The following is a 54,216-nucleotide window of genomic DNA, read 5'->3' on the forward strand; positions in this document are numbered from 1 at the left end:
GGGGCGGCACCCTACTAAATTCCCGTGTAGGGTGCCGCCCCTGGCGCACCGGTCGCTGTTTCAGCAATTGACCAGCTATCTGGAACTTCTTCTTTTGTACCGCTAACCTACTTTCTCTACCACTTCGACTGAACTTTCCGGGCAGTTTTTCTGTAACAGCTCCAGAAACTGCTGTGTACAGGCGTCCCAGGAGTAGCGTTCAGCATGTTCACGGCAGCTTCTCCTGTCGACTTCCAAGGCTCGGGTGGTGGCTGTTTTGAGGTCTTCGTCCATCCAGCCGTTGAGGCCGTTTTTAATCACATCCAGTGGCCCTTCAACCGGGTAGGTGGCTACCGGTACGCCACAGGCCATGGCTTCCAGCATCACCAGGCCGAAGGTGTCGGTACGGCTTGGGAAGACCATTACGTCTGCTGAGGCAAGCAAACTGGCAAGCTCGCCATTTTTCCGGTAACCAAGGAAACTGGCGTCTGGGTATTGCTCTTTCAGGCTTGCCAGGGCGGGGCCGTCTCCGATAACAACCTTTGAACCGGGGATGTCGAGATCAAGGAAATCCTTGATGTTTTTTTCCACCGCGACCCGTCCAAGATAGAGTGAGATAGGGCCTGGAAGATCGAGCACTTTCTCCTCCCTGGGCACGAAATGGTCGATGTCTACACCCCGTGTCCAATATTCGAGGTTCTTGAAACCATGCGCCTCTAAAGTCGCTTTCATGGAACTGGTTGCAACCATGGTGACCGCCGCTTTGCTATGGAAGGTTCTGACAAAGGCGTAGGAGAGTGAGAGAGGGATTGGTGCACGCAGACGCACATACTCCGGGAATCGGGTATGGTAAGTCGTGGTGTATGGGAAGTTATTACGCAGGCAGTAGCGGCGGCCAGCCCAACCGATCGTTCCTTCGGTGGAGAGATGGATCGCATCGGGCTTGAACTCGTTTAACAGCTTATTAATCTTACTGTAGGGAAAGAGTGAAAGTGGTATGTCTGGATAAGTCGGCATGGGCAGCGTGCGGAATAGTTCCGGATTGATGCACAGTACCTCATGGCCCCACTGCTCCAGTATCGATATGGTTTTGTTAAGCGTACGTACGACGCCGTTAACTTGTGGGTACCACGCGTCCGTCAGTATCGCTATCCGCATATTGATCTTTTTTCCTATCCAGTAGTTGCATTGATTCGTCGACCCAATGGATCAACTTGAGGGAACCATCGGTCTCTTCAGCAATGGCGGTACAGCTTTCAACCCAGTCACCACAGTTGGCATAGGTCAGCCCTTCCAGATCATTGATGACCGCATGATGAATATGTCCGCAGATGACCCCTTCCAGATCCCGTTCACGGGCTGTCTGGATCACCGCATGTTCAAAGTTACCGATATATTTAACTGCTTCTTTGACCTGGCGTTTGAGGTAGGCCGAGAGGGACCAATAACCGAATCCAAGGCGGCGTCTTGCCAGGTTAAACCAGCGGTTGAGCCATAGCAGCAGGTCATAGGCATCACTGCCGAGATGAGCGAGCCATTTGTTGTTCATTACCACACCATCGAACTCATCCCCGTGCAGCACCAGGAAGCGTCGACCGTCGGCTGCCTCGTGTATGATCTCTCGATGGATCTCGATGCCTGAAAAGTGGAAGTTCAGGTAGTCCCGCAGCAGTTCGTCATGGTTGCCCGGGACATACACCACCCGGGTCCCTTGTTTGGCTTTTTTAATCACCAAGTTGATGATTTCGTTATTGATAGATGGCCAGTACCATCCTGATCGCATTTTCCAGAAATCGAGAATATCCCCTACCAGGTAGAGATTTTCGCTCTCTGTGTTTTTAAGGAAATCCAGCAGGTACTCGGTGCGGGCAGCTCTTAAACCGAGATGGGTATCGGACAGAAACAGGCTTCTATATTTCAGTGATGCCATCTGACTTCTCGCTTTGTATTGGCCTCGATTCACTGTGTGCGAACCTTAGTGGTTTCCTGTTGCAGTTTTATGAGAGGATGATGATTTGTTTATGACAGGGTCGATTTTTTAGGTCTAAGCTGGTAGAAGAAGCCGCACTATGGTGATGCAAAACGAAAACAATGTTGGGCTCCGTCGATTGATCAACGCAATGCGTTTCTCAATGAAGGGATTTCGGTCTACCTACAAGAATGAGGAGGCGTTCAGGCAGGAGGTTCTGCTGCTGATCATTCTGGGGCCTTTGGGACTCTGGTTGGGTGACACGGGTATCGAGAAGGCCCTGCTTGTCGGGCCTCTGCTGATTCTACTTATTGTGGAACTGCTCAATAGCGCAATCGAGAGCGTCGTTGATCGCATAAGCACCGAGAATCATAAGCTCTCGGGTCGTGCCAAGGATCAGGGCTCGGCCTCAGTCTTTGTATCACTGTCACTGGTGGCCCTGTGCTGGATATTAGTGCTGTTTTTCTGACCTCTCAGAACAAATTTAGGAGTGATGCATCAGACTTGAATTATGAACCAGATAACTGAACCTATGGCATTGGACGCCACAATCCGCAATGCTGTGCGCGCTGTAATAGTTCGTAATGAGGCTGTATTGATGCAGAAAAAATGGGCACAAGAGAGGGGCGTCTGGTACACCTTGCCAGGTGGAGGCCAAGAGGTGCAGGAGACACTGACCGAAGCACTGCAACGGGAGTGTGAAGAGGAGATTGGTACGACTGTTGAGGTGAACGGTTTACTCAGCGTCGCCGATTTTTTTAAACAACGTAAAACAGAGCCCCCTACAAGACGTCATCTGATCGAGTTTTTATTTGCCTGTTCAGTGTCTGAAGATTATCTGCCTAAGTCTGGCACGCACCCCGACAAACACCAGGTAGAGGTTGTCTGGCTCCCTTTTGCGGAGTTTGCAAATGTCTCACTTTTCCCCACCAGTCTTGGTGTCGATCTGCAACCTTTGGTCGAAGGCAATAAACCACTCTACCTGGGAGTGATCGACTAAGATGTCGCTACCAAAAACAATCAATGAAAACCTACATTTTCTTCTGGTGGAGATTGGCTCACATCTATCGGTGTTGAAGGAGTATCTTAATCTTACGGTTACTACCCCGCCATCCCGCCTGATAGAACGGCAGGGTTATGTCGAAAATCTCAGACTGAGTATTCACAACCACTGCATGTCGGAGATTTCCACTACTGAGGCTCAATCTGGGGCTAGTCAGCTATTGCGGGCTGTAGCAGATATTGCCACTCATTTGGAGAGAATATCCGAACTCAGCAGAGAGGCGATGTTACAAAGTTTTCAGGTTCAGCAAAGGCGCCTGCTGAAGCGTGGTAAGTATCTATCAATGTTGGACAGAGTGAGCAGTGCCCTGGATATGATCGAGCCGTCACTTTCTGAAAAAGATACCCGACGGGCACTGAAAATCGGTCGTGTTGAGCAACGTCTCGATCAAGCTTATCAAAAGCAGTTGTTGAACTATTCGAAACAACTGAAGAAAGATAAGCGTCCCGCAGACCATATCTCCCTGATTATGCTGGGACGCAGTATTGAACAGATGGGTAATGCACTGTTGCGTATCAGTGAGGCAATCATCTCCGCTTCCATGGGGCAACATTTCAATACCGATCGCTACCACACTTTAAATGCATCGCTTACTGAACTGAAGGCTGTCAATGATAACGAGGATCTTCAGGTTCATACGATAGCAGAGACCAAATCAGGTAGTGCGATCAATGCGGTTGCCAGTGTAGGTGAGCCTGGTTATCACGGTGTTTTCAAGGATGGCCGAAAACGAAAACTGAAGGAAGAGAAGCAGCGCGTAAACGACTGGCACGAGATATTCCCAGGGCTGGCGCCAAAAATACTCGCCTATCAGAAGCGTGGTGACTCAGCGGCATTATTGATCGAACATCTGGCTGGACAGACCTTTGAACAGATCCTACTGAGTGGTTCAGATCGCCTTTTTGAAGAGAGTTTTTATCATCTAACCAACACGCTTGGTCAGGTGTGGAGTGAAACCCGAACCAAAAAGCCCGTCTCAGCAAGTTATATGAAACAGCTCGCCAAACGTATGGATGATGTCTATGGCATACATCCGGAATTCAATCAGACCGGAGCGTCAATTGGTTCGCAGAAGTTGCCCTCATTTGATAACTTGTTAGAAAAGCTTCAGCAGTTCGAGGAGGATGTTCGGGCTCCGTTTTCAGTCTATATCCATGGTGATTTCAACATCGATAATATTATCTACGATCCAGATGAAAAAAGGATCAATTTTATCGATCTGCACCGATCGCAATATATGGATTATCTGCAGGATATAACTGTTTTTATGGTCTCGAATTACCGCTTACAAGCGTTTGATCCCCGTGTAAGACAACGTATTGCTGCCCTGTGCCAGGGTATCTATCTATTTGCCCGTGCTTATGCGCGAAAAGTTAATGACGAAACCTTTGAGATCCGACTGGCATTGGGTTTGATTCGTTCTTTTGCCAGCTCAACCCGTTTCATACTCGACAAATCCCTTTCCAGGGCAATGTTCTATCGCGCCGTCTATCTCATGGAACGGTTGCTTGTTACAACGTCCAAACCCAAGCGCCAGTTCAAGGTGCCGATTCAGGAGATATTCATTGGTTAAAATTAAAATCGGGGTTGTTGGTATTCCCGGTAAGTGGTCCACAGAGGCATTGGCTGACGCAGTAGAAGAGGCCACCGGATATCGCCTGGTAATCGACATGGCGGAAGTGACGGCCGAGCTTGATACGGGTCGCTTGGTCTATCGCGGTGAGGATCTTACTCAATTCGATGCGCTGCTGGTTAAAAAGATCAGTGCTGAATACTCTCACCACACTTTGGACAGGTTGGAGATGCTGCGTCAACTGGAACGGGCAGGGGTTCGGGTGTTCAGTCGGGTTGAAAGAATCATCCGACTTATAGATCGTCTCAGTTGCACTATGTCCCTATACAATGCAGATATTCCCATGCCTGAAACCCGGATAACTGAAGATCTTCAAGAGGCTGTGAATACAGTAGACCACTTTGGCTCGGCAATTTTCAAACCCCTCTATTCCACTAAAGCCAGGGGGATGACATTGATTGAGAGTCAGCTTGGGGCTGAGCAGGTGAAAACAAAGATCAGCGATTTCCAAGCTCAGAATCCGGTGATGTATATCCAGAAGAGACGACAGCTACCCGGTAAGGATCTCGGAATGGTATTCCTGGGTGGCGAGTATCTTGGCGCCTATGCGCGGGTCGGTAAAGAGGGAGCCTGGAATACCACCATCCTCAGTGGCGGTCGCTATGAAGGGTATCAGGCCAGTGATGAGTTGGTCGAATTGGCAACCAAGGCCCAAGCGGTCTTTGGACTCGATTTTACGACTGTTGATGTGGCAGAGACAGATCAAGGGCCAGTGGTGTTTGAGGTCTCTGCATTTGGTGGCTTTCATGGTGCGCTGAAGGGAATTGGTATCGATGTGCCTAAACTCTATGTCGCCTATGTGCTGAAGGAGTTGTCTGCATGAGTGAACATAAAGAGAACGCGTTACCAGTAGATGCTGAAGCTGCTGCCAGATTATTGATGCAGGGCCAGACATTGTGTGAAAAACAGCTCTATCTGAGCCTGGGTGATTATTCTCTCGCCATTGCTTCAAACAGCCAGCCACTTCTTAATTGTTTGTCACAATATTTTTCCCACCTTCCTCAGCAGCAAAACAAGGCAGAGAAGACGGTGGTTGCGATTGAGAGTGATGTGCTGGAGAGTGGATTATCCTTCATGGACTGGAAACGGGAACCTGGTAAAAGCGGTCGAAAGGATGCCTATATTGAATTGCCTGATGGTCGTCTTCTGCTGAAAGTTCGCACCGGAATGATGTTTCTGCAGAGCCAGGAGCGGCTTATCGCAGCCGGTCCCTGTCTGCAGTACGACAATCAGCTTATCAATTACATAAACTCGCAAATCATGAACTGGCTGCAGCATCGGAATTGGTTGATCAGCCATGCAGCAGGTTTGATGCTGGGAACCAATGCCTTGGCCATTGCCGGTTTTTCGGGGGGTGGGAAGTCCACTTTGATGCTCCATCTGATGGAACACCCAAAAAGTTGTTTTCTAACCAATGACAGGCTCTTTTTAAGAGCTGGTGAATCTGCTGTGGAGGCTGTGGGGATACCTAAGCTACCTCGTATCAACCCCGGTACAGTGGTTAATAATGAGCGCCTGAAGAGTTTAATCAATGAGCCCCGCCGTAGCGAACTTCTGCAGATGCCAAAACAGGATTTGTGGGATCTCGAAGAGAAATTCGATGTTGATATTGAACATTTCTACGGTAAAGGCCGAATCAATACATCGACACCAGTGCCCTTGGCTGGCCTGTTGATCCTCAACTGGAATCGGGAAGAGACGGCACCTGTTGAGATAAATGAAGTAGTTCTTAGCGAGCGCAGTGAATTATTGAAAGCAGTCATGAAATCACCCGGACCTTTTTATCAGGATCGACAGGGGCAGTTTCTTGAAGATGAAGACCCCTTGCCAACAGAGCCCTATCAGTCATTACTGAAAGAGATCAGTGTTTATGAGGTGACGGGACGTCTCGATTTTGAAGCACTGACAGCATTGTGTTTTGAACGCTGGGGCAGTTGATCAATTAAGAGTTGGGTTGTCGTGAAAATTACCGGAACTATGTAAGAGGTATAGAGACAATGGCGCGTGAACTGATGTTACTCAGACATGGGAAGTCTGACTGGACAGAGCTGGTGGAGGATTTTAAACGACCCCTGAAAGATCGCGGTAAGCGGGGAGCGCAACGCATTGGAGTGTGGCTGTTACAACAGCGACTGCAACCCGATTATGTGATCAGCTCTCCAGCGGAACGTGCCATCATTACAGCACAAAAGGCTGTCAAAGTGATGGGGCAGGATGCAGATGCAATTATTCAAGAGCGGCGAATTTATGCTGCCAGGGTCGATGATCTGTTAAAAGTCCTTGCGGAAATCCCCGAAGATGCCAAACGTGTTTTGTTGGTGGGGCATAATCCAAGTCTTGAGGCATTGACAGAATATCTGGAAGGTAAGCGGATACCCCTACCTAAGGATGGCAAGCTTTTACCTACTGCAACAATTGCTAGAATAAAAATGCCATCAGATTGGCAGAAGCTGAAACCTGGCGATGGAAAGTTACGCACAATTATCCGCGCAAGCAGTCTGGATAAAAAGTTCCCATATCCAGATCACAGCAGTTCAGAGATGCGCGATCGTCCTGCTTATTACTACAATCAGTCGTCAGTGATTCCCTATCGCATCAAAGATGGGAAAGCTGAAATTCTACTTGTCAAATCCAGCAAGCAGAAGCATTGGGTTGTACCGAAGGGGATAAGTGAGCCCTGGATGACCCTGCAAGCCTCAGCTGCGAAAGAGGCGCTTGAAGAGGCGGGTGTTGAGGGTGATGTGGGGCGTGATTCTCTGGGTAGTTATACCTATGAAAAATGGGGGTCCGAATGTTCAGTGGAAGTTTACCCGATGCTGGTTAAAAAAATGATCCCTGAAGATCAATGGGAAGAGCGCCATCGTGGGCGTGAGTGGTTGTCACCTGAAAAAGCCATTGAACGCATTAAGCAGGCAGAGCTGAAACCATTGATTAAACAGTTGGCAAAACGCCTTTCGAAAAAGAGATGACCATTCCATTGCGAGAACAATTATTCTTTCTGGTGTCTTATGCCTAGAGTAATCGCTGCACTTTTACGACACGGAGAATACCATCAGCTAGAGAATACCCCCAGCGCCTGGCAGCCGTTTCAGTTAACAGATAAAGGATTAGAACAGGCCAAGCGTTCTGTATCTCTGTTACAAGGGGCGCTGCAGATGTTTAACTGGGATCTATGTCCGGTGATCGACAGCTCACGACTCCTGCGGGGTTGGCAGACTGCTGATGCAATAGGAGAAGGATTAACTAATATTCTTTCTTCGCCGATAGGGATTGAATCCTTTGATGAACTGGCTGAACGTAGCCTGGGGTCTGCTGCCAACCTGACACTTCAGCAAATTGAGTCAATAATAGAATTGGACCCACGTTTCAATGAACTTCCAGCGGATTGGAAATCGAACAGTCAATATCAATTGCCTTTGCAAGGCGCAGAGTCATTGATGCAGGCAGGCGAAAGAGTGGCCAAACATTTAGATCATAGAATGGCTGAACTACAACAGCGGGTTGAGACCGATACAGTGAAACTTTTTGTCGGCCATGGTGCTGCTTTTCGACATGCAGCACACCGTTTGGGCGTAATGGAGTTTGATCAGATTGCAGCGCTGAGTATGTACCACTGCCGCCCTGTTTTTTTAGAACGAAGATACGCAGGATCCTGGCGTCATCTGACCGGAGAGTGGAAGGTTCGCTCTCGAGGAGAGGCATTTGTCGATTAAGGCTGACAATACAACTAAAAAACACCATCATAAGCGGCTGCCAAAATATCATGGGCTGAAGTGGATTACACCGGATTTACCCACCAGCAGCGAACTCTGGCCACTAGGTAAACAACGCTCTATCGTCAAGGAGAGAGGACAGCGCAATTCAACAGAACGACTACTCAATGAAATATTGGTCAAGGAGAAGTGGCAATGGCCTAAACGAGAGTTGATGTTCTTTTCTGACTTGCATGCTGACACTGATGCTTTTATCGCATCTCTGGTGGCATCTGGTGGTGTCAGAAAAACCGGTGATAAAGATAGCGATTTAAAGTTGACCCAGAGAGGTCGTCACGCCTGTTTTGTAATAGGCGGTGACTGCTTTGATAAAGGGCCAAGTAATCTAAGATTGCTACGGGTGATAGCTCGTTTACGAAAGCTCGGTGCCCGGGTCTCTATATTGGCGGGAAATCATGATATTAGAATCAAGCTGGGCATCTCTTCTGTAGGCATGGATGCAGACCCAAGGCACGATCATTTCTTTATTCGCATGGGAAGTAAGGCGGTTCCCATGTTACGTGAAATTGCTGATGAGTATCTGCAAGGAAAATCAGCATTGAAGGGTATCCCCCCAACCAGAAGTTGTCGTCGTTTGCTCTATCCTCCCAAGCGATGGTTTACTGAATTCCCTAAAATGGCTGGTTGGGTGATGCCAGAAAAGCGCCTGGCCAGAGAGCTAAAACGCTTGAAAGAGAAGATAGAGAGTTTTGAATCAGACTGTGAAAAGGCAGGGCTATCGTTGCGGCAGGTCTATGCGGCAGTACTGAAATGGCAGGCCCTGTTTCTTAAGTCGAGTGGTGAATTCAGCTGGTTCTTCAGGGATATGAAATTGGCTTGTCGTCATGGCTCCTTTCTGTTTGTTCATGCGGGAATTGATGACCGGATGGCAAAGCTGATCAATCGCAAAGGGGTTAAATATCTGAACAATCAGTTCAAAGAGGATATCGATGATGAGATATTTGAGTTTTACTACGGCCCTCTGGCGAATGTGATTAGAACAAAATATCGGGATGTGGACATGCCGTTGACCCGCAAGGGTGTCAAACTGATGCATGAAATAGGGATCTATGCGATTGTGCATGGACATGCCAATCGTTATCACGGTCAACGCATAATGTTACGCAAAGGGCTGTTAAACTTTGAGTGTGATGCAACTCTTGATCGACACTCCCGTAAAAAGGAGGGATTGAAAGGTGAGGGGGCAGCAGTGACCATCTTTCACCCCGACAGACTTGTGTTGGGAATCAGTACCGACTATCCCCAGATTAAAGTATTCGATCCGAAGTCTATTATGATAAAGAGAAAAGCACATGCGCCAGGGTAAAAAAAATTTCCGTCATGAATCAATTCAGGATAGAGCCTCAATACAGAGTTTATTGAAATCTATTACTCAAGGGATAGGCAAAGGCAGCTTGGTGCTTAGTGACGATGAGGGTGAGATGGAGTTGAAACCTGATGGCTTATTGCAACTGAAGGTGACCGCATCACAGGATACTGACAAACACAGACTCAATCTTCGGATTACCTGGACTGCGGCTAATGGTGAAGGGAAAAAGCAGAAAAAACTGAAAGTAAAATCAGGTTGAATCAGTCGCTCATCTTACTAGGGCCTGAGTTCGTCACAACTATCTTAGACTGCAGGTGATCGAATCAAACCTTAGCATGGATGGTGTGAAGCGGAATCCGGAATTATTGGCGCACTGCTCTCCCGGATTCCGTTGCACTCCATCCAGGCTACCTTGCTTGGTATTTTTTAAAGAATTTTGCGGTAAGGTGCTATTAACCGCCATAGATGGCTTATGATCGAGACAACAGAGATACAACCAGACCTGATCCAACAACTGGCAAAGCTACTGCGCCATAAGGCGTATCGCATGGTTGTCGCAGAATCATGTACCGGTGGATGGCTTGCCAAGGTTTTGACCGACCTCCCCGGCAGCAGTGACTGGTTTGACCGAGGATATGTCACTTACAGCAACCAAGCCAAACATGAGATGTTAGGCGTCAACCAGGAGACCTTGGATCAATTTGGTGCCGTTAGTCTGGAAACAGTTCAAGAGATGACCAAGGGGGCATTAGATGAAAGCGGGGCGGATGTTGCAGTCGCCATCAGTGGTATTGCAGGCCCAGGGGGAGGGAGCGATGAAAAGCCTGTCGGTACGGTCTGTTTCAGTTTTTTGTTTTCAAACGGTGAGAGCGTGTTGGATCAGCTCTGCTTTAAAGGGGATCGTGATCAGGTCAGGCGGCAGTCGGTGATCCATGCACTCGAAACAGTCATTGAACAGTTAAAGCATGTCTGACCAGCGTCTATTCTTTGCCCTTTGGCCCAGTGCTGAGGTACGGGATCAACTACATCAATGCCTGGAGCAGGGACCATCCGTAAAAGGGCGTCCTCATCATCCAGCAGATCTGCATATGACTTTAGTCTTTCTCGGACAGGTGAGGGCAGAGCGGATCACCTGTATCAGAGAGGCAGCAGATTCGATGGATGTGCAAAGTTTCTCCCTGCAGATCGATCATAGCGGATATTGGCCAAGGCCTAAGATAGTCTGGGCTGCACCTGAAACTACACCTCATCCATTAACCCGGTTGGTCGATGATTTAAAACATCGATTGACAAGTTGCGGATTCGAACCGGAACAGCGGCCCTATCGTCCCCATGTGACTCTTTATCGGAAAGTGCCACACCATCAACCATGGCGTTTGCAGAGTGCTATTCAATGGGATGTTAATGAGTTCGTTCTAGCAACCTCGAACAATCCCGGGTCGAATCAGAATAGGTACCAAATATTGGATCGTTGGCCGTTACAACAATCGGATAACAGCCAACAGTGAAGTGGTGGGGTATGGCCCCACCCTACACTTTATATCGACAGGTAGGGTGGGGCCATGCCCCACCAAATCGCGCTGGAAATTCACAAACCACCTGGAATCTTCTGCAGAACCTTAACTATCACCACAGCCAGGTAGCCTGGATGGAGCACAGCGGAATCCGGGATGGTTGGTGCGCTGTTCCCCCGGATTCCGTTACACTTCATCCAGGCTACGGACTATTCAATAAGACCTTAATGAGTTCGTTCTAGCAACCTCGAACAATCCCGGGTCGAATCAGAATAGGTATCAAATATTGGATCGTTGGCCGTTACAACAATCGGATAACAGCCAACAGTGAAGTGGTGGGGCCATGCCCCACCAAATCGCGCTGGAAATTCACAAACCACCTGGAATCTTCTGCAGATTCTTAACTATCACCACAACTGACTTTGTAGGGTAATCAGGTAAACTTTGAGAGTGGGTGGCACTCGAAAATAAAGCCTCAAACATTCTCCAAGATATAGTCTACAAATGCCCGGTCAGCGCGGGACAGGTAACCCCCTTTTTTCCAGGCCAGAGAGAGATCTAGAAACACAGGCTCAGAGAAAGGCACCGCAACCAAGTCCTGTTGAACATCCTGTTCTATTACCATGCGCAGAAAGGTGGTGATACCGAAGCCTTGTCGAACGATCGCCTTGGTCAATGGAATCAGATTGGTCTCAAAAGCAATGATCGGCTCCTGTTGGCGTTGGTGACTGAAGCGATCAATAAACTCCCGTAAAAAATAGCCCTGTTTGAAGACTACCAATTCATGGCTGAAGAACTCTTCCATACTGATGCACTCTTGTTTCGCAAAAGGGTGATCCTTTGGTACACAAGCCACCATCTCCTCACGGGTTAAAAACCTGGTCTCCAGATCCGCCGGAGGGGCATCCGCCACGACAACCCCTAAATCGAGTTCCCCTGCACGTATCATCTCTTGCAGGCGACGTGTACCTTGCTCAAAAACAGAGAGCCTCAATTCAGGATAGCGATGTTTGAATCCCATCAGAAAAGGGGGGAAATAGTAAGAGCCCAACATACTTGGAATGCCGATCCGAACCTCGCCTTTCGTCAAGCCTTTAAGTTCACTCATCTCCAGTTCAGCCACATTGGCCTGCTGCAATAGCTGTTCGGCATGGCCGAGTAAGACTTCGCCTTCGGTGGTTACGGTGATCTGTCGCTCACTTCGCTGAAGTAGAGTGAGATCCAGTTCTGACTCCAGCTTCCGGATCGCGATACTGATGGCGGGTTGTGCAATATGGAGATGACGAGCTGCTGCGCTAAAGCCCCCCTGATCAACCACTGCCTTGAAATAACTCAGTTGCTTTAAATTCATAAATAAATAATATAGAAAATATTAAAATAATATATTTTAATTATAGATGATCCCTCGCTAAGCTCAATCTTCCATTTCAGACAGATTGAGAAGATGATTCAGACCCACACAACAGAATTCTGGCGAGCAACAGTGGCACTATGTGTCGGCTCGATCATGGTGTTCAGTAATCTATACATCACCCAGCCTCTGTTGCCACTGATTCGCGAAGTGTTCGCTGTCGATTCTCTCCAGGCCACAATGAGTCTATCTGTGGCAACCCTCTCACTGGGGGGGGCTCTGCTGTTGCTTGGGCCACTGTCAGATGCCGTAGGTCGGCGGGTGGTCATCTTTACCAGCCTGATTCTCTTGTGCCTGACTACCGTTGCTGCTGCATTTGTTACCGACTACACACAGTTATTGGTGTTGCGGGGTATGCAGGGGGCTTTCATCGCCGGTCTGCCCGCTGCAGCGATGGCTTATATGGGAGAGGAGTTTGAGCCAAAAGGGCTGCTTCTGGCAGTGGGTCTCTACATTGGCGCCAACTCACTTGGGGGGGTGGCCGGTCGTTTGATCAGTGGTCTGGTTGCCGCTGAGTGGGGGTGGTCTTATAGTTTTATGACGTTGGCTGGATTCGATCTTATCTGTCTGATCACTGTTGTCTGGTTGTTACCTGCCTCAAGTCGCTTTAAGGCTAAACCTTTGAGTCTGGGGCATGTGATGAGTGGGCTCTCCGGCCACCTTCGTAATCCCCTGATACTGGCCGCCTGCTTTATCGGCGGGCTGAACTTTATGATTTTTGTGAATCAGTACAGCTACATCACCTTTGTTCTGGCTGATGAACCATTCACTCTTACATCCTCCTGGTTGGGATTGCTTTTTCTGACTTATCTGACAGGCACCTTAGCTGCCGGCTTTTCTGGACGACTGGTGCACAATCGCTCCCAGCCAGTAGCCATAGGCGTGGGTATTGCGGTTTTTATGATCGGTACCTTGCTAACTTTGAATCAGCAGCTGAACTGGATTATTGCCGGCCTGTTTATCAATGCACTGGGATTTTTCTTTGCCCACTCACTGGCGGCAGGCTGGGTCGCTGGGCATGCAAAGAGCGCTCGAGGCAGTGCTACATCGCTCTATCTGATGTTCTACTATGCCGGAGCCACCTTGGGTGGTTTCTATCTGGAACCCTTCTGGCGCTGGTTGGGTTGGTCAGGTGTTGTTGCCGGCTCACTTCTGATATTAACCATCACCCTGAGTCTGGCTGTTTGGCTGGGTAGATATGAGCGTAGATACAGTAGAACCGGCAGTGAGTATCCTGAAGAAACCCTGGTGGGTGCAAGGGTAGCGGTCAATTCTGCATCGAAGCTATTTTCTACAAAATCAGGTACTTGCTATTAGAATGGAGCGGTCAACTGATTTTTTAGGTTAAAACAAAGGCATAGCTTCATTGCTGCCCCACTTACTTTAACTATTACGTTTGTAACTGATTCATTGTTGTTGGTTTCTATTGCAGATTGAGAATTGAGACATGAAAAAGCATTGTAAAGTAGAGAGTCACTGCTAGAAAAAACTTACAAGTCATCAGTATTTTAAATAGGTGGGAGAGAAACTCCCCTCTCCCCTTGCGGGAGAGGGGCTGGGGGAGAGGGGGGTGAACAAACACCCTATTTTCTCCAACAATCAGCAAGAAAAATATGATTGATCAATGCGCTTTTATCAATCAATCAAATGAAACGCTTCGCGTACACCCTCTCCCCAACCCCTCTCCCGTAAAGGGAGAGGGGCTTTCAGAGTTGTTCTGAGAAGATTGAAAGTTAATCGGGCAGCAGTGGCATAGGTTTTATCTGTTGAAGACTCATGACGTGAGCTTGTGGCTGTGTGATAATTCTGTCCATTGAATAATTTCGTAAGATCACAGATGAGGATTCACCGAATGGATGAAAACCGTACAAAGGCCTTGAGTGCTGCTCTTGGACAGATTGAGAAGCAGTTCGGCAAAGGCTCCGTCATGCGTATGGGCGATACCAATGCCATCAGAAATATCGAGGCTATCTCGACTGGCTCGATCAGCCTGGATGTTGCCCTGGGTGTGGGTGGCCTGCCCAAAGGTCGCGTGGTTGAAATCTATGGTCCGGAATCTTCAGGTAAAACCACGCTTACCCTGCAGGTGGTTGCCGAGGCTCAAAAGGTAGGTGGCACAGCGGCCTTTATCGATGCAGAGCATGCCTTGGATCCTCAGTATGCAGAAAAGCTCGGAGTCAATGTGGATGAGTTGCTGGTCTCTCAACCGGATACCGGCGAGCAGGCCCTCGAGATTACCGACATGTTGGTACGATCCGGTGCAGTTGATGTGGTGGTTATCGACTCGGTGGCAGCACTGACGCCGAAGGCTGAGATCGAAGGGGATATGGGCGATTCTCATGTGGGACTTCAGGCTCGTCTGATGTCGCAGGCGTTGCGTAAACTTACCGCGAATATCAAACGCACCAACTGTCTGGTGATCTTTATTAACCAGATACGTATGAAGATTGGTGTCATGTTCGGTAGTCCGGAGACGACCACCGGTGGTAATGCGCTGAAATTCTACTCTTCGGTACGCCTCGATATTCGTCGTATCGGTGCCATCAAAAAGGGTGATGAGGTCGTGGGTAACGATACCCGTGTCAAGGTGGTTAAGAATAAAGTGGCGCCACCATTCAAACAGGTTCAGTTTGAAATCCTCTATGGCGAGGGTATTTCACTACAAGGTGAGATTATTGAGCTGGGTGTTAAACAGGGCATAGTTGATAAATCAGGGGCCTGGTACAGCTATAACGGTGACCGTATTGGTCAGGGTAAGGAAAACGTACGTAATTTTCTCAAGGAAAACCCTGACATTTCCAACGAAATCGAAACACGTATCCGTGCTGAACTCTTACCTGTAGATGAAAAGGAAGAGAAATTGGAAGAGGCAGAAAGCTGAGCGAAGCCGACTCCGACTACACTGATATCGAAATCTCGGCGGTCAGATTTCTGGCCGCTCGGGAGCATTCCCAAGAGGAACTCAGGCGCAAACTCCTCAAGCGTCATTACGACTCCGACCAGATCGAACGGGTATTGGAAGAGTTGAGCGCTTCCGATCTACTTAGTGATGCCCGTTTTACAGAGGCCTTCGTAGAGAGTCGTATCAGGAAAGGGCAAGGCCCTGTTCGTATTCGGCTGGAACTGCGTGAGCGGGGGGTAGCCAGTCAACTGACTGAAGAGGCATTGGAAGCCTATGCCGATCAGTGGTGGAATCTCCTAAAGGAGGTTCATGACACCAAGTTTGGTTGCGAGAAGGCCGATTCCAATAAAGCGCTGGCTAAACGGGCTCGTTTTCTCGAATCACGAGGTTTTCCTGGCGAGCTCATCCGGGCATTGTTGTTGGACTAGTGGACCGCAGGCCTACTAGACACCATCTCTCTTAACTTCATAGAACATAGAGATGCTTGCACCATTCTGTGGCAAAAAAGGCGTTTGCAATCTCAAGCTTCAGCATGTGGAATCCTGGGATTTTTTGTCTATACTCCCGAACCGGAATTGATCAGAGGTTCCCAAGGTTTTTATACAACCAAAAACGGGCATTTTTTCTCTGATCCTGTTATCTTCTATTGTTTGTTTTTTAACGGTAATTTAACGCTCTAATCATGAAAACCAGCGCTGACATTCGCAAAGCCTTCCTGGACTATTTCGACCAACATCAGCATCAGGTGGTCACCAGCAGCCCCTTGGTTCCGCAAAACGATCCAACGTTGCTTTTCACAAATGCCGGTATGGTGCAGTTCAAGGATCTATTTCTTGGGCGCGAGAAGCGGGATTACAGCAGGGCGGCAAGCTCTCAGCGCTGTGTCCGGGCTGGTGGTAAGCATAACGACCTTGAGAATGTCGGTTACACAGCCCGTCATCACACCTTCTTTGAAATGCTGGGCAATTTCAGTTTTGGTGACTATTTCAAGCGAGATGCCATCAATTATGCCTGGGAGTTTCTGACTGAGACTATAGGTCTACCCTCGGAAAAGCTCTGGATTACCGTTTACCAGGATGATGAAGAAGCGGCCGATATCTGGCTAAAAGAGATCGGTGTCGATGCTGACCGCTTTACCCGTATTGGTGACAAACCGGGCGGTAAGCGATATGAGAGCGACAACTTCTGGTCGATGGGTGACACAGGGCCCTGCGGACCCTGTTCCGAGATCTTTTACGATCATGGGGAAGAGATCTGGGGCGGTCCTCCAGGCACACCGGAGGAAGAGGGCGATCGTTACATCGAAATCTGGAATCTGGTCTTCATGCAATACAATCGGGATGCAGATGGTGAGATGACTGCATTGCCGAAGCCGTCAGTTGACACAGGTATGGGTCTTGAACGATTGGCCGCAGTACTGCAAGGCGTACACAGCAACTACGAGATTGACCTGTTTGCCCATTTAATAGAATCGGCGGCCAAGGTAACCGGATGCGACAACCTGCAAGAGAAGTCATTAAGGGTTATTGCCGATCATATTCGTTCCTGCGCTTTTCTGATTGTTGATGGGGTTTTACCCTCAAACGAAGGGCGTGGTTATGTGTTACGCCGAATCATCCGTCGAGCCATTCGGCATGGTTATATGCTGGGGGTAAAAAGATCTTTTTTCCATAAACTGGTTGAACCGCTCTGCAAGGAGATGGGAGATTTTTACCCCGAACTTGAGAAGCAAAAATCCCAGGTGGAAAAGGTACTGCGCCTGGAAGAGGAGCGTTTTGCCCAGACCCTTGAACAGGGTATGAAAATCCTCGAAGAGACGATATCCACGCTGGATGGCAAAGTGATACCGGGTGAGACGGTATTTAAACTCTATGATACCTATGGATTTCCAAGAGACCTGACTGCAGACGTTGCCCGTGAGCATGACTTGAGCATCGATCAGGCAGGTTTTGATGAGGCGATGGCTGAACAGAGAAAGCGGGCCCAGGCGGCAAGCCAGTTTGCAGCTGGAGAGGCTATCGATCTTTCTCTGGATCAGCAGACTGCGTTTACTGGTTATGATCAACTTGAGGAGAAAGCTGAGGTTGTTGCCTTGTTCCAGGATGGTGAAGCAGTTGAAGAACTGAAACAGGGTGAGAGCGGTATGGTATTTCTCAACCATACCCCTTTCTATGCTGAATCCGGTGGTCAGGTGGGTGATATGGGTTCCCTGGAAGGCTCTGGTATGTTGTTCGAAGTGGATGACACCCGTAAACAGGCTGGTGAACTGTTTGCCCATATCGGCAAGCTGGAGGAGGGCGCAATAAAAGTTGGTGATCAGGTGATTGCTCAGGTCAACGCCTATACCCGTCAAGCCACTGCACTCAACCACTCTGCAACACATCTACTCCATGCTGCGCTCAGGCAGGTACTGGGTGATCATGTGGCTCAGAAAGGGTCACTGGTCGATGCAGAGCGACTGCGTTTCGACTTTTCCCATTTCGAACCGATCTCCCGTGAGCAACTGCAGACAATTGAGCAGATTGTGAACGAGCAGATTCGATACAACCACGCTGTTAACACTGAACTCATGTCTCTTGAACAGGCAAAAGAGTCTGGCGCCATGGCCCTGTTTGGTGAGAAGTACGCCGATCAGGTACGGGTCTTGAGTATGGGGGATTTTTCCACAGAGCTGTGTGGTGGCACCCATGTCAATGCAGTAGGGGATATCGGTCTTTGTAAGATTACTGCAGAAACCGGAATTGCTGCCGGTGTAAGACGTATAGAGGCGGTCACTGGTCAACGCGCGGTCGAACTGATGGAAGCTGATGAAGAGCGGGTTCAGCGTGTTGCCGATATGATCAAATCGGGACGGGATGAGATTGAGGAGAAGCTGGCCCAGATTTTGGAGCGGAACCGTAAACTTGAAAAAGAGCTTGAGCAGTTAAAGGCCAAGCTGGCCAGTGCTGCGGGAAGTGATCTGGCCTCTTCAGCCGTTGCGGTTGGCGAGGTGCAGGTATTGGCTGCCAATCTGGAGGGCACTGATCCGAAATCATTGCGTGAAACAATGGATCAGCTGAAAAACAAATTGGGTTCAGCTGTTATTCTGTTGACGGCAGTAGCAGGTGGAAAGGTCTCTCTTGTCGCTGGTGTAACCAAGGATCTTACCGGAGAGATGAAGGCGGGAGATCTGGTTAAACTTGCTGCTGAGCAGGTCGGTGGAAAAGGTGGTGGTCGTCCCGATATGGCACAGGCTGGCGGCAGCAATCCTGATGCTATTCCCCAGGCACTGGCTCTTGTCGAGCCTTGGGTCAAAGAGAGACTCGGTGGTAATTAAGAGGCCTGGGTAGCTAGCAAATCTTAAAGACCAGCTTTAGATAGTGACATCATATAGCACGACAGGTGCAGGTTAATACTCAATATAGAGTTTAAACCCACCAGCCAATAGTGTTAAATGTGCAATTTTTTTATGGCGTTTATTTACAGGACATTGAACTGACATGGCACTCATAGTGCAAAAATACGGTGGAACCTCCGTTGGCAGTGTTGAGCGAATCTCAGCAGTTGCTGAAAAGGTCAAAGCATATCGGGAGAAGGGTGACCAGGTTGTGGTGGTTGTTTCTGCCATGTCGGGAGAGACCAACCGATTGATCGGCTTGGCAAGTCAGATAGACGAGGCTCCTGATCCGAGAGAGATGGATGTGCTGGTCTCCACAGGTGAGCAGGTTACCATTGCATTGTTATCCATGGCACTGCAAAAAATTGGCTGTCCTGCTCGCTCCTATACTGGTGGCCAGGTCCACATTCTCACCGATAGCGCTTACAGCAAAGCGAGAATCCGGGATATCGATGCCGCCAGGGTAAAAGCCGATCTGGATGCTAACCGGGTAGTGGTTGTCGCTGGTTTTCAGGGTGTGGATGAGCATGGCAGTATCACTACCCTGGGACGGGGTGGGTCAGATACCACAGCAGTAGCAATGGCTGCAGCGCTAAAAGCGGATGAGTGTCAGATCTACACAGATGTGGATGGTGTCTATACCACCGATCCCAGAGTGGAGCCGAACGCCAGGAGACTGGAGCGCATCACCTTTGAGGAGATGCTTGAGATGGCCAGTCTTGGATCTAAAGTATTGCAGATTCGCGCGGTAGAGTTCGCTGGTAAATATAATGTTCCCCTACGTGTCCTTTCCAGCTTCGAAGAGGGCGAAGGCACACTGATCACCTTTGAGGAAGAGACAATGGAACAGGCAAAGATTTCAGGTATTGCGTTTAATCGCGATGAAGCAAAACTGACGATCCTGGGAGTTCCAGATCAACCCGGGGTGGCCCACAAGATCATTGGCCCGGTTTCGAGTCAGAATATCGAAGTTGATATGATCGTTCAGAATATCTCCCACGATACCGGGCGAACCGATTTCACCTTCACCGTAAATCGAAGTGATTTCAAGCGGGCCAAGGATATATTGGAACAGACCGCCACAGAAATGGGGGCTCGTGAAGTCCTGTCGGATGATCGAATTGTAAAAATATCCCTGGTCGGTGTAGGGATGCGTTCTCATGCCGGGATTGCCAGTAAAATGTTTGAAGTTCTGGCTACTGAAGGGATCAATATCCGCATGATTTCCACCTCGGAAATCAAGATTTCAGTCGTTGTCGATGAGAAGTATCTAGAGCTGGGTGTTCGTGCTCTGCACGATGCATTTGAACTGGAAAGCGAAGTTTGATCCTAAAATTAACCAAAACTTACAAATTTGGTATCATTTCTAGGTGTTTCAGGACTTTTTTCTCTTTTTAACACTCCATCCAATTGCTAAAATAGAAATACCGGTCCCGTACTACGGCGGCTTGGTTGGCAATGGTATGAGTCTGTAGGAGTGACTACAGGATGATACCAGTAACATAAGGAAACACATGGAGACTGGAAATGTTAATACTGACTCGCCGTGTAGGCGAAACTTTGATGATCGGAGATGAAGTCACTGTTACCGTATTAGGGGTAAAGGGCAATCAAGTTCGAATCGGTGTGAATGCACCACGAGATGTGACTGTACATCGGGAAGAGATTTACGAACGAATCAAAAGAGAACAATCTGAAGAATCTTCATAGTTAGGATTTGAAAGACAAAAAAGACGAGGTTCATCACCTCACAAACAACTTTGCCAGGGAAGGCAAAGTTTTTTTTGTTTATGGAGAAATAAATCTGTACAATCTCGTCTCCTTTTGGGGCGCTGTCGACGTAGTTACTAATTGACACGCAGGGCACAAAGCCTGGATACGTGGCAAGGAAGTCATACGAAATGACAATTCCCCCAAAAAGTAAAGAAACCGGAGAGATGGCCGAGCGGCTGAAGGCGCTCCCCTGCTAAGGGAGTATGGGGTTAATAGCTCCATCGAGGGTTCGAATCCCTCTCTCTCCGCCAAATAAAAAAAATGGCCCCAATCGGGGCCTTTTTTTATTTGGCGGAGAGAGAGGATTTGATTCGAACCCTTCGTTCGAAAGGAACGCAGTGACGCAGACGCCGCAGCGTAGCGCAGGCGCCCCGCAAGGGGTGAGCGAAGCGAATCAATCCCGACAACCAGCACACTCCTAAGCCAAGGAGACCCTCGGCCCTTTTTTTATGGCGGAGAGAGAGGATTTGATTCGAACCCTTCGTTCGAAAGGAACGCGCAGTGACGCAGACGCCGCAGCGCAGCGTAGGCGCCCCGCAGGGGCGAGCCGAAGGCGAGTCAATCCCGACAACCAGCGCACTCCTAAGCCAAGGAGACCCTCAGCCCTTTTTTTATGGCGGAGAGAGAGGATTTGATTCGAACCCTTCGTTCGAAAGGAACGCAGTGACGCAGACGCCGCAGCGCAGCGCAGGCGCCCCGCAGGGGTGAGCCGAAGTCGAATCACAAGGCGCGCAGCGACGCAGGACGCCGCAGCGCAGCGCAGGCGCCCCGCAGGGGTGAGCGAAGCGAATCAATCCCGACAACCAGCACACTCCCAAACCAAGCAGACCCTTTCTTGTTCCCACGCTCCAGCGCTGGGAGTGCATACGGTACGAGGTACAGGCTTCAGATATACACATTCCCATACAAAGCGGGCCAACAAGCAGAAATACGAATTCTGTTGAATTGTTCAAGCTGCCCCATAAACGTACAATGTCTAAAAAGCTGTTACTGACATCATTCGAGTCAACCCATCAAAATGAAATCCTGTGAAATCGCCTATTAAAGCCCTGCTGTTAGATATGGACGGCATCCTTTATCACGGCGAGAAGGCGATCCCAGAAGCCCTGCAATTTATGTCTGAGGTAAGAGATATGCCTCATGCCTTCATAACCAATAACCCTATCCTGCCTCCTGCCAGGGTCGCAGATCGTCTCGAGCAAATGGGGTTTGCCAGGCCAGCTGAGCAACAGATCGTCACCTCAGCTGAGGCAACGGCCCTCTGGCTAGTCAAGGAAAAACCTGGTTTTCGATACTATGCAGTAGGTGCTGAAGGTCTCCACCTGGCACTTCAGCTTCATGGGCATGAAGACCAGACAGAAGCTGAATTTGTTATCATTGGTGAAGGCGCAGGCATCGACTATGAGACGATTACCATCGGTATCAACCTGATCCTGAAGCGGGGCGCCCGACTGGTCTGTACCAATCCGGATCAGAGTGTTGATGCCAATGTGGATGGTCATCACCAGATACTACCTGGAGGTGGCGCTTTAGTAGCCCCCTTTGCGCTTGCCACAGGAATAGCTCCGCTATTCATCGGAAAGCCACAACCCTTACTCTATGAAATGGCAGCAGAACGTGTAGGCGTAACATTGGAAGAGTGCCTGATGGTCGGTGACAGGCCCGATACTGACATCGCCGGCGCCAGCAGGCTCGGTATGAAAACTGTGTTGGTGCGAAGCGGACGGTTTGCGCCGGGGGAAGCCTATCCCGAAGAGCTGCCTAAACCAGACTGGGACCTGGACTCCCTGACTGAATTGGGCTCGATTTTGTTAACAGGCCCTAGTGATTAAGGAGAACTGAGATGATCTTTTCCGAGGCCAAACAGCCTTACTACCTCTCCAGAGCCGATGTGAACCATCCTCTGGCCAGCTTTTCCAAACTAGGGTTTGAACTGGATGGTGCGGTTTGGCCCTCTGTCGAGCACTACTATCAGGGCATGAAGTTTGAACAGGCTGAACAACGTGAAGCGATCAGATCCGCCGATCACCCGAATCAGGCGCAAAAAATAGCTGCTGCCCATAAGCGGCAGATCCGCAAAGATTGGAAGCAAGTGCGGGAAGTGATGATGACCCGTGCCATTTATACTAAATGTAAGACCCATCATGAGGTTGCTGCAAAGCTGCTGGAAACCGGTGAGCGGAAGATCACCGAAACCAGTCAGTATGACTACTACTGGGGTTGCGGTAGAGATGGACTGGGCCACAACACCTTCGGTAAGGTGTTGATGGCGGTTCGAGAGAAAATTCGCGAAGAGCAGAGTTAATTTATATGAAGCACTACACTAGCATCTGTGGCAGTATCTCTTCCAGCCAGGCATCGATACGCTGTTCTGTTAACAGATGCTGCAGATGTTGATCCAATACCAGACCGACAAAACGTCCATCAACGACTGACATGGAGTGGTTGAACTCAAAACCCTCGACTCCACATCCACCAATCATCTGTGCACCCGCCTTCTCCATAATGCGGTAGAGGCGCATCAATCCATCGACGAAATGGTCAGGGTAACTCTCCTGGTCACCTAACCCGTAGAGTGCAATCTGTTTGCCACTCAAGTCTACCTGTTTGATCAGTGTCAGAAATTCTAACCAGCTCTCCTCTTCGTTCCCGCTCGCCTTGCCAGGAAGTTTCCCATCGCTATAGGTTGGCGTGCCGAGAATAAGCTTGTCATAGGCGAGAAACTGATCCTTGTCGATGCGGTTGACGTTAATCGGTTTTGCAGCTGGATCACCCTCCCGGCATGAGTTTATCTTGCGGGCGATCTTTTTTGCTATGAGACGGGTTGTACCCGATTCAGTGCCGAAGAAGATTCCGATTTTATGCATGTTGAAAATTCCATCAATGTTTTGTCTCAATTGCAATTGGGTAAGGCAATTTCCAAGCCAGAAAAATATCTATCTCTTCACTGGTTGATGAATTCGCTATCTATCGCACTCTGACGCCAGTGTTCACTGGATGGAGGCCACTGTCAGTCACTTAGAAACAGTACAAAACATCGATTTAAAACCTTTCAAAATCGACAATGAAGGCTTTCCGACTGTTATAAATGTGACAAGCCATATAAATATTTCTTTAAATTCAGTCACTAAAGTACTGGTATATCCCTTGCTTGGATCTGATGAATCTATCTGTTCATGGGGTTTCCTGGGTATGAATCTTCAAATAGAGCGCAACTATGTCGAGTTGATGGTCAATGAGTTTCCTGACTTGTCTCTGTTGAGCGAACAACTCAAATTCGGCAATCGGGCAGAAGTCCCATTCCGGCGACTTTCATCCAAGCAGTTGGGTTATCTGCGCAATCTCTATGAAGATGCAGGGCCGGGGATGGCTGGACAGGCAGCGCAACTTGCCAATCTGGAACACGCCGTAAATGATCCTGGAGTTCGATATTCTGAGGATGATCTCGAACGATTGGTGCCCGATATTGCGGAGTTTCTCCTCAAAGATGCCATACGGGGGTGGTTGTTCAAAGCAGATGCCACTGGTCGTCCTGCCCCATATCTCGTATCACGAATCGATTTCACACCTCCGGGGGAGGAGGAGAACGGACGTATTCTTCTAGATCTCAAGGCTAATGCCATGGCCAAGATCGTTACCGTCAACCTGGTAATCCGCAGTCGGGATATTGTTGACAAATCCTTAGCAGAGATATTTGCCAGCAAGGGCTTTCTCAAGGAGACCGAAGCGCTGATTGCTGCCTATGATAGGTCGGCGGAGCGTTTCTTCGACTGGCGTTCCGATTATGGTCGTCAGTTTAATGCAAAGGGGACAGGTATCTTCGCTGATGACCCAACAGCCTCGCATCGAAATACAGACTGGAGCCGAAAGAACCGTGTTGTGCTCTCCAGTGGGGGTGGTTGGGCGAGACTGGTCAATGATGAAGAGATTCTCAAAGAGCGTGCCCTCGCAATGGATCTGCCTGGGGATATCCTTGGCAAGTATCTGAGCAAGGCAGGGCGCAGCACCCGCTTTGATGAAAAGGTTGAGGGTGCGACCGAGTCACTGCAGCAAGAGATCCCCGAAAAACTCTTCACTGAAGTGCCGGTACATGGCTACATTCTCCTATTCCATCTCGATCTTCACCACCATCTTTGGGTCCATGTCGATGATATGAAACCCTATGAATACCAGTCTGAGCTGAAAGATAAACTGATACTGCCTCCGGAACAGACCGATTTGATCGATATCCTGACTGCGGAGATGGATCTGCTGATGGACGATATCGTAGAGGGCAAGTCCGGTGGCACCACTGTACTTTGTGCCGGGCCACCAGGCGTTGGCAAGACACTTACTGCCGAGGTCTACTCCGAAATTATTCGCCGACCGCTCTATCGGGTTCACTCCGGTCAGTTAGGGCTCAATGTTACCGAGATGGAACGGGCGTTGAAGGAGACCTTGACCCGGGCTCAACGTTGGGGTGCGGTAATGCTTATCGATGAGGCGGACGTCTACATCAAGCGGCGGGATGACAATATCGCAGCCAATGCGGTTGTGGGGGTCTTTTTGCGCGTATTGGAGTACTTCAACGGTCTGCTTTTTTTAACTACCAACCGGGTCGATGATATCGATGAAGCCATCGTCTCCCGCTGCATCGCCATGATCAAATATCATCCTCCGGAGTTTGAAGACCGGCGCAAGATCTGGGCGGTGATGGTTGAACAGTTCGGACTCGATATTGAAGAGCAGCAGATCGAACATCTTGCGCAGATCTACCTTAAAGCCAGTGGTCGCGATATCAAGGGGTTGGCTAAACTGGTGGCAAAATATTGCCAACATAAATCTGTTGAACCCACCCTTGATGTGTTCGAGCGTTGCTGTGTCTTTCGGGGCATGGAGCCAGAGAGTGTGTCGTCATGTCCATGAAGTTCTACATGACACCAGGTTCATGCAGCACTGGAATCCATATCCTTCTGGAAGAGCTTGATCTGGTATTCGAGGCTCATCTGGTGAATCTAATGGCAGGTGATCAACATAGTGATGACTATCTGACAATAAATCCGAAAGGGACAATTCCAACCCTTCTACTGGATAGTGGAAAAGCCTTGACTGACTTTCAATCCATCGCCTGGTGGTTAGCTCGGAGCCATCCCAAGAACCAGCTTATTCCACAGGAACTTGAGGCAGAGGTTCGAGTGTTGGAAGTGATGAATTACGTGGTTAACACCCTCCACGGGGAGGGTTTCACCCGTATTTTTACCACTGATCAATACACCACAGATGCCGACAGTCACGAGGCGATTAAAGCACGAGGGCAGGAGATAGTTGAGCAGGGTTTTACCATTGTGGAGGGCTGGCTGGAGGATCGCGACTTTATCTCTGAGCACTTTGGTATCGCAGACGCAGCCCTTTTTTATGTTGAATTCTGGGCCGATAGAATCGACATTCCTCTACCGGAAAACCTGCTCAATCACTACCGCCGGATATTGCAGCGAGCCTCGGTCAAACAGGTTTTGATGGAAGAGGGATACGCCTCTGTTTACAGAAAATCATGATGCTTTGAGCAACAGTTATCAAATAGGGGAGGTTGGAATAATCATGAATATCTGGGCACTCGACAAAGCGACAGAAATAAAGGCACTCCTGTTGCTGCTTAAGGAACGGTTGATAGCGGAATCCTGGTTCCTGGTCAGTGAAGAGCTTGACGATAGGCAGTCGGTGCGCCTCCATAGCACAAACGTACCCGGTGTAGCTGCTTATGTCTCTTTACATGGTCAGAACCCCGGTCACTTTGGTATCCATCTTGAGTATCCAGCAATGGAGGGGGCGAACCGCTACGATAACACTCAGATTGCTGAGGGTCTGAACGAGGAGAGGGCTTTGGAACTACTGGCAATGCATCTGGGGTGATTGGATGGCGCCCAGAGCATTCCCATGCAGATCAACTCAGTGGTTGTATCTGAATCAGTCCCCCCTGACCTGAGAGTTCTTTTGGGGTCTTTGCTTTAATCGACAGGGCGTGCAGTGCGCCACTGCTGATCTCTTCCTTAAAAAGCGCCAGGATCGGCTTTTGTCTGTTGAGGATGCTCTGTCCAGTAAATGATTCACTCACAACGAACAGTTCGAAATTGCAATCCTCCCCAGCAATGTCGACAACTGCATCAGGATGCAGGGTTTGAATTCGTGTGACTATCTCTTCCTCTTTCATCTGCTACTCCTAAGCCTCAGCGGCATCCTTCAGCATTGGCACTAATTCACCACTCTCATACATCGCCTCAACAATGTCACTTCCACCAATGATTTCACCCTTGATGAATAACTGGGGGAAAGTAGGAAAGTCGGAAACTTCTGGCAAGGCCTGCATGATCAAAGGGGAGGAGAGTACATCCACATGGGCGAATCCAATATTGGTCGCCTTCATCACTGCAGCAGCCTTGGCAGAGAAACCACAACGGGGTTCATCCGGTGTGCCTTTCATATAGAGAATCACAGGGTGGTCAGTCAGCTGTTGGCGGATCTTATCCGTGGTTTTCATAAAGTTGTTCCCATTAATTACTAATCTGGCGACTTAGTATGTCGTGTTCAGCCGCAGAGTTAAGATTGTTGAAAGCGCTCCCAAGCCTCCCAGCCTCCAGAGAGGTTGTGTACATTATTCAGGCCCATTTGGGTTAGGAAACTGCACAGGTCACGGCTCTGATTGCCGTGGTAGCAGTAGACCAGTACCGCCGGATTGTTGCGACGCTGCTGGATCAGTTTGCCGATGGTCTCATCTGATACGGAGAGCGCACTGGGTAGTCGTCCTCGGCTTTGGCTCTGATGATCCCGCATATCAATGATTACTGGATTGGCATCTGACAAAAGCGTGTTGAGATCTGAAACCTCAATATCTGAATAACTCACAGGATCTCCTGGCTCGGTTTGCAAGGTTATTTGAGAAGACAGCAAGAAATGTTCCAATAGAGAAGATGCTCTTATCTGTATGTTTTTCGGGCTATCTATTGCAGAAGTTGGCGGTGGTGGATTGTCAGTTATTCTACAATTGCGTTTTTTGCAAGGTTGCAAGTCCCACAACAGAATGTGACACCTACCTATTAAAGCCTCCCCGACAATAGTGTTCGTAGAGTAGTACAAATAACTACCTGATTACCCTCCAAAGTTAGCTACGGTGATAGTTAAGGATCTGCGGTAGGTTGCAAGTGGGTTTTGTGAATTTTCAGCGCGATTTGGTGGGGCAGGGCCCCACCCTACGCCTATACAGACGGGTAGGGTGGGGCCCTGCCCCACCAACTGTATTACCCGCATATTACGTATATACAGGTTGATATTCTTTGTGCTGAGTATGGAGGGTAATTAGAAATAACTATAAGGCATAGATCAGACAAGCTCGAAAAGTAAAAACACGCATTCAAGCCCCACTCCCCCGCAAGAGAGTGCTGTAAAAGCCCCTCGCCCTTGACGGGAGAGGGGTTGGGGAGAGGGGTTGGGGAGAGGGTGAGCGCCCAGCGCTTGATGAAACTGAATCGTATGCGGCAAGATCCAATCAATCCTTGTCGTGTTAAGTAATGATCTAGATGATGGTGTTGTTGAACACCCCCCTCTCCCCCAGCCCCTCTCCCGCAAGGGGAGAGGGGAGTGAGGTACAAACCGGCAACATCGTTTACAGGTTAGACCGGGTAGATCTTTTACAGAGTGCAAAGATAATAAGATTCATCGCTTGATTATTTTTATCAAGAAGATAGAAGATCACCTCCGTAGTGGAGATCATAACAAAGAAAAACATAGGCTAATCCGACAATAATCTATGTCGGCGAAGCTAGTAACCTCCCCTCAGGTTAGTTATAGGTCAGCATTGCTGATCTGCTTGAAATCCATTCACTTCTCTATTCCCCGGGTGATACACTGAAGCACTCCAGTACACCGATAATATCCCAGCCCACGGTGCACTGAGATGCAGATAAACTGCGCTGATGATCACTATTTGTGACACTCTCTTCAGGGTTAGACTGACCGCTGATGGTACTCGTAAAGGTAGGAACTAAACGTGGAGAAGCAAGCGAAAACTCAACGTCGAAGGTCAGACTTCGTCGGCGCTAGTGCTGAGTACATCGACCAGCTGTATGAGGCCTTTTGCGAAGATCCCAATCAGGTATCACCCGAGTGGCGTAGCTTCTTCTATGGTTTTGATCATGGTGTCTCTGCAGAGGCGAGTCCAGCCATCAAGAGACCCCAGGTTCCGACTATCCACTCAGGGCTGGACCGTTTGTTTATGGCCTACCGCCTGGCCGGACACCTCTATGCTGATCTGGATCCACTCGATCTGCTGGAACGTCAACGGCCCAAAGAGCTGGATCCTGCCTACTATGGGCTGGATGATGAGGACCTTCGGCAGCAGGTCAATGTGGTTTCCATTGAGGCAGAGCAGACGCTGACAGGGAAAGAGGTGGTTGAGATCCTTGAGCAGGTCTATTGCGGTAGTGTGGCCAGTGAATACCTGCATATCAGTGCAGCTGATGAACGGCGCTGGATCGAACGTCGACTGGAGTCGACCCGGGGTGACTGGGCAGCGCAAAACAGCCGCCGTGAACGCATCGACACCCTACGGGATTTGACTGCAGCTGAAGGCCTGGAACACTATCTGCATCGACGCTATGTGGGGCAGAAGCGTTTCTCTCTTGAAGGTGGCGACTCACTGATTCCTCTGCTGGACGAGATAGTGCAGGGCGGTGGTCAGCGTGGTGTCACCGATGTGGTGATCGGCATGGCCCATCGCGGTCGCCTGAATGTCTTGGTCAATCTGCTGGGCAAGGCGCCCAGTGAACTCTTTTCCGAGTTCGAAGGAGATCATTCTGCGGATCACCGTTCCGGCTCCGGGGACGTTAAGTATCACCAGGGTTTCTATTCCAATATTCAGACCCAGGGCGGGCCTGTTCATCTGTCACTGGCATTCAATCCCTCTCATCTGGAGATTATCGGGCCGGTGGTGCAGGGTGGCTGTCGTGCGCGTCAGGATCGGCACCAGGAGGACGCAACCGATCTGGTATTGCCTGTAATCGTACATGGTGATGCAGCCTTTATTGGACAGGGGGTGGTTACTGAGACATTGAACCTGTCGAAGACCCCGGCCTATGGCACAGGCGGCACCATACATGTAGTGGTGAACAACCAGATTGGATTCACTACCAGCCATCCCCAGGAGGCGCGTTCCACCCTCTACTGCACTGAAGTGGCGAAGTTGATTCAGGCACCGATCTTCCATGTCAATGCAGACGATCCCGACGCAGTACTCTTTGTAACCCGGCTGGCGATCGATTACCGCCTGACATTTCAAAACGACGTTGTGATAGATCTGGTCTGCTACCGGCGACAGGGTCATAACGAAGCGGATGAGCCAATGATGACCCAACCGCAGATGTATCAGCGCATCCGCAGCATGCCGACCACTCGTCAGTTGTATGCTGAGCGACTGGTTGCGGACGGTCTCGTCAAGCCTGAAGATGCAGAAGAGATGCGTGAGAGCTATCGCGACGCTCTGGAACAGGGCAGGGTGGTAGTACGTGAATTTCTACGTGGCTCACGTAGTGGCTACGAAGCGCACTGGGAGCAGTATCTGAATGCGCTTCCAAGTGAACAGGTCGAGACCAAAGTCGAACATGATCTGCTCTGCTCTCTGGGGCGGCAAATTCTGAAACTCCCAGAGGGGTTTACCCTGCAACGGGCAGTGGCGCGTGTAGTGAATGAGCGGCTCAAAATGGTTGAGGGCGAGGTGCCTTTTGATTGGGGTATGGCGGAAACCCTGGCCTATGCAACACTACTGCAAGATGGCTACGGAGTGCGTCTGTCGGGACAGGATTCGATTCGGGGTACCTTTGCTCATCGTCATACAACCTTCCATGACCAGAAAGACTTTCTGACCTATACCCCTCTGGAAAATCTGTTTGAGGGTCAGCCCAGATTTGAGGCGATTAATTCTATCCTTTCGGAACTTGCCGTGCTTGGTTTCGAGTATGGCTATGCCACCTCAATGCCCGGCACCCTGGTGATCTGGGAGGCTCAATTCGGTGATTTCGGCAACGGAGCACAAATGGTGATCGACCAGTTCATCGCCAGCGGATATCTTAAGTGGGGGCGTCTATGCCAATTGACCCTGTTCCTCCCCCATGGTTTTGAAGGGCAGGGGCCTGAACACTCCTCGGCACGTTTGGAGCGTTATCTGCAGTTGTGTGCGGAGCTCAATATGCGGGTCTGGGTGCCCACCACCCCGGCACAGTTTTTTCACCTGTTGCGTGATCAGATGATGCGGCGCTTTCGTCGACCGCTGATTGTGATGACACCGAAAAGCCTGCTGCGCCATCCCATTTCCAAGTCTCAGCTCCAGGCCTTTACAGAAGGTGGTCTGGCACCCGTACTGCCTGAAGCGGATCCACTTGATGAGGGGCGTGTGCGGCGTGTCGTGTTGTGTAGTGGCAAAGTCTATTACGATCTGCTGCAGGCCAGGCGGGAGAGGGGCATCGACGATATCGCCATTCTCAGGGTGGAACAACTCTATCCGTTTCCCCGCCAGAGATTGTCTGAGTTACTTGCAGGTTATAAAAAAGTGACCGAGATCCTCTGGTGCCAGGAAGAGCCCCGCAACCAGGGTGCCTGGTATCAGATACAACACCATCTGCGTTTTCTGGCTCAGGCCAAACAATCCCTGGGTTATGCAGGTAGACCCCCCTCAGCATCACCCGCCTGTGGTGATGGCGCGCTGCATAGAGAGCAACAGTTGGCACTGATCGATTCCGCCCTTGCCCCAGGCAGGGTAGATGATCAGGGAGAGCGTCTTGATGATACCGATGTGAGGCATTGGGCATGATCTAGGCTCAGCTAGGTAAGCGCCTGGGAGTCTGTCAGCCACGAGCCGTTAAAATAGAAAAAGCGGAAAAAGATGCAGCGATCACGCTCGATACCCTGGAGTGTGCCGCGCGAGCCCTTGATTGCCGTCTGGTTTATGCTCTGGTGTCAAGAAAACCACTCGACGATCTGGTTACCGAGCACGCAAAAAAACATCACACAAAAGGAATGGAGACCACGGGCACAGCATGAAGCTCGAAGCTCAGTGCATTGAGGTAGTTTCTTCAGAGTAGAAATTGGTGGGGTAAAAATGGCGCGCCCGGAAGGATTAACGGCTTTCAGCCGCTCTGCGGCACTTACGTGCCTTGTCGAACCGACTGTTTTGATACGGAGGTTCGAATTATCTTGGATTCAAGAGGGGCGGTTTCTTTAGGGTAGAAATTGGTGGGGTAAAAATGGCGCGCCCGGAAGGATTCGAACCTCCGACAACCTGGTTCGAAGCCAGGTACTCTATCCAGCTGAGCTACGGGCGCATCGTTGTGACTCTATCAAGATATATTGCTCTTCACCTGGTTTCAACCCGCAGCAAAGTAAATTAGTGCCAGCACCAGTGTTATTGAAACAGGAAGCTTCACGGACGTACTGCCAGGTAGAAAGCATCCCATTGAGGCGTTTTCCTTCGAAGAACATATCTTGCACATCGCAAGTTTGAACAACTCGGCGAAGTGATATGGATTGCTTTATTCCGGTTCTTGGAGCACACCAGTCACTCTAAACCAGAGACCAGAACCGCGATCAGTAGCACGGCTACGAACCGGATATTTAACGAATGGAGAATAAATGACACCGACGAAATGCCCCACCTGCGGGAACAGCTATCACTGGCATTATGCCTTCGCCAAGTTCGGCTATGACGATCCTGCCACTTACCTGCCGCAACATATCCAAAACCTGCTGAACACCAAGCTCTCACCCGAAAGGCTATTTTTCTGCACCTAACATATCTGCCACCCGGTTAAAGGCAGACTGAATTTTCAAAAAAGGTCTGTAAAATCAGTATGAAATCTGGGAAAAGAATGGTACGAAAGTGAGGAATATGCGGCATTCAATATAACCTATATATTATTATATCTTATTTTATTATAATATTTATGTTATTTTATTATTGCCATGATATAACTTATATGTTATTAACTCATTGTGTTATTTATAACGTATAGGTTATTCTCATGCGCCCCGAAGATCGTGCCACAGCCCGCCGTCAGCTAGACAAACGCCTCAGCCTCCTGTCAGATGGTGATAGCCTCGCTCGTCCGCCATATGGCTGGATCAAGGCTATCCGTGAGGCATTGGGCATGACCACGGCCCAGCTTGGCAAGCGCTTGGGCGTCAGCCAGCCACGGGTCGTTAAAATAGAAAAAGCAGAAAAAGACGGCGCAATCACGCTCGATTCCCTAGAGCGTGCCGCGCAGGCTCTCGATTGCCGTTTGGTTTATACTCTGGTGCCGAGGAGGCCGCTTAATGATCTGGTGGCCGAACGCGCAAAAATCATCGCCAAAAAGCGGCTTGAGACCACCGGGCACAGCATGAAGCTGGAAGCCCAGGGCGTTGGGGCAGTCGATGAGAATGAGCAGCTCAAAAGCCTGATCAACAAAATTGTTGCGCAAGGCGGTTCCGTGCTATGGGATGACACATGAGCGACGACTTCCTTGCTGAGCATGACGATGCCTCTACGCCTCTTTCTGCGGAAGAGCTGGAAGGGCTCATCCCTTCCTATATCACGTTACGCTCGGAACTGAACGAGGCAGAACAGGCCAACATTCTTGAAGCCGAAGAGTGGGCCTTCAAACGCAAACGTGATGTGCTTTCCGAGAAATTCCTGAACGACCTGCACAAGCGCATGTTCGGGCGAGTGTGGAAATGGGCCGGACAGCACCATCAGACTGGCAAGAACATCGGTGTCGATGCTTACCGCATTCCTGTGGAATTGCGCCAGCTTCTGGACGATGTTCGATTCTGGATCAGTAACGATACCTATCAGCCGGATGAAATCGCCGCACGGTTTCACCACAAGCTTGTCTGGACACACATATTCCCCAATGGCAATGGCCGTCATGCGCGTCTGGCCACTGATCTGCTTCTTACCGCCCTGGGCCAGCCACGTTTTACGTGGGGCCGGGAAAATCTGGTCGATGCCAATGAAACCCGGCAGGCTTACGTGGATGCCTTACGCGCCGCCGATCAGCACGATTACGGGCCATTACTCACCTTCGTCCGCTCTTAATCAACTTTTACAATAATGCTCCGGCAGCATCAGAGGTGTAGACGCAACAACAAGGGTCGAAGCCCTAGAAATCGTAAGCGTTGGTGATGATCGCCTCGCGATCAATCTCTTCGATTTCGCCGTTATAGCCCATGTCGCGGGCGATGGCGTCGTAGTCGATGTAATAGCGCAGGTTCTCCGGGATTTCTGTCGTCTCTTAAGCCCTCTCAAGAGCTATTCAATGTGGCCGTTTGGGTGTATGGAAGAGCGCCATGCAGTGCTAAAACTCACTTTTGCGGACAGACTGGCGTATGTGCCTGGAGAAGGTTTTTTAACCCCGAAAATTACCTTACCATTCAATGATTAAGCAGGTTTTGGGGGGGTGGAAAAATTGGCGCGCCCGGAAGGATTAACGGCTTACAGCCGCTCTGCGGCACTTGCGTGCCTTGTCGAACCGATTATTTTGATTCGGAGGTTCGAATTATCTCAGATTCAAGAGGGGCAGTTTCTTCAGGGTAGAAATTGGTGGGGTAAAAAATGGCGCGCCCGGAAGGATTCGAACCTCCGACCCCCTAGTTCGTAGCCAGGTACTCTATCCAGCTGAGCTACGGGCGCGTTTTTGTGAAACGCGGATTCTGAAGATATCTTGGTCTTTTGTCAATGCCCTGATGGCAATTGGCTGACCTGCGAAAATTCTCCAACCCCTTAGTACTACTCCTCTTCGTAACCTGTAATCATCGCCTTCACATAGCCAAAGGGTTCCTTACTGGTGGTGATGGCCAGATAGAGGTGGGCCACCAGAAATGTCAGCATGGCGAAGGCAGCGGCGGTATGGATCAAAGCAATGCCTCCCAGACTCATCCAGTCCAGCCCCCAGGCTGACCACGAGGTATAGAACAGGTAGAGCAGGCCACTCAGCCAGACTGCTGGTGATATCAGACTATGCAGGGAGAGATAGGCCATACGCTGCAGGGGGTTCAGTTTATGCGCTCTGGTTTTGTGGAATGGATGCCCGCCCCCCATAAAGATGTCGACCCCGTAATATTTGGCCATCGCCATCAGCTTGTTTGCGCTTGAGGGGATATATTGTTTCCATTCCCCGGTGGTCAGGTGCCAGAAAATGGCGAATATCCATAGAGTGATCAGGGTCCAGGCGAAAGTGATATGCAGATCGACAGCCTTCTCAAAGCCGAAAATAGAGAAGGTTCCATGGATTTCGAAGCCTGTAATCAGCATCGAGATGATCAGGAAAGCCTGGGACCAATGCCATAAGCGTTCAAAGCGTTTGTACATCATTACTCGTGCCATTAGCCATTCCTCCTGTTGCGTAGAGCGATGCGGGCCAAGCCGTGAAGCGAGACCCCCCCCAGGGTTCCCAGAAATGCCAGCCAACCGATGATATCGAGCAGTTCACTCCTGTCTCTGCCTGGCATGTAGAATCCGCTCAGATTGGCCAATCGGCCGTTGCGGCTATGGCAACTATCGCAACTGAGGGCCTCTGCCTTTGGCGCTACCATATGGGATAGTGGCCAGTGATAGGTGGTTTCGATAAATCCGTACTCACCGCTGTAGGCTGCACCACCAGCATCCATGGCGGCCTTGATGGCCCGGTTCCAGTCGAAAGACTTCCAATAGGCCTCGCTGTCCTTACCGAACAGATGGGTCATGACTAATGTATTGTTGCCACTGTCATAGGGCTGCTTGCCCCGCATAATCTTGAAGGGCCAGATTCTGGCATCCGGGTCATCGTAACTTCCTTCAAAAGTGTTGATGGCAACAATTGCGGTAGGATCCAGTTTCTCGTCAAGTTCCTGGTAACGAATCTCACCCGATAGCCACTCATATTCAGGGATCAGGTTTTCTCCCCACTGGAAGTTGCCTTTCTTGGTGACATAGGTGACGTAACCATTTTCATCCTTCTTCTTGATGTGCTTTCCATCAGCATCCATTTTTCCTGCAGTCGACCAGTCCCACCAGGTTTTCGAAGGCACACCACCTCTGGCATAAAACGGGATGTGGCAGGTCTGACAAGCGACCTTATCGGTATGGTCATTGATTTTGTTGTTAATCGTCTCGGCATGGGGCTTCATGCCATGACAGGATTCGCAGGTCGCGCGACTTTGATCATCGCGACCCGGAATATCTATACCATGGGTATCCTTGGCAACTGTTGTGTAACGACTGCCTTTCAGGTCATGCCCCTCGGTAGTATGACACTCAACGCAGACAAAATTGAGCCCGTCGACACCCATATGTACATCCAACTCTTTCGTTGGGTTGTACATGGATGAGTCAAGATCACCATGTTTGACGCCATCACCACCACCGCCGAGAAAGTGGCAGTGGCCACAATTATGTCTGCCTGGTTTGCCTACATTCTGAGCTACATGAGAGAGATCCGGTGCTTTCCAGATTTTTCCTTTTTTGGGGGGGAAGGGTTTATCCACATAAGCTGGGTGTCCAGCGCCTGTTGGAAATTTTCTATAGGTATTTGTTGTATCGTGACAGGCAAGACAGTCGACATTCTCTTCTGAGGCAAAGTCGAAGTTGTCATCTTTCCAGCCATAACCGATATGGCAGCTGGTACAGCGGGCATAATTTGTCACGATTGAGCCGCAAAAGCTATTCACTATCTTCTTTTTACCTAACTCCTGACCCGTGTCAGGGTGGGTGAATTTCCAGTTCCAATGAAGAGTTTTATGGATCTGTTTACTGGCTTCGGTATGGCAACTCAGACAGGCCTTGGTTACCTCAGGCCCGGATTCAAAGTTTTGTTGTAACGCTTCGAATTTAGTGTGATCTGCTGTTGAATTGCTACTGATTTCATTTGCTGTTGTCGCTGCGGAAAGCGGCATGCAAGCAACTAAAAGAGCGCATGAGAGGGATAGTGCACGGAGATTGCAGCAGCTCAAAAATTGAACAATGCTAGACATGACGCCACCTTTGATAATGTTGCTGACGAACCAAAAGGCCCGCGAAATACAACTACTATTTATGCGTCCTGCATTAAATACGGGAAATAAGGTACTGCTACTGCTTAGAGAATAGAGCTATTCTCTTACAACCGGAGGTCAGTGGCTTGGCATCAGAAGATGCCAAGCCGGGTTAGTCTGCTTTTATAAACTGCTTTCTGCTGTTGCAATCAGTGTGGGTGCTGTCAACTCTTCAGAGAGGTGTTTGAACTTCTCTACCAATACTGGCCAAAGTAGATTGTAGTAGAGTTCACCACGCACCAGTTTCACACCCTTTGCAGGTATTTCATAGACAAGGGTTCGCTCTTCATGAGGTTTCAGACGCGAATCCTTACCAAGCGCAGTTGCGGTTGGCGGCATCGCCGGCTTGCCTTTGCTATCGGCCAGTGCGTAGACGAAGTAGGCCTGCGGGTCACCATCCTTTGGGTGCCCCTTGGCATTTTCCCAAACCACATTACCCTCAGCGTCATAGGCGGTCAGCTTCATGTAGATGTTTCGGAATGGAGCACCTGTCGGCAGGCTGTGGGGTTGGGGATTCTTAAGAAATGCGGTTGCACGTATCTTCTCCCCCATGGTCTCAGTCGAAACATCGAATACGACCGAACGCTGCAGAATGCTGCTGCTGTGGCCGCCACCCATGGAGTGATCAGCCAGGCCGTCATTAATTGGCATATGACAGGAGAGACAGTTGACCTGGGAGTGACTGATGGAGTACTCATTGCCTGTCTGACAAAGCGGTACGCCGTGCGGGTTATTGCGCTGATCATGGCAGCCCATACAGGCATCTGAAGTCTTCATCAGTTTTGGATTGCTCTCCATCGGCATGGAGGGGATCTCTTTACCATCCACAGTGACAGCCTCGCCTAAATGAGGATTGGGCTTGCTGTCGTCACTCATGTTACCACCACCGAAGACATCACCCGCTGCGGATAACTTCTGTAATGCTACATTGGAGTGTCTTCCAGGACCTTGAATGGAATCTTTTGAGTAGTCGTAGGACTTCAGTCCAAGCTGTAATTTACCATTTGCTGCCTGAATGCCGTTGTATTTCTTCAGGGTATGGCAAACGATACAGTTTACCCCTTCAGAGTAGGCAGGTTTGGCGTCCAGTTTGGTTGTTTTGTCCTTTGCTGCATTGGGTGCGTGGCACTGCAGACAGATTGGATACTTGCCAGAAGCCTTGTGTTTGACATTTTCTTTAGTCGGGTCACCGACCACCTTTTTGTAAAAAGTGGCGTGTATCGGATCATTGAGTGCTGAACTGTTACCGTGCATTGACCCTTTCCACTGTTTGTAGATCTCTTTATGGCAGGTCTTGCAGGTTTCAGATGAGATGTGGTGAAGTGGTTCAGCTGTTGCGAGATTCATGAAAGCGAACCAGCAGAAAATCACAATCAGCAGGTTTACTCTTTTGTTATTATCCATCCTTTTCCTCCTTTTTTATTTTTAAATTTGCAACTCCAGCTCCCTCTGTAATTACAAATTTCTGATCTACAATATTCCCATTTTACTGACTAGATTAGCAATTAGGGAAAACACTCATTTAACAAAAGCTAATATTCATTGCAGAAAATAATTATCTGCACTAATGATCAATCCGATATTGAACAATAATTATAAAAATAGCATAGTGTAATAGTGTGTGAAGGTGTGGCGCTGTTCTGAAAACAATTATTAAAGTTAAGCCAACGCCACGCAGAAATTCCTAGTAAATGGCTATGTAATCTGCACTGAACAAGAATGCGAAGGTTTAATGGAGCTGCACCTATTGAACGCTTTCACTAAATAATAATACGCACTAAAAGGGGGGGTACATGCATAAATACCAACCAAATGGATGCACTACTATCAGAATAGTGCTGGTACTTTTGTTTTGGATTGGTTTGGTTCCTCTTTCGGTGGCTGAAAAGGTAAAGCTGGATCCAAGTAATTGGGGACTGGAAGAGGGTAAAGAGTGTGTCTCCTGCCATAAAAAAGCTTCTGCAGGTTTAACTCATGAATGGCAGAACAGTGCCCATGCTGAGGCAGGGGTTAACTGTCTCGACTGTCATTTGGCTGACCAGGTCGATAATGATGCCATAGAACATGAAGGCGCAATTATCGCTACCATCGTTTCTCCCAAGGACTGCGGTCGCTGTCATACCAGGGAGTTTAAAGAGACAGAGGGATCTGTCCATGCAAAAGCGCTGAGCCTTATAAAAAACCGCCTGCCTGCACTTGCAGATAATTTGAGTGGTAAGGAGATGGTTGCTGCAGGCTGTGCACAATGTCATGGCTCCAAAGTGAAGGTGCGAGGAGATGGCACACTTACTCCGGAAACCTGGCCCAATACAGGTATTGGGCGTATCAATCCGGATGGTTCTCTGGGTTCCTGTTCTGCCTGTCATGGACGTCATAGCTTTTCCAAGGCGCAGGCGAGGGATCCTAGTGCCTGTACCTGGTGCCATACCGGCCCGGAATCTCCAGATGATGAAGTCTATCGAAGCTCAAAGCATGGCATGCTCTATGAGGCCAACAGATCCAGAATGAACCTGGAGAGTGATCAGTGGGTGCTTAGCAAAGACTACAGTGCCGCACCGACCTGCGTTACCTGTCATATGGGTGCCACGCCTGGCGTCAAGGCAAGTCACGATGTAGGTATGCGTGATGCCTGGAGTCTGAATCGTCCGGTATCTGAACAACAATATCTGATTATCTTTGAGGATGGAGACAGAAGGGAACTGCCAAAATCCCAACCTGCACCGCGACGGGGTACGGAACTGAATAAGCTTGATGGCAGCATGGCAAAAGTCAAAGCTGTGGCGACACCCGAGCGGCGCAGGCAGATCATGAATAAAGTTTGTCTTGAGTGTCACAGTAAGGGCTTTGTTAAAAGCGCGATGAAGCAGTTCGATGATGTGGTGAAACTCTATAATGACAAATTCGGAAAACCCGCTCAGGCAATCATGTCTGCACTCTACGAAATGAAACTGCTGACACCGGCACCCTTTGATGAGCCGATCGAGTTCAGCTTTTGGCGACTCTGGCATGACGAAGGTACTGCAGCGCGTCATGGTGCAGCAATGATGAGTCCCAACTACGCTTCATGGGAGGGGATGCATAAGGTAGGGCAGAACTTTTATGGCGAGTTTCTGCCCCAACTACGTCAGCTCGCTGGTGAAGAGAGGGCTAATGATCTGATCAAGACTCATGTCACCAGCCTTGATCAACACAGCTGGCTGAACAATCCATCAAAACCGAATCCGCTCCTCGGTTACGGTATTGGGAAGGAGAGCCATGAGTAAGCTTAAACTTCCCCTGTTCATTACTCGTCATGTCCTTTTTGCGCTATTGATTGGTGGAGTGGCAGGTATTGGTTTTATGCTGTTCTTAACCGAGTTCGATCATCTGACCAGCAGTGAGGCCTTCTGTACAACCTGTCATTCAATGGAGTTGGTTGCGGAACCCTATCGGCAATCACCGCACTACAAACCGACCTCTGGTGTACGTGCCAGTTGTGGTGACTGTCATGTTTCTGAAGGTGTGTTCGCCGCAACATGGGATCACTTTATTGGCGGCAAGGATCTCTTCAAACAGATATTCGGCTCGGAATATGATGATCCTGTGATCAATGCACTGCATCTGCCAGAAGCGGCATTTGCTGCAAGGGAGTGGTTTAAGAAGCGTGACTCCGCCACCTGTAAACGTTGCCATGTTAAAGAGGCAATATTTGGAAGTCGACCGGATACGCTCCTGATTCACCGTGAGGATGCCAAAGACAAAACCTGTATCGAGTGTCACTACAACCTGGTGCATAGAGTGGTACCTGCCAAATCAGTTTTCAAAAGAGACAAATGGAACCGGATGATTGAGCAGGAGTATGGATTACAGCCGGGTGAGGCTGACAAGTTACTCGGTGACCATTGATCTTGAGTGGACTGGAGAAAAAATGAGGGTACCCAATGGGACTACTGAAAATCGGTTGTAAGACAATGCGGGAGGGAGTATTGGTCTCCTCTATTTTTTTTATTGCGGGTATCCTGATGATTCTGGCCGGCACTAACGTTGTACCTGATCTGTTCTATATGCAGCAGGTGGTTATGTTTGCCGGACTGCTGTTGTTGCTGTTTGCACCATTGATTCTTATCGCCACTTTTTTACTCTCGGTATTGCCAGGTGCAAAAGAGAATCTGGATAAATGTGAACACTGATCTGAAATGGTTAAAAGGTAAACCTGAATCCACTGGCCAGGTTAAAGTTACACCGTTAATCTTATACATGACTGAAGTAAGCGTAAAAAACTCTCGCCCTTAACGTCGGGTATCGCAAAAGTCATAGGCTGCGGCCCTGTCGTAACTCTCATGCCCTGCATTCACAATTCATTGTGTTTTTATTGTTTATCTTCGTACAAAAACAAACTCCCATGCACAAGGCTAACTTGCTTTTTTATATAACAAGTTATGAGTGATTAAGCGCTAATTTTTCTGAAAATATTTTTCGATAGACTTGGTCACCCTCTGTGTAACGTTGTCCGACTGACAATCTAGGCCTATCAATAAATTACACAGCGAGTCCTTCTGGAATCACCGTGTGCTTCAATTAATAACATTCTAATAATCAGACGAAGTGGTTTTTTATGCCGTTCCAGCACACTATGGTGGGGCAGGGCCCCACCCTACCTGTCAGGTCAAGGTGTAGGGTGGGGCCATGCCCCACCAAGTCTGCTTAAAAAAAGAAAAGCAACGCTATACAAATCAGCGATATCAAGCACTAAAGGCTATATGATTTAGAGAGTACAGGGAAAGTAAATATGACGAAAAACACTGAAATTCCAGTTTAATAAATCTCTCCAAATATAGGGTTTATATGACGCACCACACTAGGAGGATGGTTTCAGCCGATCTAAATGAATTCAATCTCTGAAAACTGAATACAACCGGTAAGTTGATTGCCACTCTATCTTCTATTGCGGTATCCAAACATACACATACTGGAGACAGGGCTCGACTCAAATCAATTTATCTCATTGAATATAAAGAAAGATATTAATATGGCATAACTGTTGCTCACTCAAGGAAAGTGCGGAAAAAAGATAAAGCCGCATATCTGAATAGATCGACCTGGAGGAGTAGGGTGATGACCGAGACCTTTTACCAAGTCATGCGGCGGCAGGGGATTACACGTCGTAGTTTTTTGAAATTCTGCAGTTTGACTGCCTCTGCCCTGGGGTTGGGACCCGCAGTGGTGCCACGCATTGCCGAAGCAATGGAGACCAAGCCCCGAATCCCGGTGATCTGGTTGCACGGTCTTGAGTGCACCTGTTGCTCCGAGTCGTTTATCCGTTCTGCCCATCCGCTGGCGAAGGATGTGGTGCTGTCGATGATCTCTCTCGATTATGATGACACCATCATGGCTGCGGCAGGACATGAAGCCGAAGCGATCATTGAAGAGACCATCGAAAAGTACGACGGCAACTTCATCCTGGCTGTAGAAGGCAATCCGCCTCTTGATGAAGATGGCATGTACTGCATCATTGGTGGCAAGCCTTTTGTCGAACAGCTCAAAATGGCGGCAGAGCACTGTAAAGCAATCATCTCCTGGGGCTCTTGTGCCTCCTGGGGCTGTGTTCAGGCAGCCCGTCCGAATCCTACTCGTGCAACACCGGTACATAAGGTGCCTGGTCTAGCCAATAAGCCGATTATCAAAGTGCCGGGTTGTCCACCGATTGCTGAGGTGATGACCGCCGTGGTCACCTACATTCTTACCTTCGAAAAGTTTCCGGAACTGGATCGTCAGGGACGCCCGAAAATGTTCTACAGCCAGCGTATCCATGACAAATGTTATCGACGTCCTCATTTCGACGCGGGCCAGTTTGTTGAGGCCTGGGATGACGACTCTGCTCGCAAAGGTTACTGCCTCTACAAGATGGGGTGTAAAGGTCCAACCACCTATAACGCCTGTTCAACCATCCGTTGGAATGGAGGGCTCTCATTTCCGATCCAGGCGGGTCATGGCTGTATCGGCTGCTCTGAGGATGGATTTTGGGACAAGGGCTCTTTCTACCAGCATGTGACCGACACCCATCAGTTCGGTGTCGAGGCCAATGCAGATAAGGTCGGTTTGGCTGCTGCCGGAATTGTCGGTGCAACAGCTGCTGCCCATGCTGCTGTAACTGCTATTAAAAACGCGCAAAAGAAAGGAGACCGTGATCAATGAGCACCAAGACCACGCCAAACGGTTATAACCTTGATGATTCAGGTCAGCGCGTCGTTGTCGACCCGGTAACCCGAATCGAAGGCCACATGCGTTGTGAAGTGAATGTGGATGAGGAAAATATCATCCGCAATGCAGTTTCCACCGGCACCATGTGGCGCGGACTGGAAGTGATTCTCAAGGGCCGTGATCCACGTGATGCCTGGGCCTTTACCCAGCGGATCTGTGGTGTCTGTACTGGCACCCATGCATTGACCTCGGTGCGTGCAGTGGAAGATGCACTGAAAATAGAGATACCTGAGAACGCCAACTCCATTCGCAACATCATGCAGTTGACGCTGCAGGCTCATGATCATCTGGTTCACTTCTACCATCTGCATGCTCTCGACTGGGTCAATCCAGTAAATGCACTCAAGGCAGATCCAAAGGCAACCTCAGAACTGCAACAAAAGGTTTCGCCTAAGCATGCCAAATCCTCACCAGGATATTTTCGTGATATCCAGAACCGACTGAAAAAGTTTGTTGAGAGTGGCCAGCTTGGTCCTTTCAAAAACGGCTATTGGGATAACCCGGCCTATCTGCTTCCACCTGAAGCTGACCTGATGGCCGTCACCCACTATCTCGAAGCACTCGATTTTCAGAAGGAGATAATGAAAATACGAACCATCTTCGGAGGTAAGGATCCTCATCCCAATTGGTTGGTGGGTGGCGTACCTTGTCCAATCAATCTGGATGGTGTCGGATCGGTTGGTGCTCTGAATATGGTCAACCTGAACCAGATCTCTTCGATCATCGACAGTACCAGAGAGTTTATTAAAAACGTCTACATTCCAGATATTCTTGCTGTGGGTCAGTTTTACAAGGGTTGGCTCTACGGTGGTGGTCTGTCGAGTACGAATGTGCTTAGTTATGGTGATATCCCTGATCGCGCAAACGACTACTCTGCAGCCAACCTGATGATGCCCAGAGGTGCAATCCTCAATGGCAATCTCAAGGAGGTGCACGAAGTCGATCTGCGTAATCCGGATGAGATCCAGGAGTATGTCCCTCACTCCTGGTACAACTATCCCGATGGGGTCAAAGGTTTGCATCCCTGGGATGGTATTACCGAACCAAATTTCCAGCTGGGCCCGAATTCCAAGGGAACAAAAACCAATATCGAGCAGATTGACGAAGACGCCAAGTACTCCTGGATTAAAGCGCCGCGTTGGCGTGGCCATGCCATGGAAGTTGGTCCACTGGCACGATATATCATCGGTTATGCCAAGGGCCATGAAGAGATTACCGAACAGATTAACTTTGTACTGAAAACGCTAGATGTGCCGGTCACTGCACTATTCTCAACCCTTGGTCGGACAGCCGCACGTGGACTGGAAGCCGATTGGGCGGCAGACAAGATGCGCTACTTCATGGATAAGTTGATGGCCAATATCAAGGCGGGGGATTCATCAACCGCCAACGTCGACAATTGGGATCCTGAAACCTGGCCGAAAGAGGCAAAAGGTGTCGGTTTCAGTGAAGCGCCAAGAGGCGCCCTGGGGCATTGGATCAAGATCAAGGATACCCGCATCGACAACTATCAATGCGTGGTGCCCACCACATGGAATGGTTCACCGAGAGACAGCGAAGGCAATATCGGTGCTTTCGAAGCCTCATTGATGAACACTAAGGTGGAACGTGCAGATCAGCCGGTAGAAATACTGCGCACGCTGCATAGTTTCGACCCCTGTCTCGCCTGTTCCACCCACGTGATGAGTGAAGAGGGTAAGGAGCTGGCAAAGGTTAAGGTGCGGTAGTTACTAATCAGGCCATAGATATTAATACACTCAGCTGTCGTGTGTTTGCTCACGGCAAGGCATCAAAACGCCGCTGTAGCACTCCTACAGCAAGTTTTAGATAACGCAGTCCGTGAGCAAACACACGACGGCCTGTCATTAAATATCTATGACCTGGTTAGTATTCCGGATCTGAATTCACCATTCGTTTCAAGTTGTATTAGGAGTAGAGATGAAAAAGGCAATGATTGGTTTAAGTGGTTTGCTGGTAAGCGGGCCACTGTTGGCTCATGTTGGAGAGCACAGTGATGCAGAGTTTTTATCTGTAATTCTGCATCTGATGTCAGAACATCCACTGCCACTGTTGTTGGTTGGCGCTGTACTGGGTGGTTTGACCGTCACCAGGTTGCTCAGAAGTTGAAAAAGTACTGAAGCCAAGTTCGGTGCGGCAGGGCCGCACCCTACCTATATAAAAAAGACGTAGGGTACCGCCCAGCCGCACCAAACTGAATATCCGGCTCTTAGGGTCGGTTCGATTAGTGTTAACAGGCCCTAACATAAGATCGTTAATATCGATTCAGGAGAGACTCCAATGCAGACGACCATAAAACGCACTGCTGTCTATGTCTACGAAGCCCCCGTCAGATTATGGCATTGGGTTAATGCACTGGCGATTCTGGTTCTTGCTGTTACCGGTTATTTTATTGCTAATCCTCTGCCAACCATGCCAGGTGAAGCAAGCGACCACTTTCTTATGGGCTATATGCGTTTTGCCCATTTTGCTGCGGCCTATATATTTACGGTCGGATTTATCGGCAGAATCTATTGGGCCTTTGTCGGTAATGAACATTCGCGGGAGCTCTTTCATCTGCCATTCTATCGCCTCTCTTTCTGGAAAGAGTTAATGCACGAGATACGCTGGTACTCCTTTCTGGAAAAAGAGCCGAAGAAATATGAGGGCCATAACCCATTGGCCCATATCACTATGATTGTCATCATTACAGTGGGTGGCATTGCAATGGTCTTAACCGGCTTCTCACTCTATGCTGAACAGACCGGTCTGGGTAGTTGGCAGGATCAACTTTTTGGATGGTTGATCCCACTGGTCGGGCAGAGTCAGGATGTTCGTATGTGGCACCACTGGGGAATGTGGGTCATTGTGGTTTTCGTGATCATCCATGTCTATGTCGCGATCCGTGAGGATATTGTCTCCCGTCAAAGCCTGATAAGTACCATGATCAGTGGATGGCGCATGTTCAAAGATGATCGTTCCTGAACGCATTAATTGAAACCCTCTGGCGTATTCATGGATGAAATTGATACGCCACATGATAAAGCGCGGTATCCGCGCTTTTTTTATCTCAGTTAATTTATGATGTGGTTGCTCAACTCTTTTATTGAACATGGCTTAAGTAGATCTCTGTACAGACGAATTAGAGTTATTGAGGAGTCTTGATGCAATTATTTTGTCTCAACAATGTCTGTTATTAATATGGAAATTGATGTTGGGACTGTATGATGAGCGCATATATACCTCTAATAATCTGGCTTGTTAGTGCTGCTATTTGCATCTACATCGCAAGAAGGCGTCGTGTGAAACCCTCTTTTTTTCGTAATTTTATTGTTGTTCTGTTGGGGCCGTTTGCAATACCACTAGTGTTGCTTGCAGAATCAGAGACAACACAGCAGAACAGTAGCTGAATTGCGCAGAGAAAATCTGGGGCAGGGCGCGTACACGCTTCGGGTTACGCAGAGGGCATAAGCAATTAATAGAGGTGCCCTCAAAAGAAACAACTACTCTCCCTATTGCCGCCACTCAGAAGAACGATAGGAAAAAGTAACTATTCCCTCAGCTGACAAACTGATGACGATTGATCCCCAGTCGCTTGATGCGTGATGAGAGTGTTGTTGGTTTTAGCTGTAGTATTTCCGCAGCACCCTGCTGACCAAAAACTCTACCGTTGCTTTGCTTCAATGCAGCAATAATATTGTCGATCTCGTGCTGCCGTAGCTCCTCCTGAGTATAAATCGCAGAACTCTTTAAATTGGCAGGTCTTGGTGGGTTATTACTCTCCTTGTTGATGCTGAAGTCGAGGTGAATCCGGTGGTGTTGTGAAAGGATTACAGCGCGCTCGATAACGTTGATCAGTTCACGGATGTTACCGGGCCATGGATAGGAGAGCATGCGATCCATATCGCCTTGGGTAAACTGCAGTTCGCTCTTGCCGAACTTTGAGCAGGCGAGCTTGAGGAAGTGACTGGCGAGGATAGGGATGTCCTCTTGTCGCTGACGCAGTGGTATAGAGACGATGGGAAAGACATTGAGTCGGAAGTAGAGATCCTCACGGAAGCGGTGTGCCTCGACTTCATCACGCAGTTCCCGGTTGGTGGCGGCGATGATGCGTACATCAACATGGCGGGTGACTGATTCACCCACCCGTTCGAACTGCTGCTCCTGCAGTACCCGCAACAGCTTGCCCTGCAGCTCCAGCGGTATCTCTCCAATCTCGTCCAGGAACAGGGTGCCGCCGTCGGCCAACTCAAAGCGGCCGGCGCGGTCGCTGATGGCACCGGAGAATGCGCCCTTGATGTGGCCGAAGAATTCACTCTCAAACAACTCATGGGGAATCGAGGCGCAATTGACCCGGATCATGGGACGGTCGTGGCGGCTGCTGTATTCGTGGATGGCGCGGGCTATCAGTTCCTTGCCGGTGCCGGACTCGCCGGTGATGAGTACTGCTGCACCGGTCGGTGCCACCAGATCGATCTGTTGGATTACCTGCTTGATGGTAGCACTTCGGCCAACGATCTCTTTATAGTTGTGCTCAATCAGATACTCCTCCTGAAGGTAGGCGTTCTCCTTCTCCAGTTTCAGTTTTAACGCCTGCACTTGGTCGAGCGCTGCGCGCAGCTTCTCTTCCGCCTGTCTACGTTCGCTGATGTCACGAAAGATAATCACTGCGCCAACCAAGCGTCCCTCTTCAAGGATCGGGGTGCTGGTGTACTCCACCGGTATAGCTTTGCCCTCTTTGCTCCAGAAAACCTCGTTGTCCACATGACGTACCTCTCCGTCGCGAAAGGCGGCGAAGATGTGACACTCCTGTTCAGGATAGTGATCACCACCGGGGTGACTGTGGTGAATCAGATTGTGCATGTTTCTACCGGTCAGTTCATCGGCTTTCCAGCCAAGAATGCGCTCAGCAGCAGGATTGATGAAACTGGTCTTACCCTCGGTATCCACACCGTAAATGCCCTCACCGGCGGCATTAAGAATCAATTGATTCTGCCGTTCGAACTCACTGAAAACAGATTCGATGCTTTTCCACCGTTCAAGTCCTTCGCGATGCAGGGAGTTAACCTCAGTTGTATGACGTAATTTTTCCAGCCGCTCGTAGTTGCGCAGGGTAAAGATCATCAGCTTGGTCTCCTCCTGCTGCTGCACGCTGGCGGAGATCTCCAGCCGCAATAGCTCCCCCTCTGCTGTTTGTGCGCAGAGATCGTTGTTCCAGCTGTTTCCCTGGTGCAGAACCGCCTGAGTAAAGGAGATCATCTTTGCCAGATCGGAGAGAAATAGCTGACTGGGACGCAGTCTGAGTAAAGCCTCTTGCGGATAACCCAGCAACTGCCCGGCTGCTGGATTGGCCTGGACGATCTGATCGCTGAAGGGGTCGATCAGCACTACTGCTTCGCTAAGGTGAAAATAGATACTTTCTATCTGGGACTGCACGTGACTTACCTCGGATCTCAATACCTTTGATCTACCTACAAGAAAGATGCCAAGACTACGAAGTTTCGTAAACCAAGCTACGAAAATTCGTTAAATTACGAATATTCGTTGCACTGCGACTTACCATGATTAATCTGAAAATATCATAAAAACAATTACTTATATTTGTTGTGGCGCTATGGCACGGGGTTTGCAATTTCTCTTGTAGCAGTGCCTGTCAGTCTCTTCGCTGAAGGCGGTTGTAAAACAAATGCACCAGTCCGGTGCATACCCACCTGGTCATGCGCCGTGGGGAAACTGAGGAGTGATTATCCATGAGCTATAAGAGTCTTAACGATCCTTTCAATCCGGATGCGAGCCTGACCCACGAAAAGGGTTGCGAGTGCCAACAGTGTCAAGGTGCAACCTCGGCCGGGGCGGATCATCCTGCCCAAGAAGTCAAGGTGGCGCTCGACTCGTTAGCACCGAAACAGACTCTCACCACGGATACGGCATCTGACGAAGCATCCTTCACCTCCACCGAAGAGATGATGGATCGTGCTATCGAAAGCGCAGTGGTGCGCTCCGTATTCGGTCACGACGAGATGAGCCGACGCTCTTTCCTTGGACTGATTGGTGCGGGTACCGCCAGCGCCCTGCTTGGCTCGATTTTTCCGATGGACGAAGCCAAGGCTGCGCTGAAAGAGAGTATGGGCACGGGCAAGCTGGAGAAGACCAAGCTCAATGTTGGTTTCGTGCCAATAACCTGCGCTACACCGATCATTATGGCCCATCCGATGGGCTTCTACAGCAAGTACGGTCTCGACGTGAATGTGATCAAGACCGCAGGTTGGGCTGTGGCACGGGACAAATCATTGGCCAATGAATATGACGCTGCTCATATGTTAACCCCCATGCCCCTGGCGATGAGTATGGGTGCCGGCTCCGTTGCAAAGCCCTTCATTATGCCAGCGGTAGAGAATATCAATGGTCAGGCCATCGTGCTGCATGTGGACCACAAAGATAAACGCGACCCGAAACAGTGGAAGGGCTTCAAGTTCGGTGTGCCCTTCGAGTACTCGATGCATAATTTTCTGTTGCGCTACTATGTGGCGGAGCATGGTCTTGACCCTGATAAGGACATCCAGATCCGTGTCGTACCACCACCGGAAATGGTGGCCAATCTGCGCGCAGGTAACCTGGATGGATACCTCTCCCCAGATCCATTCAACCAGCGAGCGGTATGGGAGAAGGTGGGCTTTATTCATACCCTGACCAAGGATATCTGGGAGGGTCATCCCTGTTGCGCCTTTGCCTGCTCTCAGGAGTTCGCCGACACCCACCCCAATACCTACGGTGCCTTACTGCGTTCCATTATCGATGCCACCCACTACTCAGCCAATCAGGAGAATCGCAAGGAGATCGCTGCCGCCATCGCACCGAAAAACTACCTCAACCAGCCTGTGCCGGTTATCGAGCAGGTGCTAACTGGCCGTTATGCCGACGGAATGGGCGGGGTACAGAACGTACCCGATCGCATCGATTTCGACCCCTTCCCCTGGCACTCAATGGGGGTCTGGATCCTGACCCAGATGAAGCGTTGGGGTTACATTGATGGTGAGGTCAACTATAAGCAGATTGCCGAGCAGGTCTATCTTGCGGCCGACACCGCCAAGATCATGAAAGAGCTGGGTTATGAGCCGCCGACCAAAACCTATGAGAACTACACCATCATGGGCAAGGAGTTCGACTATACCCAGCCGGAAGCTTACGTCAAAAGCTTTGCCATCAGGAGGGGTGATGCATAAATCCCTGCGAATCAGGGCGGCTATCGTATCGTTGGTGCTGCTTGCGCTTTTTCTGGGTATCTGGGAGGGGCTCAATATCGCTCCCAGTGATAGCAAGCCATTGACCGAATACGAAATCCTCATGGGGGGCGCCTCGCAAGAGGCGCGGGTACCCCCGCCATCGGCTGTGATTGAGTTGGCCGTCAAGGAGCTGAGTAACCCCTTCTATGATGCGGGGCCTAACGATAAGGGGATCGGTATCCAGTTGGGGTACTCCCTCTACCGGGTATTGACCGGCTTCCTGCTGGCTGCTCTGGTGGCACTGCCAATCGGTTTTCTGGTGGGCATGTCACCGCTGATGCAGCGGGCGCTTAACCCCTTTATTCAGGTGCTGAAGCCTATCTCGCCTTTGGCCTGGATGCCATTGGCACTTTTTATAATTAAAGACTCAGAGACCTCGGCCATATTCGTTATCTTTATCTGTTCCATCTGGCCGATGCTGATCAACACCGCTTTCGGTGTTGCCAATGTGCGTCAGGATTGGATCAACGTTGCACGCACCCATGAGTTGGGCCACCTGAAGACCGCTTTCCAGGTAATACTACCGGCTGCTGCGCCGACCATCCTTACAGGCATGCGCATCTCTATCGGCATCGCTTGGTTGGTGATCGTTGCCGCCGAGATGCTGGTGGGTGGAACAGGCATCGGTTATTACGTCTGGAATGAGTGGAACAACCTTGATCTCACCAGTGTGATCTTCTCCATTTTGATGATCGGTCTGGTGGGTATGTTGCTCGATACCGCACTGGCCACTATCAACCGTCTGGTCGAGTACGAGGAGTAGTTATGAGTAACCATTTCGTTGAAGTTGAGGGACTTGCTAAACGCTATCCCTCGCCGGGAGGGGACGAAGATCTGACGGTATTCGAAAACGCCAACTTCGGTATCGATAGGGGTGAATTCGTCTGCATCATCGGACACTCCGGCTGTGGCAAATCGACCATCCTCAACATCCTGGCTGGCCTTGACGAGGCAAGTGAGGGTGGCGTGATCATGAACAGCAGGGAGGTCTCCGGCCCGAGCCTGGAGCGGGGTGTGGTGTTTCAGAACTACAGTCTGCTGCCGTGGCGTAGCACCCTCAAAAATATTACTTTTGCAGTACAGGCGCGCTGGCCCAAATGGAGCAAGGAGCAAGTGATGGAGCAGAGCATGCGCTTTCTCGAACTGGTTGGGCTGAAGGGGGTGGAGCAGCGCAAGCCTTCGCAACTCTCCGGCGGCATGCGGCAACGGGTGAGTATAGCCCGCGCCTTTGCTACTCAACCGCAGTTGCTACTGATGGACGAGCCTTTTGGTGCCCTGGATGCACTGACACGCGGCATGATCCAGGAGGAGTTGATAAAAATCTGGGAAGAGACCCAGCAGACCGTTTTCATGATCACCCACGATGTGGATGAGGCGATTCTCCTCTCCGACCGCATCCTGCTGATGACAAACGGTCCGAAGGCGAGAGTTGCAGAGTCAGTGAAGGTTTCGGTTCCGCGTCCACGCAATCGCACCGACATCATTCACCATCCCGCTTACTACAAGATCCGCAACCACCTGGTGGACTTCCTGGTTAATCGTTCCAAGGAGCTTTCAGGTTCCGCCGACAGAGCGGAAGTTGCCGATAGCAAACATCCTCTGGTGGTCGACCCGGCTGTAGAAGAGGCGGATCTCAGCAGCACTGAAAGATTGAAACAGGCGGCTGTTTAACAGCTGTCACAAAGAGACAATACTAAACGAGGTAAGAGAAGATGAATAAATTGGAAATGACCGAAGTGATCATGGCTGCCAAGAAGAGCTCTGGTCTGAGTTGGGAAGCCATCGCAGAGAAGGTGGGTCTGGCTCCGGTGTTTTTGACCTCTGCTTGTCTGGGTATGAATAGCTTGAAGGCGGAATTTGCAGACAAACTTTGCGACTCTTTGGGTCTGTCGCCTGAGGTCTCTGGCGTGTTGCAGGAGTTTCCTCATAAAAGCTGGGACAAAGCAATACCTACCGATCCGGTGATCTACCGTTTTTACGAGGCTATTGGTGTCTATGGAGAGACCATCAAGGAACTGATCCACGAAAAGTTTGGTGACGGTATCATGAGCGCAATCGATTTCTCCATGCATATCGACAAGGAGGAGAATCCTGTTGGTGATCGAGTGGTCATCACCATGAATGGTAAGTTTTTGCCCTATAAAAGTTGGTGAGCCGTTCGCGCCTTTGCTCTGATTAAGATTGCCACCGTTGGATGAATAGGAAAAATAGCATTTAGATAAATCCATATTGCGAGATGGGAAGGTATTGTCTCCCGTCAAAGCGTGATTAGTGCCTTGATTCAAGGATGATCGATCCTGAACAGACAAATTTAACCCTCTGGCGTATTCATGGATGAAATTGATATGCCACTTGATAAAGCGCGGTATCCGCGCTTTTTTTATATCTCAGCTATTGATTAAGATGGGGGTAGGTGTGGCTGTATATTGTCTCTTTCTGGCTATTCAGTCGCACCATCTGTCTATTGATGTTTTTTCTGCCCCCCCCCTGATTAACAATAAAACCATTTGTAGTGTAAGTGATTATCAACTGATCACTTTTTTCCAGAATCAGCTAAAGAACCTGACAAAAGTAATACTTATGTATATGCAGTGGTAAGTAAGTGATCATAATGTCCCAAACTTGCAACACAACTATCCATTCGATTCTCTTAATGGTTTGTGATCTTCATAAAAAACCTCATAAAAACAAACATTAAGACTTAATTCGCTAGGTTGGCGCGTGGCTTGCAAACCATGCTTGATAACTTAACTCTCAACACAGAGTCTGCCAATGAGTGACCAACCTTCAGTATTGATTCTCGGTATCGGTAATCTGCTTTGGGCTGACGAGGGGTTTGGTGTGCGTGCCCTGGAGAGCCTGCAGCGTACCTTTTCATTCCCTTCCAATGTGCGGCTGTTGGATGGGGGAACCCAGGGCATCTACCTGGTGCAGCACATTCGCGAGGCAGATGTGCTGGTGGTGTTCGATGCGGTGGATTACGGCCTACCCGGCGGCACTCTAAAGCGGGTAGAAGGTGACCAGGTGCCGAAGTTTCTCGGTGCAAAAAAGGTCAGCTTGCATCAGACCGGTTTTCAAGAGGTTTTGGCGATGGCTGAGATGTTGGGTGACTACCCTCAGCAGCTGTTGCTGGTTGGTGTGCAGCCCGCTCTACTGGAGGACTTCGGTGGCAGTCTGCAGCCTGAGGTGAAAGCGCAAATCGAGCCGGCTATCGAGGTGGCGTTAGAGTACCTTGAAGGCTTTGGTGTTCATGCAACGCGCCGGGAAGTCCCTATCACTCCCGACCCTCTTTTACAGGGGGCAATATCTGATATCCACCTCTATGAAGCTGAGCGTCCCTCGGAAGTTGATGCCTGCCGGGCAGGGGATGCCAGGGTATTGGAATCGGAAGCATTTCGTCTCGCCTATCGACCAGCTGCTTTGGATGGTGAGGCGGTCAGTGTTGGAGTGGATGCCCATCTGGATAAATACAGAGAGGGTGGTTCTCAATAGTGTGTATCGGTATTCCCATGCAGGTGGTCTCTTGCGAAGGTAGTTATGCCCTCTGTGAAGGTATGGGCGAAAGCCGAAGGGTGGATACCCTGCTTGTAGGTGACCAACAGCCAGGCAGTTGGTTACTGGTGTTTCTGGATAGCGCCAGAGAAGTTTTGAGTGAGCAGCGTGCGGATCAGATACGTCAGGCCTTGCTGGCGCTTGATATGGCGTTACAGGGTGAAACAGAGGTTGGGCATATGTTTGCTGACCTGGTGGATAGGGAACCCCAACTGCCTGAACATCTCAGGTCAAAACAGTAGTGGTGCCAGGTTCGTTAAATTGAAGATGGAATGGAGTTAGCTTAACCATCGAGACCTGGTGGGGGGTTGGCCCCCCCAACCGTTGTAAAGTGGGGTGGGGGGGGGCCAAGGCCCCCCCAAAAGAGATAGTCA

General features: G+C 49.7%; 51 protein-coding genes and 3 tRNA genes. 40 read left to right on the forward strand and 14 right to left on the reverse strand.

What is annotated here, in order from left to right; all coding sequences use genetic code 11:
* Window positions 1-102: 102 nt before the first annotated feature.
* Window positions 103-1,137: a glycosyltransferase family 4 protein gene (locus AC4IFB_RS20025; protein WP_490781116.1), complete on the reverse strand. Its 1,035-nt coding sequence runs from the start codon at window positions 1,135-1,137 to the stop codon at window positions 103-105.
* Window positions 1,094-1,909 carry a UDP-2,3-diacylglucosamine diphosphatase gene (locus AC4IFB_RS20030; RefSeq protein ID WP_490781117.1) on the reverse strand — a complete coding sequence of 272 codons (816 nt, stop codon included), beginning with the start codon at window positions 1,907-1,909 and terminating at the stop codon, window positions 1,094-1,096. Before AC4IFB_RS20030 ends, AC4IFB_RS20025 begins: the two co-directional genes overlap by 44 nt.
* A 145-nt stretch (window positions 1,910-2,054) precedes the next feature.
* Between AC4IFB_RS20030 and AC4IFB_RS20035 the strand changes: the two genes are divergently transcribed.
* The 11 genes from AC4IFB_RS20035 to thpR all read left to right on the forward strand — a co-directional run bounded on the left by AC4IFB_RS20035 (window position 2,055) and on the right by thpR (window position 11,234).
* Window positions 2,055-2,417 carry a diacylglycerol kinase gene (locus AC4IFB_RS20035; protein ID WP_490778929.1) on the forward strand — a complete coding sequence of 121 codons (363 nt, stop codon included), beginning with the start codon at window positions 2,055-2,057 and terminating at the stop codon, window positions 2,415-2,417.
* 42 nt (window positions 2,418-2,459) lie between these two features.
* Window positions 2,460-2,948 carry an NUDIX domain-containing protein gene (locus tag AC4IFB_RS20040; RefSeq protein WP_490778926.1) on the forward strand — a complete coding sequence of 163 codons (489 nt, stop codon included), beginning with the start codon at window positions 2,460-2,462 and terminating at the stop codon, window positions 2,946-2,948.
* Between the two features lies 1 nt (window position 2,949).
* The gene (locus AC4IFB_RS20045) at window positions 2,950-4,584 is read left to right on the forward strand and encodes a phosphotransferase (protein ID WP_490781118.1); all 1,635 of its coding nucleotides are present in this window, start codon (window positions 2,950-2,952) and stop codon (window positions 4,582-4,584) included.
* Complete coding sequence (locus AC4IFB_RS20050; protein ID WP_490778924.1) at window positions 4,577-5,467, forward strand: GAK system ATP-grasp enzyme; 891 nt, start codon at window positions 4,577-4,579, stop codon at window positions 5,465-5,467. Before AC4IFB_RS20045 ends, AC4IFB_RS20050 begins: the two co-directional genes overlap by 8 nt.
* A complete protein-coding gene (locus AC4IFB_RS20055; RefSeq protein ID WP_490778923.1) occupies window positions 5,464-6,582 on the forward strand; it encodes an HprK-related kinase B in 1,119 nt (372 codons plus the stop codon). Before AC4IFB_RS20050 ends, AC4IFB_RS20055 begins: the two co-directional genes overlap by 4 nt.
* Window positions 6,583-6,641: 59 nt before the next feature.
* The gene (locus AC4IFB_RS20060) at window positions 6,642-7,613 is read left to right on the forward strand and encodes a histidine phosphatase family protein (protein WP_490778922.1); all 972 of its coding nucleotides are present in this window, start codon (window positions 6,642-6,644) and stop codon (window positions 7,611-7,613) included.
* 39 nt (window positions 7,614-7,652) lie between these two features.
* Window positions 7,653-8,357: a histidine phosphatase family protein gene (locus AC4IFB_RS20065; protein WP_490778921.1), complete on the forward strand. Its 705-nt coding sequence runs from the start codon at window positions 7,653-7,655 to the stop codon at window positions 8,355-8,357.
* A complete protein-coding gene (locus AC4IFB_RS20070) occupies window positions 8,347-9,723 on the forward strand; it encodes a metallophosphoesterase family protein (protein ID WP_490781119.1) in 1,377 nt (458 codons plus the stop codon). The genes AC4IFB_RS20065 and AC4IFB_RS20070 overlap by 11 nt, the downstream gene beginning before the upstream one ends.
* Window positions 9,710-9,985 carry an amphi-Trp domain-containing protein gene (locus tag AC4IFB_RS20075; RefSeq protein WP_490778919.1) on the forward strand — a complete coding sequence of 92 codons (276 nt, stop codon included), beginning with the start codon at window positions 9,710-9,712 and terminating at the stop codon, window positions 9,983-9,985. The genes AC4IFB_RS20070 and AC4IFB_RS20075 overlap by 14 nt, the downstream gene beginning before the upstream one ends.
* Window positions 9,986-10,198: 213 nt before the next feature.
* The gene (gene pncC, locus AC4IFB_RS20080) at window positions 10,199-10,699 is read left to right on the forward strand and encodes a nicotinamide-nucleotide amidase (RefSeq protein WP_490781120.1); all 501 of its coding nucleotides are present in this window, start codon (window positions 10,199-10,201) and stop codon (window positions 10,697-10,699) included.
* Complete coding sequence (gene thpR, locus AC4IFB_RS20085) at window positions 10,692-11,234, forward strand: RNA 2',3'-cyclic phosphodiesterase (protein ID WP_490778917.1); 543 nt, start codon at window positions 10,692-10,694, stop codon at window positions 11,232-11,234. Before pncC ends, thpR begins: the two co-directional genes overlap by 8 nt.
* Window positions 11,235-11,715: 481 nt before the next feature.
* Here thpR and AC4IFB_RS20090 read toward each other — a convergent pair whose 3' ends face one another.
* Window positions 11,716-12,591 (reverse strand): LysR family transcriptional regulator, encoded by an 876-nt coding sequence (locus AC4IFB_RS20090; RefSeq protein ID WP_490781121.1) that lies wholly within the window; start codon window positions 12,589-12,591, stop codon window positions 11,716-11,718.
* A gap of 93 nt (window positions 12,592-12,684) precedes the next feature.
* Between AC4IFB_RS20090 and AC4IFB_RS20095 the strand changes: the two genes are divergently transcribed.
* From AC4IFB_RS20095 to ybiA, 9 genes are all read left to right on the forward strand, one after another.
* Window positions 12,685-13,968, forward strand: coding sequence for an MFS transporter (locus AC4IFB_RS20095; protein ID WP_490781122.1), 1,284 nt, complete (start codon window positions 12,685-12,687; stop codon window positions 13,966-13,968).
* A gap of 535 nt (window positions 13,969-14,503) precedes the next feature.
* Complete coding sequence (gene recA, locus AC4IFB_RS20100) at window positions 14,504-15,532, forward strand: recombinase RecA (RefSeq protein ID WP_490775706.1); 1,029 nt, start codon at window positions 14,504-14,506, stop codon at window positions 15,530-15,532.
* 32 nt (window positions 15,533-15,564) lie between these two features.
* Window positions 15,565-15,981: a regulatory protein RecX gene (locus AC4IFB_RS20105; RefSeq protein ID WP_490781141.1), complete on the forward strand. Its 417-nt coding sequence runs from the start codon at window positions 15,565-15,567 to the stop codon at window positions 15,979-15,981.
* A gap of 254 nt (window positions 15,982-16,235) precedes the next feature.
* Window positions 16,236-18,869 (forward strand): alanine--tRNA ligase, encoded by a 2,634-nt coding sequence (gene alaS / locus AC4IFB_RS20110; protein WP_490781123.1) that lies wholly within the window; start codon window positions 16,236-16,238, stop codon window positions 18,867-18,869.
* Window positions 18,870-19,032: 163 nt separating this feature from the next.
* The gene (locus AC4IFB_RS20115) at window positions 19,033-20,256 is read left to right on the forward strand and encodes an aspartate kinase (RefSeq protein WP_490775704.1); all 1,224 of its coding nucleotides are present in this window, start codon (window positions 19,033-19,035) and stop codon (window positions 20,254-20,256) included.
* A gap of 200 nt (window positions 20,257-20,456) precedes the next feature.
* Window positions 20,457-20,639, forward strand: a complete 183-nt coding sequence (gene csrA / locus AC4IFB_RS20120) for a carbon storage regulator CsrA (protein ID WP_069126133.1) — start codon at window positions 20,457-20,459, stop codon at window positions 20,637-20,639.
* A gap of 221 nt (window positions 20,640-20,860) precedes the next feature.
* Window positions 20,861-20,953, forward strand: a tRNA-Ser gene (locus AC4IFB_RS20125).
* A gap of 777 nt (window positions 20,954-21,730) precedes the next feature.
* The gene (locus AC4IFB_RS20130; protein ID WP_490781124.1) at window positions 21,731-22,534 is read left to right on the forward strand and encodes an HAD-IIA family hydrolase; all 804 of its coding nucleotides are present in this window, start codon (window positions 21,731-21,733) and stop codon (window positions 22,532-22,534) included.
* An 11-nt stretch (window positions 22,535-22,545) separates the two neighbouring features.
* Window positions 22,546-23,007 (forward strand): riboflavin biosynthesis intermediates N-glycosidase, encoded by a 462-nt coding sequence (gene ybiA, locus AC4IFB_RS20135; protein ID WP_490781125.1) that lies wholly within the window; start codon window positions 22,546-22,548, stop codon window positions 23,005-23,007.
* Between the two features lie 13 nt (window positions 23,008-23,020).
* Here ybiA and AC4IFB_RS20140 read toward each other — a convergent pair whose 3' ends face one another.
* The gene (locus AC4IFB_RS20140) at window positions 23,021-23,569 is read right to left on the reverse strand and encodes a flavodoxin (protein WP_490776358.1); all 549 of its coding nucleotides are present in this window, start codon (window positions 23,567-23,569) and stop codon (window positions 23,021-23,023) included.
* A 325-nt stretch (window positions 23,570-23,894) separates the two neighbouring features.
* On the opposite strand from AC4IFB_RS20140, the gene AC4IFB_RS20145 reads away from it, so the two are divergent.
* Genes AC4IFB_RS20145 through AC4IFB_RS20155 form a run of 3 tightly spaced genes read left to right on the forward strand, consistent with a single transcriptional unit; the run spans window position 23,895 to window position 26,591 of the window.
* The gene (locus AC4IFB_RS20145; RefSeq protein ID WP_490781126.1) at window positions 23,895-25,607 is read left to right on the forward strand and encodes an AAA family ATPase; all 1,713 of its coding nucleotides are present in this window, start codon (window positions 23,895-23,897) and stop codon (window positions 25,605-25,607) included.
* Complete coding sequence (locus tag AC4IFB_RS20150) at window positions 25,598-26,236, forward strand: glutathione S-transferase family protein (protein ID WP_490781127.1); 639 nt, start codon at window positions 25,598-25,600, stop codon at window positions 26,234-26,236. Before AC4IFB_RS20145 ends, AC4IFB_RS20150 begins: the two co-directional genes overlap by 10 nt.
* A 43-nt stretch (window positions 26,237-26,279) precedes the next feature.
* Window positions 26,280-26,591 (forward strand): hypothetical protein, encoded by a 312-nt coding sequence (locus tag AC4IFB_RS20155; RefSeq protein WP_490781128.1) that lies wholly within the window; start codon window positions 26,280-26,282, stop codon window positions 26,589-26,591.
* Window positions 26,592-26,622: 31 nt separating this feature from the next.
* Here the strand turns inward: AC4IFB_RS20155 and AC4IFB_RS20160 are convergent, their stop codons facing one another.
* The 3 genes from AC4IFB_RS20160 to AC4IFB_RS20170 are packed head-to-tail and all read right to left on the reverse strand — an operon-like array spanning window position 26,623 to window position 27,581.
* On the reverse strand, window positions 26,623-26,889 hold the full coding sequence (locus tag AC4IFB_RS20160; protein ID WP_490781129.1) for a BolA/IbaG family iron-sulfur metabolism protein: 267 nt from the start codon (window positions 26,887-26,889) through the stop codon (window positions 26,623-26,625).
* 9 nt (window positions 26,890-26,898) lie between these two features.
* Entirely contained in the window at window positions 26,899-27,216 is a 318-nt protein-coding gene (grxD, locus tag AC4IFB_RS20165) for a Grx4 family monothiol glutaredoxin (protein ID WP_490781130.1), read from the reverse strand.
* Between the two features lie 59 nt (window positions 27,217-27,275).
* The gene (locus AC4IFB_RS20170; protein ID WP_490776352.1) at window positions 27,276-27,581 is read right to left on the reverse strand and encodes a rhodanese-like domain-containing protein; all 306 of its coding nucleotides are present in this window, start codon (window positions 27,579-27,581) and stop codon (window positions 27,276-27,278) included.
* A 1,141-nt stretch (window positions 27,582-28,722) separates the two neighbouring features.
* On the opposite strand from AC4IFB_RS20170, the gene AC4IFB_RS20175 reads away from it, so the two are divergent.
* The gene (locus AC4IFB_RS20175; protein ID WP_490781131.1) at window positions 28,723-31,536 is read left to right on the forward strand and encodes a 2-oxoglutarate dehydrogenase E1 component; all 2,814 of its coding nucleotides are present in this window, start codon (window positions 28,723-28,725) and stop codon (window positions 31,534-31,536) included.
* Between the two features lie 434 nt (window positions 31,537-31,970).
* On the opposite strand, the gene AC4IFB_RS20180 is transcribed toward AC4IFB_RS20175, so the two are convergent.
* A tRNA-Arg gene (locus AC4IFB_RS20180) sits at window positions 31,971-32,047 on the reverse strand.
* Window positions 32,048-32,354: 307 nt separating this feature from the next.
* Here AC4IFB_RS20180 and AC4IFB_RS20185 point away from each other — a divergent pair.
* From AC4IFB_RS20185 to AC4IFB_RS20195, 3 genes are all read left to right on the forward strand, one after another.
* Window positions 32,355-32,513, forward strand: coding sequence for a hypothetical protein (locus tag AC4IFB_RS20185; protein WP_490776350.1), 159 nt, complete (start codon window positions 32,355-32,357; stop codon window positions 32,511-32,513).
* Window positions 32,514-32,743: 230 nt separating this feature from the next.
* On the forward strand, window positions 32,744-33,211 hold the full coding sequence (locus tag AC4IFB_RS20190; protein ID WP_490781132.1) for a mobile mystery protein A: 468 nt from the start codon (window positions 32,744-32,746) through the stop codon (window positions 33,209-33,211).
* On the forward strand, window positions 33,208-33,798 hold the full coding sequence (locus AC4IFB_RS20195; RefSeq protein ID WP_490781133.1) for a mobile mystery protein B: 591 nt from the start codon (window positions 33,208-33,210) through the stop codon (window positions 33,796-33,798). The genes AC4IFB_RS20190 and AC4IFB_RS20195 overlap by 4 nt, the downstream gene beginning before the upstream one ends.
* A gap of 64 nt (window positions 33,799-33,862) precedes the next feature.
* Here the strand turns inward: AC4IFB_RS20195 and AC4IFB_RS20200 are convergent, their stop codons facing one another.
* From AC4IFB_RS20200 to AC4IFB_RS20220, 5 genes are all read right to left on the reverse strand, one after another.
* Window positions 33,863-33,982 carry a hypothetical protein gene (locus AC4IFB_RS20200; protein WP_490776364.1) on the reverse strand — a complete coding sequence of 40 codons (120 nt, stop codon included), beginning with the start codon at window positions 33,980-33,982 and terminating at the stop codon, window positions 33,863-33,865.
* A 333-nt stretch (window positions 33,983-34,315) separates the two neighbouring features.
* Window positions 34,316-34,392, reverse strand: a tRNA-Arg gene (locus AC4IFB_RS20205).
* 96 nt (window positions 34,393-34,488) lie between these two features.
* Window positions 34,489-35,085 (reverse strand): cytochrome b/b6 domain-containing protein, encoded by a 597-nt coding sequence (locus AC4IFB_RS20210; protein WP_490781134.1) that lies wholly within the window; start codon window positions 35,083-35,085, stop codon window positions 34,489-34,491.
* Entirely contained in the window at window positions 35,085-36,710 is a 1,626-nt protein-coding gene (locus tag AC4IFB_RS20215; RefSeq protein WP_490781135.1) for a tetrathionate reductase family octaheme c-type cytochrome, read from the reverse strand. Before AC4IFB_RS20215 ends, AC4IFB_RS20210 begins: the two co-directional genes overlap by 1 nt.
* 183 nt (window positions 36,711-36,893) lie before the next feature.
* A complete protein-coding gene (locus AC4IFB_RS20220; protein WP_490781136.1) occupies window positions 36,894-38,174 on the reverse strand; it encodes a cytochrome c family protein in 1,281 nt (426 codons plus the stop codon).
* A gap of 389 nt (window positions 38,175-38,563) precedes the next feature.
* Here AC4IFB_RS20220 and AC4IFB_RS20225 point away from each other — a divergent pair, with 389 nt between their 5' ends.
* The 7 genes from AC4IFB_RS20225 (at window position 38,564) to cybH (ending at window position 45,992) form a co-directional block, all read left to right on the forward strand.
* Window positions 38,564-40,033, forward strand: a complete 1,470-nt coding sequence (locus tag AC4IFB_RS20225) for a multiheme c-type cytochrome (protein WP_490781137.1) — start codon at window positions 38,564-38,566, stop codon at window positions 40,031-40,033.
* On the forward strand, window positions 40,026-40,655 hold the full coding sequence (locus AC4IFB_RS20230) for a cytochrome c3 family protein (RefSeq protein WP_490781138.1): 630 nt from the start codon (window positions 40,026-40,028) through the stop codon (window positions 40,653-40,655). The genes AC4IFB_RS20225 and AC4IFB_RS20230 overlap by 8 nt, the downstream gene beginning before the upstream one ends.
* A 35-nt stretch (window positions 40,656-40,690) precedes the next feature.
* The gene (locus AC4IFB_RS20235; RefSeq protein WP_490776342.1) at window positions 40,691-40,939 is read left to right on the forward strand and encodes a hypothetical protein; all 249 of its coding nucleotides are present in this window, start codon (window positions 40,691-40,693) and stop codon (window positions 40,937-40,939) included.
* 925 nt (window positions 40,940-41,864) lie between these two features.
* The gene (locus tag AC4IFB_RS20240; RefSeq protein WP_490776341.1) at window positions 41,865-42,944 is read left to right on the forward strand and encodes a hydrogenase small subunit; all 1,080 of its coding nucleotides are present in this window, start codon (window positions 41,865-41,867) and stop codon (window positions 42,942-42,944) included.
* The gene (locus tag AC4IFB_RS20245; protein WP_490776340.1) at window positions 42,941-44,737 is read left to right on the forward strand and encodes a nickel-dependent hydrogenase large subunit; all 1,797 of its coding nucleotides are present in this window, start codon (window positions 42,941-42,943) and stop codon (window positions 44,735-44,737) included. The genes AC4IFB_RS20240 and AC4IFB_RS20245 overlap by 4 nt, the downstream gene beginning before the upstream one ends.
* A 211-nt stretch (window positions 44,738-44,948) precedes the next feature.
* Window positions 44,949-45,137: a hypothetical protein gene (locus AC4IFB_RS20250; RefSeq protein ID WP_490776339.1), complete on the forward strand. Its 189-nt coding sequence runs from the start codon at window positions 44,949-44,951 to the stop codon at window positions 45,135-45,137.
* Window positions 45,138-45,308: 171 nt separating this feature from the next.
* Entirely contained in the window at window positions 45,309-45,992 is a 684-nt protein-coding gene (gene cybH, locus AC4IFB_RS20255; RefSeq protein ID WP_490776338.1) for a Ni/Fe-hydrogenase, b-type cytochrome subunit, read from the forward strand.
* A 573-nt stretch (window positions 45,993-46,565) separates the two neighbouring features.
* Here the strand turns inward: cybH and AC4IFB_RS20260 are convergent.
* Complete coding sequence (locus AC4IFB_RS20260; RefSeq protein ID WP_490781139.1) at window positions 46,566-48,443, reverse strand: sigma 54-interacting transcriptional regulator; 1,878 nt, start codon at window positions 48,441-48,443, stop codon at window positions 46,566-46,568.
* Window positions 48,444-48,757: 314 nt separating this feature from the next.
* On the opposite strand from AC4IFB_RS20260, the gene AC4IFB_RS20265 reads away from it, so the two are divergent.
* The 6 genes from AC4IFB_RS20265 to AC4IFB_RS20290 all read left to right on the forward strand — a co-directional run bounded on the left by AC4IFB_RS20265 (window position 48,758) and on the right by AC4IFB_RS20290 (window position 54,084).
* The gene (locus tag AC4IFB_RS20265; protein WP_490776336.1) at window positions 48,758-50,230 is read left to right on the forward strand and encodes a CmpA/NrtA family ABC transporter substrate-binding protein; all 1,473 of its coding nucleotides are present in this window, start codon (window positions 48,758-48,760) and stop codon (window positions 50,228-50,230) included.
* On the forward strand, window positions 50,223-51,053 hold the full coding sequence (gene ntrB / locus AC4IFB_RS20270; protein ID WP_490776335.1) for a nitrate ABC transporter permease: 831 nt from the start codon (window positions 50,223-50,225) through the stop codon (window positions 51,051-51,053). The genes AC4IFB_RS20265 and ntrB overlap by 8 nt, the downstream gene beginning before the upstream one ends.
* 2 nt (window positions 51,054-51,055) lie before the next feature.
* Window positions 51,056-51,961 carry an ABC transporter ATP-binding protein gene (locus AC4IFB_RS20275; protein ID WP_490776334.1) on the forward strand — a complete coding sequence of 302 codons (906 nt, stop codon included), beginning with the start codon at window positions 51,056-51,058 and terminating at the stop codon, window positions 51,959-51,961.
* A gap of 41 nt (window positions 51,962-52,002) precedes the next feature.
* Window positions 52,003-52,443, forward strand: a complete 441-nt coding sequence (gene cynS / locus AC4IFB_RS20280) for a cyanase (protein WP_490776333.1) — start codon at window positions 52,003-52,005, stop codon at window positions 52,441-52,443.
* Between the two features lie 619 nt (window positions 52,444-53,062).
* Complete coding sequence (locus AC4IFB_RS20285; RefSeq protein ID WP_490781140.1) at window positions 53,063-53,782, forward strand: HyaD/HybD family hydrogenase maturation endopeptidase; 720 nt, start codon at window positions 53,063-53,065, stop codon at window positions 53,780-53,782.
* On the forward strand, window positions 53,782-54,084 hold the full coding sequence (locus AC4IFB_RS20290; RefSeq protein WP_490776331.1) for a HypC/HybG/HupF family hydrogenase formation chaperone: 303 nt from the start codon (window positions 53,782-53,784) through the stop codon (window positions 54,082-54,084). Before AC4IFB_RS20285 ends, AC4IFB_RS20290 begins: the two co-directional genes overlap by 1 nt.
* The last annotated feature ends 132 nt before the right edge of the window (window positions 54,085-54,216 follow it).

This window comes from Candidatus Thiodiazotropha sp. AKIB8, assembly GCF_058244675.1.

Bases quoted from the DNA above. Each gene is read 5' to 3' on its own strand.
- AC4IFB_RS20065 (WP_490778921.1), top strand. From the start codon at position 7,653: ATGCCTAGAGTAATCGCTGCACTTTTACGACACGGAGAATACCATCAG.
- AC4IFB_RS20055 (WP_490778923.1), top strand. From the start codon at position 5,464: ATGAGTGAACATAAAGAGAACGCGTTACCAGTAGATGCTGAAGCTGCT.
- cynS (WP_490776333.1), top strand. From the start codon at position 52,003: ATGAATAAATTGGAAATGACCGAAGTGATCATGGCTGCCAAGAAGAGC.
- AC4IFB_RS20075 (WP_490778919.1), top strand. From the start codon at position 9,710: ATGCGCCAGGGTAAAAAAAATTTCCGTCATGAATCAATTCAGGATAGA.
- AC4IFB_RS20235 (WP_490776342.1), top strand. From the start codon at position 40,691: ATGGGACTACTGAAAATCGGTTGTAAGACAATGCGGGAGGGAGTATTG.
- AC4IFB_RS20095 (WP_490781122.1), top strand. From the start codon at position 12,685: ATGATTCAGACCCACACAACAGAATTCTGGCGAGCAACAGTGGCACTA.
- AC4IFB_RS20150 (WP_490781127.1), top strand. From the start codon at position 25,598: ATGTCCATGAAGTTCTACATGACACCAGGTTCATGCAGCACTGGAATC.
- AC4IFB_RS20045 (WP_490781118.1), top strand. From the start codon at position 2,950: ATGTCGCTACCAAAAACAATCAATGAAAACCTACATTTTCTTCTGGTG.
- AC4IFB_RS20145 (WP_490781126.1), top strand. From the start codon at position 23,895: ATGAATCTTCAAATAGAGCGCAACTATGTCGAGTTGATGGTCAATGAG.
- AC4IFB_RS20025 (WP_490781116.1), bottom strand. From the start codon at position 1,137: ATGCGGATAGCGATACTGACGGACGCGTGGTACCCACAAGTTAACGGC.
- AC4IFB_RS20265 (WP_490776336.1), top strand. From the start codon at position 48,758: ATGAGCTATAAGAGTCTTAACGATCCTTTCAATCCGGATGCGAGCCTG.
- alaS (WP_490781123.1), top strand. From the start codon at position 16,236: ATGAAAACCAGCGCTGACATTCGCAAAGCCTTCCTGGACTATTTCGAC.
- AC4IFB_RS20090 (WP_490781121.1), bottom strand. From the start codon at position 12,591: ATGAATTTAAAGCAACTGAGTTATTTCAAGGCAGTGGTTGATCAGGGG.
- AC4IFB_RS20040 (WP_490778926.1), top strand. From the start codon at position 2,460: ATGAACCAGATAACTGAACCTATGGCATTGGACGCCACAATCCGCAAT.
- cybH (WP_490776338.1), top strand. From the start codon at position 45,309: ATGCAGACGACCATAAAACGCACTGCTGTCTATGTCTACGAAGCCCCC.
- AC4IFB_RS20240 (WP_490776341.1), top strand. From the start codon at position 41,865: ATGACCGAGACCTTTTACCAAGTCATGCGGCGGCAGGGGATTACACGT.
- AC4IFB_RS20060 (WP_490778922.1), top strand. From the start codon at position 6,642: ATGGCGCGTGAACTGATGTTACTCAGACATGGGAAGTCTGACTGGACA.
- ntrB (WP_490776335.1), top strand. From the start codon at position 50,223: ATGCATAAATCCCTGCGAATCAGGGCGGCTATCGTATCGTTGGTGCTG.
- AC4IFB_RS20275 (WP_490776334.1), top strand. From the start codon at position 51,056: ATGAGTAACCATTTCGTTGAAGTTGAGGGACTTGCTAAACGCTATCCC.
- AC4IFB_RS20285 (WP_490781140.1), top strand. From the start codon at position 53,063: ATGAGTGACCAACCTTCAGTATTGATTCTCGGTATCGGTAATCTGCTT.
- AC4IFB_RS20160 (WP_490781129.1), bottom strand. From the start codon at position 26,889: ATGAAAGAGGAAGAGATAGTCACACGAATTCAAACCCTGCATCCTGAT.
- AC4IFB_RS20230 (WP_490781138.1), top strand. From the start codon at position 40,026: ATGAGTAAGCTTAAACTTCCCCTGTTCATTACTCGTCATGTCCTTTTT.
- recA (WP_490775706.1), top strand. From the start codon at position 14,504: ATGGATGAAAACCGTACAAAGGCCTTGAGTGCTGCTCTTGGACAGATT.
- AC4IFB_RS20225 (WP_490781137.1), top strand. From the start codon at position 38,564: ATGCATAAATACCAACCAAATGGATGCACTACTATCAGAATAGTGCTG.
- ybiA (WP_490781125.1), top strand. From the start codon at position 22,546: ATGATCTTTTCCGAGGCCAAACAGCCTTACTACCTCTCCAGAGCCGAT.
- AC4IFB_RS20030 (WP_490781117.1), bottom strand. From the start codon at position 1,909: ATGGCATCACTGAAATATAGAAGCCTGTTTCTGTCCGATACCCATCTC.
- pncC (WP_490781120.1), top strand. From the start codon at position 10,199: ATGATCGAGACAACAGAGATACAACCAGACCTGATCCAACAACTGGCA.
- AC4IFB_RS20250 (WP_490776339.1), top strand. From the start codon at position 44,949: ATGAAAAAGGCAATGATTGGTTTAAGTGGTTTGCTGGTAAGCGGGCCA.
- AC4IFB_RS20195 (WP_490781133.1), top strand. From the start codon at position 33,208: ATGAGCGACGACTTCCTTGCTGAGCATGACGATGCCTCTACGCCTCTT.
- thpR (WP_490778917.1), top strand. From the start codon at position 10,692: ATGTCTGACCAGCGTCTATTCTTTGCCCTTTGGCCCAGTGCTGAGGTA.
- AC4IFB_RS20155 (WP_490781128.1), top strand. From the start codon at position 26,280: ATGAATATCTGGGCACTCGACAAAGCGACAGAAATAAAGGCACTCCTG.
- AC4IFB_RS20220 (WP_490781136.1), bottom strand. From the start codon at position 38,174: ATGGATAATAACAAAAGAGTAAACCTGCTGATTGTGATTTTCTGCTGG.
- grxD (WP_490781130.1), bottom strand. From the start codon at position 27,216: ATGAAAACCACGGATAAGATCCGCCAACAGCTGACTGACCACCCTGTG.
- AC4IFB_RS20190 (WP_490781132.1), top strand. From the start codon at position 32,744: ATGCGCCCCGAAGATCGTGCCACAGCCCGCCGTCAGCTAGACAAACGC.
- AC4IFB_RS20245 (WP_490776340.1), top strand. From the start codon at position 42,941: ATGAGCACCAAGACCACGCCAAACGGTTATAACCTTGATGATTCAGGT.
- AC4IFB_RS20215 (WP_490781135.1), bottom strand. From the start codon at position 36,710: ATGTCTAGCATTGTTCAATTTTTGAGCTGCTGCAATCTCCGTGCACTA.
- csrA (WP_069126133.1), top strand. From the start codon at position 20,457: ATGTTAATACTGACTCGCCGTGTAGGCGAAACTTTGATGATCGGAGAT.
- AC4IFB_RS20185 (WP_490776350.1), top strand. From the start codon at position 32,355: ATGACACCGACGAAATGCCCCACCTGCGGGAACAGCTATCACTGGCAT.
- AC4IFB_RS20140 (WP_490776358.1), bottom strand. From the start codon at position 23,569: ATGCATAAAATCGGAATCTTCTTCGGCACTGAATCGGGTACAACCCGT.
- AC4IFB_RS20115 (WP_490775704.1), top strand. From the start codon at position 19,033: ATGGCACTCATAGTGCAAAAATACGGTGGAACCTCCGTTGGCAGTGTT.
- AC4IFB_RS20210 (WP_490781134.1), bottom strand. From the start codon at position 35,085: ATGGCACGAGTAATGATGTACAAACGCTTTGAACGCTTATGGCATTGG.
- AC4IFB_RS20035 (WP_490778929.1), top strand. From the start codon at position 2,055: ATGCAAAACGAAAACAATGTTGGGCTCCGTCGATTGATCAACGCAATG.